This is a genomic window from Streptosporangium heterodermiicola (assembly GCF_051390675.1).
Lineage (GTDB): Bacteria > Actinomycetota > Actinomycetes > Streptosporangiales > Streptosporangiaceae > Streptosporangium.
In genome coordinates, this window is the sequence record NZ_JBPJSR010000010.1 from 228,162 (window position 1) to 283,907 (window position 55,746).

The window sequence follows — 55,746 nt, forward strand, 5'->3', positions numbered from 1 at the left end:
ATAGCGCTCCGGCGTCGACTCGGTGCGGGTGACCCTGACCCGGCCGAGCACCGGGTGCCTTCCGGCCACGACGGCGCACGCGCCCAGCAGCGCCGGAACGTCGACGGGACCGTTCAGGTGAAGCGCCAGCGGGATTCCCCGCAGGTCGAAGGGGGCGTGCGACATCCTGTCCGTCTCCCTCGTGGGTGACTTACTTCGGGCAGGCGCCGGGGGCTGCGTCGCCCCTGACATGCGGTCCTGACAAACAATTATTAGGAAAGTTTCTTGTCTATTTACGCAACCCGAATGCTACACATGTGGTACGCCTGAGACAAGCGACTTGCCATGAACCGACCTGGAGGCTTTGATGATCGTTCGCGGTGGCCGGACGAGCGGCCCGAACGGCGTGAGCCCCGAACTGGCCGGGCTTGCCGACACCGTGCTGCAACCCGGGTTCGTGGGCGTCGAGGTGCCCGACTGGCTGCGCAGGCGGCTCGCGGAAGGGCTCGGCGGAGTTGCGCTCTACTCCCGGAATCTTGTAGACAGCGAGCAGATCAGGGCGTTGACCGACGCGCTGCGCGCGGAGAACCCGGACGTGGTGATCGCCACCGACGAGGAGGCGGGCGACGTCACCCGCCTGGAGGCGCTCACCGGCAGCTCGCGTCCCGGCAACCTCGCGCTCGGCGCGGTGGACGACCCCGGGCTGACCGAGCGGGTCGCCCGCGAGATCGGGCTGGACATGGCAGCGGCGGGCATCACCCTCAACTACGCCCCCGTGGTCGACGTCAACTCCGACCTGGACAACCCCGTCGTGGGCACCCGCGCGTTCGGCGCCGACCCCTGGCTGGTCGCCCGGCACGCCCGCGCCTGGGTGACCGGCCTGCAGTCGGCGGGGGTGGCCGCCTGCGCCAAGCACTTCCCCGGCCACGGCGCCACCGCCGTCGACTCGCACGACGACCTGCCGACCGTCGCCTACTCGGCCGAGGAGCTCGCCGCCACCACCCTCCCGCCGTACCGGGCCGCCATCGAGGCCGGGGTACGCGCCGTGATGACCGGCCACCTGCTCGTCCCCGCCTACGACCCCGACCACCCCGCCACCATGAGCGGCCGCGTCCTGACCGGGCTGCTCAGGGAGGAGCTGGGCTTCGACGGGCTGATCGTGACCGACGGCGTGGAGATGCCCTCGGTGGCCGAGCGGTACGGCGTGACCGGGGCGGCGGTCCGCGCCCTCGCCGCCGGGGCCGACGCGATCTGCGTGGGCGGCGAGCGCAAGGGCCCCGGGGTGGTCGGGTTCATGCGCAACGCCATCGTGGGCGCGGTGGCCGACGGGATCCTCCCCGAGGAACGCCTGGCCGAGGCCGCCTCCCGGGTCCGGCGCCTCGCCGCCTGGTCGGCGGAGCGGCGGGCGGCCGGCGAGACGGGCCCGGCCGGGGAGCCCGCGGGGCTCGACGCGGCCAGGCGGGCGCTGCGGGTCCGCGGCGACGGGCTCCCGCTGCCCGCCGCGCCCCAGGTGATCGAGTTCGTCTCCGAGACGAACATCGCCGTCGACCGCGCCACCCCGTGGGGCGTCGCCGCGCCGCTGGCCGCGCTGCTGCCGGGCACGACGGCCCTGCGGCTCGGCTCCGGCGACCCGGTACCGCAACCCTCCGACGGGCGCCCGCTGGTGATCGTGGTACGCGACGCCCACCGGCACGCCTGGGTCTCGGACCGCCTTGACGCCCTGCTGTCACGGCGCCCCGACGCGATCGTGGTGGAGATGGGCCTGCCGGGCCCGGCCACCCCGGGCGCCGTCCACATCACCACCCACGGCGCGACCACCGCCTCGGGCCGGGCCGCCGCCGAACTCCTCTCCGGCCGCTGACCCCGCCGGACCCCACTCCCACCCGCACCGCGCGTGTCACCGCGAAGCGGGATACGCGGTCAGCCGTCGAGGGCCCACACCAGCTCGTACTGGAGGGGACCCGGCATCGCGAGGAACTCCCCGTGGTCGCTGGCGAGCGGCGCGATCTGCGAGGCGTACGCCAGGACCGCGCGCCGCTTGAGCGCCCACCCCGCCCCCTCCAGGCGCGACGGCGCCTCCACCCCGAGGCGGTACCGCTCGGCGAGCGCGCGAACCGGCGATTTGCCCGCGAGGGCCTGCCCGGCCGCCGGGCTCCCCCACTCGCGTACGGCGGCGGCGTAGGGCAGGTCGGCGTAGACCCAGCGCTCTGCGCTCTCGACCTTCTCCAGCACGTCGAGCGCCCGGTCGCGTACGGCCTCGTGGTCGGCGTTGCCGATCCCCATCGGGACGAGCACGCGCGTGCGCGCGGTGACGTGCTCGGTGAGGAACGCCTCCAGGTCGTCCAGCGGGAGCTTCGCCGCCGGGACATCCGGATTGTCCAGCGCCACCTGGTCGACCCCGAGAAGCTCGCACGCCCGCGCGTCCTCGGCTCGCCGCTCCCGCGCCGTCTCCTCCGCCGAGGCGAACCCGCACAGCCGGTCCCACGCGGAAAGCTCCTCACCGGCCGCGCCGCCCAGCACCGTGACGATCGCCGCGTTCCCCTCGCGGCGGGCGAGCAGTCCGGCCACCGACAGCACCGCGTCGTCGAAGTGCGGCGAGACCACGATCGTCTCCCAGCTCATCGCCGCCACCCCGCCCTGGCCAGGACGAGACCGCGGCTGCCCCGCTTGCGCAGGTAGGCGAGGCCGTCGCAGACGGGCTCCAGGGTCGGCGGGGCGAGCTCGACGCGCTCGGCGACCCGCCAGGTGGACTGCTCGCGCAGCCAGGGCCAGATCCGCTCGTTGAGCTGGCCGGTCTCCAGCGCGACGAGGACCAGGTCGGTCGGCAGCCGGTCGAGGAGCGTCAGATCCTGGTCGTAGTAGAGCATCTCGACCAGCAGGTACGCCGCCGCCTGACGCTCGCCATGGTCGGCGAGATCCTCCAGGCTGTCCGGGAGCACCTCCACGCCCGGCTCCGCCCGCTCGGCGAGGCGGGCGCGGAAACCCGCGTTGGGCTCGGTCGCCTGGACCCGGTAGCCCTTCCCCGCCAGCCGCCGGGTGAGCTCGCCCTGGCACGCCCCGACCTCCACGATCGGCCCGTCCTGCGGGGAGCACCAGCGGGCGGTCCACGCGGCGGTCGCGTCCAGCCGCGCGGCCTCGTAGGCCGAGCGCCCGAACTCCCACGGGTCGTCGGCCACCGCGGCGTCGTCCCCGAGGCTGGAGATCAGCGCGTACAGGCGGTTGGCCTGCTCGGCGCCCGCGGTGAAGAACCTCTCGACGGCCGGGACCCGGTCGGTGGTGACGAGCCGGTCGGCCACCCGGCTGCGCAGCAGCTCACCTGCGCGCCGGTTGATGAAGTCGATCTTCGCCTCGGCCTCGGCGCCGGTGATCGCGGTCGCCGTGCCGGGGATCGTCTGCAGGAAGGGATTGTCGCCGACCGAGCAGGTCACCGCCGGCAGGGACAGGGACGAGGACGCCGAGGACCCGGGGAACGGTGACACCGCGCGGGAGACGATCCAGCCGAACCTGGCCCGGCGGATGCGGTGGTCGGCGGGCGAGTGGGTCCAGAGCTCGCCGGGCCCCGGCGCGGGCGTCGGCGCCTCGCCGAGCAGGGCGGCCACGTCGGCGGGGACGGGCAGCTCGGCGGTGTTGCCCCCGGGCTCCACCAGGGGTCCGAGCAGCTCCAGGCGCTCCCGCAGGGACAGCCCGGCCGGCAGGGTCAGGCTCGCCCTCGCCTGCCCGACGATCACCAGGACGTCCTCGTCGGCGTGGTCCCGCAGGACGGAGACGAACTCCAGGGCGACGTCCTCGGCATGCAGCACGGCGATGACAGCCGTCATTTGTCCCCATCCCCGATCACGGAAAGATGTCTTTTTCATGACATTTCCGCGCCAGCATAGAGGATCTTGCCCATCGCGCAACGGCCGTTCGCCGAGAAGGATCCCCCGCCCCGCCGAACGCCGGGAATCCGGGGCTCCGGACCTCGGGGTCCCGCCCCGAAGGTTCCGGGCCCGGTGTTGAAACCGGGTGCTCAGGAGGTGAAGATCTCCTCCCTGGCCTGGTCCAGGGCGGCGATGACGGCCCCGCGCAGCACCGGGTTGCCGTTCACCTCGCTGGCCACCACCTGCGGCCGGACCGGGCAGCTCCTCGCCACCGCCTCCTCGATCCTGGAGGTGAGCTCGTCGCCCCCTGCCCTGCTGACCTCCCCCGCGAGCACCACGAGCCCCGGGTCGAGCACGACGCACACCGACGCCACCCCCAGCGCGAGCCGCCCCGCGATGTCGTCGATCAGGGGCTCTCCGCGCTTGCCCGCCGCGACCGCCGCCGCGACGCACTCGGCGGCGCTCTCCCCCTCGAAGCCGTACGTCGCGGCGAGCTCGGCGACCGCCTCTGCGCTGACCAGGGACTGCAGCCCTCCGGCGAGCGACGGCAGCCTGCCGGGCACGGCCCGTACGTCCTCGGCCAGCGGCACCCCCGGCACCGGCAGGTAGCCGATCTCGCCCGCGCTGCCGGAGCGGCCCCGGTGCAGCCGCCCGCCGAGCACGACGCCGAGGCCGATGCCGCGGCCCACCCACAGCAGCACGAAGTCGTCGACCTCGCGGGCGGCACCCAGGGTGCGCTCGGCGATGGCGACGAGGTTCACGTCGTTCTCTATCCTGACGTCGCGGCGCAGGTCACGCGCGAGCGCCTCGTGGATGCCCTCGTGCCAGCCGGGCAGGTCGAAGGAGAACCGGACGTCGCCGGTGCGGGGGTCGACCACACCCGGGGTGCCGATGACGACCGAGCGCAGCTTGGAGAGCGCCACCTTGGCCGACCGGCACGCCTTGACCACCGCGTTGTGCACGAGGGCCACCGGATCGTCGTGCCCGCTCGGCGCCACCCGCACCTCGGCCACGATCTCCCCGTGGATATCGGCGATGGCGGTCGTGACGAATTCCGGGCCGACATCCAGACCCGCCACATAGGCCGATGAGGAAATAATCCCATAAAGCGCGGCATTGGGCCCGCGGCCCCCCGCCTGCTCCCCCGCCACCTCCACCAGCCCGCGCCCCTCCAGGCGGGCGAGCGTCTGCGACGCCGTCACCTTGGAGAGGCCCGTGAGCTCGCCGATCTGCCCCCGCGTCAGCGGCCCGGAAGCGAGCAGCAGCTCCAGGGCGGCCCTGTCGTTGATCTCCCGCAATAGCCTGGGCACGCCAGGACGTCGCTCCATACGCATGCTCTCTTGTTCGCCGCTTCCCCGTCGCGAATACTTTCAATGAAGAATAACGCTTCTATTCTTAATAAGGCTTCCTGATAGTTTAGCCCCGCCCGGCCGCCACGGAGGGCTACCCGGGCCGTCCCGGCCGCGCCGCGTCCCTGCTCATCGCCGTTTCGCCGCCGGCGCCCGCACGCCCGATCACCGCGATGCCCGGAAATCAAGGGCTTGCGACGTCGGCCCGGCGCGTGGAACACTCCCGAAAACGGTAAAGGTTCTTTTCAGTAAGACCCTTGCCGTCGGGTGGTGAGGCAGGTTTCGGTATGGACACCGTCATCACGATCGCAGCCGAATACGCGGGTCCGCGGACCCGGCAGGGGCCCATGACCATGGGCCAGGCCAACATGGCGCGTTGCGTGCTCCGCGACCCGCCGCTCCACATGAACTTCCGCGTCACCAAGCGCCTCCCCGAGGGGACCCCGCTGCCCGCCGTCGCCGAGACGGTCGGGCGCCTGCTCTCCCGGCACGAGGGACTGCGAGCCACCATCCACTCGGACCTCCAAGTCGTGGCCGGTTCCGGTCACCTGCCCATCGAGGTGCACGACGCCGGGACCGGTTTCCCCGACGAGGCCGCCGAGGAGGTGGGCCTGCGGATGCAGGGCACCCGCTTCGACCTGGAGACCGAACTCCCGATCAGGGTCGCCGTGGTCACCGAGGGGGAGACACCCCGTCTGGTGATCTTCGTCCTGCCCCACACCTCGGTCGACGCCATCGGGCTGGCCACCGTGATGAGGGAGTGGGAGCGCCTGATCCGGGGGGTCGCCGTCCCGCCGCCGTGCCCGACGCAGCCGCTGGACCTCGCGACCGCGGAGGGCTCCCCGGCCGCCCTGCGCCGGACTGAGGCGGCCCTGCGGCACTGGGAGAACGGGCTCAGGCGGGCACCTCAGTCGATGTTCGCGGTCGACGAGGCGGCCGTGGCCGACGCCGACGCGATCCGGCCCCGGCTGCGGGTCCGCTCGGCGGCGGCGGCCACGGCGCTGGCCGCCGTCGCGAACCGCACGGGCGCCAGCCGCTCGGCGGTCACGCTCGCCGCCCTGGGGGTCCTCGTCGGCCTGCGCAACACCCAGCGGTCCTGCGTGATCGCGTCACTGGCGAGCAACCGGGTACGGCCCGAGCTGCGCGACTACGTCGGGCCGCTGGCCCAGGACGCGCTGATGGCCGCCGACCTCGACGTCCCCACCTTCGACGAGGCGGTACGCCGCTTCCGCGCCGCGTCCCTCTCCGGATACCAGCACAGCCGCTTCGACTCCATCGCGCTCTGGGAGGTGATCGAGACCGTCAACGCCGAGCGGGGGGTGGACTTCGCCCGCGACTGCGTCTTCAACGACATGAGCGGCGTCACCGTCCCCGAACCCGAGCCCGAGCCGTCCGCCGAGGTCGAGTGCGGCTGGCTTCCGGCGGCCTCGCTCCCCGCGCACCTCGCGCTCTGGGCCAACCGGCTGGAGGACGTGGTGGACCTGACGCTCTGGATCGACCCGCGGGTGATGAGCCGGACGGAGGCCGAGGGCTTCGGGACCGGGATCGTCCGGCTGCTGATCGCGGCCGGGGACGGGGACGTCCAGGCTTCCGACATTTCGGAAATTTCAGGAATTTCACCTATCGAGCGCGGTCCGGAATGGATCTACACCGACTCCTGCTGGGTGAACCTCGGCGCGGTGGAGCGGCTCGTCGGTGAAGCGGTTCAGGGACGCCCTCACCGGGTGACGCACGACCCGGACGGGCGTCTGACCTGCCACGTCACCTCAGGAACCCCCGAGGAGATCCGCGCCGCCTGCCTCGCCCTGCTGCCCGGCCGCACCTCCGCGATGGCACCTCACCACTACGTCGTACACGCCGCGGGGCCCACCGGCGCGTCGCTCTACGGGCCCGTTGTCACCGAAGGCGACGGACGCCACTTCGCCTCCTTCGGCCCCGCGCGCATAAGGAACCAATAGCAGGCGGGATAATCGGTTACATGCGCCTATCCGCTCGTGTCGACTATGCACTCCGCGCCGCCGCCGAACTCGCCGCCGCGGGTGACGGCCCCACCACGGTGGGTGAGCTGGCCAAGGAGCAGGACATGCCTCCCAAGTATCTTGAGAACATCCTGCTCCAGATGCGCCGCGCCGGGCTGGTACGCGGCCAGCGCGGCCCCGAGGGCGGCTACGTGCTGGCCCGCCCGCCCGCGGAGATCAGCCTCGCCGACGTGATCCGCGCCGTCGACGGCCCGCTCGCCAACGTCCGGGGGGAACGGCCCGAGCACGTCGACTACCGGGGTCCCGCCGAGTCGCTGCAGCAGGTCTGGATCGCGCTGCGCGCCAGCGAGCGGGCGATCCTGGAGGAGGTCACGCTTGAGAACGTGGCCACCGGAGCCCTCCCCGACCGGGTCCGCAGCCTGGCGGCCGACCCCGCGGCCTGGGACTGACCGTGTCGGCGTGGCCGCCCACCGGGATCCGGCCGTCCCGGCCCGCACCCCGGGCGCGGCTCGCGCCCTGGAACCGGCTCGCCACACAAGGCCGGGACACGTCCCGAGCGTGGATCGCATCCCGAAGCCGGCCCATGTCCCGAGGCGGGCGCCATGCCCGAGGGTGACGTCATCCACCTCTCCGCGCTGCGGCTCGGCCGGGCGCTCGACGGGCGGGTGCTGACCCGCTCGGACTTCCGCGTACCGCGTCACTCCACGGCCGACCTGACCGGGCGCGCGGTGCTGGAGACCGTCTCGCGCGGCAAGCACCTGCTCACCAGGATCGAGGGCGGGCTGACCGTCCACACCCACCTGCGGATGGAGGGCAGCTGGCAGATCTCACCCGCGGGGCGGAGGCTGCCCGGGGGCGACGTCGTCCGCCTGGTGCTGGCCAACGCGAAGTGGCAGGCGGCGGGGGTGCGGCTGGGGATGGTCGACCTGGTCCCGACCACGGAGGAGGCGCGGCTCGTCGGGCATCTCGGACCCGATCTGCTCGGGGAGGACTGGGACGAGGCGGAGGCCGTGCGAAGGCTGGCGGGACGGCCTGAGACGAGCATCGGGGTCGCGCTGCTCGATCAGCGCAACCTGGCGGGAATCGGCACCATCTATCGCGCCGAGACGCTTTTCCTCGCCGGAGTGTCCCCGTGGCGCCCCGTGGGCACGGTTGAGGACCTGAGAACGATCGTGTCGATCGCGTGGCGGCTGCTGGACGCTAACAAGGAACGCCCGAGCAGGACGACGACAGGCGACCTCCGTCCGGGACGGAGCACCTGGGTCTACGGCAGGGCCGGGCGGCCTTGCCTACGCTGCGGGCGTCGGATCAGTCGTGGGGAGATGGGCGCACAGCCGCAGGAGCGGCTGATCGTCTGGTGCCGTCACTGCCAGCCGGAAGAACCGACCGGCTAGGCGGCGACCATGTCGTTGACCTCGGGGAAGACGGAATCAGGCACGGTTTCGGGAATCGGCAGACGCTCCCGTTCGGGGACATCGCCCGCCAGCACCGGAGCATGCTGCAGCTCGGCGAGGGCGAACTGATCGGAAACCTCTCGGAGAACCTGTGAAAGCGGCACACCCAAGGCACCGCAGATCGACGCGAGCAGCTCTGAAGAGGCCTCCTTCTGACCACGCTCCACCTCGGACAAATAGCCAAGAGAAACCCGAGCCAGTGTGGACACCTCACGCAGGGTGCGACTCTGCCGCACCCTCAGCCGCCGCAGCACGTCACCGAGCAGCTGACGCAGCAGGACCATCTGTCGCTCCCTCCCCGGCGCGGATGCCTTCACGACACTCCGCGCTATCGGTTCGTGCCGCCCGTTCTTCGAACGCGACCCTTGGTACATACTCCTCGCCGTCATCATCGCTTGACCTTTACCTCACTCACCGTTCCACCGTACCTGTATGGACCGACAACGCGGCAGACCATGTGGAGCATGTTCGCTGGGGACGTAACGCGGTAATCATCCTGAATGTTCCCTCACGTTAGTCTCCAGCACACCTCGAAGAAGGTCCACGGCCTCGTTCGCGGTCGACTCCCGGATCTGGTCGCGCGTCCCGGCGAGCCGCGGATCCCGGTGCCATACCCGCCCGCCAGGTCCGCTAACGGCGAGATGCACGGTGCCCACCGGTTTACCGTCCTGGGGGTCGGGACCGGCCACTCCGGTGGCCGCCAGCCCGTACGTGGAACCGGTGAGACGGCGCACCCCGTCGGCCATCGCGGCGGCGACCCCCGGGTGCACCGCCCCCTCACGGGCGAGCAGGTCCGCGGGGACGTCCAGCAGCCGGTGCTTGAGGTCGGTGGCGTAGGAGACGACCCCGCCCAGGAAGGCCGCGGAGGCCCCAGGGGGGCCGGTGAGGGACGCGCAGATGAGCCCGGCGGTCAGCGACTCGGCGACCGCCACCGTCTCGCCCCTGCGGACGAGAAGGGCGAGGACCTCGGTGGCCGCGAGCAGGCTCCGACTCACAGGACCCGCCTCACACGGCCCGAGCCCGCCACGGCCCGCCTCACATGACCCACGCCCGCCACGGCCCGCCTCGCACGGCTCAGGCTCGCCATTGCCCGCCTCGCACGGCCCGCGCCCGTCACAACCAGCACCATACGGCCCGAGCCCGCCACGACCCGCCTCATATGGCCCGCGCCCGTTTCGCGACCTGTCGCAGCTTGATCGCCCGGATCACGTAGTCGAGACCGGTGACGACGGTGACCAGCGCCGCCGCGCCCATCACGACCCAGCGGATCAGGTCGGGCACGCCCGGCCAGATGTAGGAGACGATCGCGGCGATCTGCAGGACGGTCTTCACCTTCCCGCCGTAGCTGGCCGGGATGACGCCGTGCCGGATGACCGCGAACCTCAGCCCGGTGACGCCCAGCTCCCTGCCCAGGATCACGACGGTGATCCACCAGGGCAGCTCCCCCAGCACCGAGAGGCTGATCAGGGCGGCGCCGATGAGCGCCTTGTCGGCGATCGGGTCGGCGATCTTCCCGAAGTCGGTGACCAGGCCGTAGCGGCGGGCCAGCTCGCCGTCGAGCAGGTCGGTGAGCGAGGCCACCATGAAGACCACCAGCGCCGCGACCCGCCAGCCGGACCCCGGCAGGAAGAGGCAGGCCGTGAAGAACGGAACCATCGCCAGCCGTATCACCGTCACGACGTTGGCGATGTTCCAGGCGCTCACCTTGGGGCGCGCGGATGCCGAGGTCGAGTCGGTGCCGGTCTCTGGCGTGTTGGTCATACGCTCTCCCGGCCCGGCGGCGCGTTCATGGGGCCGCCTTGATACGGGCGATCAGGTCGACACCCTCCGAGTCGACCACGATCGCCCGGACGATCTGGCCGGGGACCAGCCCGATGCCCTGGACCGTTACAGAACCGTCGACCTCGGGCCCCTGGTGGGCGGCGCGGCCCTCATAGCCGCCGTCGCCCAGGTCCTCCTCGATCAGGACGTCGACCTCGGTGCCGATCCGCTCCTCGGCCCGCTGAGCCATGAGCTCCTCGGCCAGCTCGGTGAGCGCGGACACGCGGGCGTCGACGACCTCCTGGTCGAGCTTGCCGGGCAGCGAGGCCGCCTCGGTGCCGTCCTCGTCGGAGTAGCCGAAGATGCCGATCACGTCGAGCCTGGCCTCCTCAAGGAAGCCCACCAGCTCGCCGAACTCCTCCTCGGTCTCGCCGGGGAAGCCCACGATGAAGTTGGAGCGCACGCCCGCCTCGGGGGCGTGGGCGCGGATCGACTCCAGGAGGTCCAGGAAGCGCCGGGGGTCGCCGAAGCGCCGCATCCGGCGCAGCACCGGGCCGCTGGCGTGCTGGAAGGACAGGTCGAAGTATGGGGCCACGCCCTCGGTCGAGGCGATGATCTCCAGCAGCCCCGGCCGGAGCTCGGCGGGCTGCAGGTAGCTGACCCGCACCCGCTCGACGCCCCCGGTCGCGGCGAGGGAGGGCAGCAGCTTCTCCAGCGCCCTCAGGTCGCCCAGGTCCTTGCCGTAGGAGGTGGAGTTCTCGCTGACCAGCACCAGCTCCTTGACGCCCTGCTCGGCCAGCCAGGCGGCCTCGCCGAGAAGCTCGCCAGCGCCGCGCGAGACGTACGCCCCGCGGAAGGCGGGGATGGCGCAGAACGTGCAGCGCCGGTCGCAGCCGGAGGCGAGCTTCAGCGAGGCCACCGGGCCGTCGCCCAGACGCTTGCGGAGCGGCCGGGGGCCGCTGGCGGGGGCCAGACCCTCGGGCAGCTCTCCGTGGCCGGGAATGGCCGTCTTGGGGGCGGCGGCGCGCTCCACCGGCGAGATGGGCAGCAGGGTCCTGCGGTCGCGCGGGCTGTGCGGGACGAGCGACTTACCGGCCAGCACGTCGTCGAGACGCGTGCCGATGTCGGTGTAGTCGTCGAAGGAGATGACGGCGGCGGCCTCGGGCAGCGCGTCGGCGAGCTGGTCACCGTACCGCTCCGCCATGCAGCCCGCGGCGACCACCTTGGCCCCGGAGTCGGCCGCGGCGAGCAGCGTGTCGATGGAGTCCTTTTTCGCCGAGTCGATGAAGCCGCACGTGTTGACGACGACGACGTCGGGGTCGTCGTCGCCCAGCTGCCAACCGGCAGCCTCAAGACGAGCGGCGAGTTCCTCGGAGTCGACCTCGTTGCGTGCGCAACCAAGCGTGATCAGCGATGCGGTTCGGCGGGATGACATGGTGAACACTACGGTATCGGGAGTTGGCCACCACCCGATGCACCTCCCCCCATTCAGGCACCGCCGCACCCCCTGCCCGGCACCGGATGTCCCGCCGCCGGGACGGCCGGAACGGCTGGCCGGACCCCGGCGAGACGGACGCCCGGGGGTTCCCCGAAAGAGGGCCTCGTACGGCGTGACCTAGCGCTTCTTGGTGGCGGGGGCCTCGTAGGAACGGTTCACGACCTGTCCCCGGCGGCCGGGGGTGCCCAGGTTCTTGCCGTTCACCTTCAGCGAGACGGCTCCCCCGTCGCCGAAGGTGACCCGCATCCCGGTCTTCGCCTTCCAGGTCGAGGTCTTGCCCGCCGCGAGCGTCCCGGAGAAGAGCCGTTTGCCGGTCGCGTCCTGTACGTCGAGCCAGGAGGTGCGCTTCGCCCTGACCTGGAGGACGACCATGTCGCGCCGCCGACGCTCCTCGGCCAGCGACGCGGCCCGGCGCGGCGAGTCGGGGCCACCGGCCGCGGGCGGTGGCGGCACGGCGGGCACCGGCATCGGACGCAGATCCGCCACGGGGGTGTCGCCCCCGCCCATGGTCCGCACCACGCCGAAGATGACCACGATGCCCAGGGCCACCGCCATCGCCGTCGTCCAGTTGGGCGAGCGGCGCTCACGGATCTTCAGTGGCATGTCCGCCTGGAAGACGCTGGAGGCCCGCACCGGCAGCGGCACGCCCCCGTGCTGCTCGTCGTAGCGGTGCACCAGCGCCTCGGGATCGAGGTCGACGATCTTGGCGATGTTTCTTATGTGGCCCCGCGCGTAGAAATCTCCCCCACATTGGGAGAAGTCATTCCTCTCGATTGCCTGGATGAGCACTTCGCGAATGCGTGTCCGCGCGCTCAACTGCCCGACGGTCATCCCCATTGACCGCCGGGCATCCGCCAGATCGCTTCCAATGCCCATGGCGCACGCCTCTCAGCCCCCGACGTTGCGTAGCGATACCTATTCAATCAGTAACCGTGCGGAGGATGCGCGGCGGGGGTCCCATTCCCGTACGGCGCCGTCATTCCCGGGCGGGCCGGTCGAGGGACGGTATACACCGGCATGTACCGGCACCCCCCGAAGCGCACCGGCCAGGGTGGCGGCGACTCCCCCGCGCGGGCCGCCGGGAGCCTCCCGCACAGCACCGCCGGCCCTCGCACAGGCCGCCCGGAGCCCGTACGGCACCGCACAGGCCGGTCGGAACCTCCCGCACGGCGCGCGCCGCTCCCCGCGCGGGTCACCGGGAGTCTCCCGTACGGCGCCGTCAGCCTCCGCGCAGGTCGATCAGCAGGCCGGGGAGCTCGTCCGGCTTGACCATGACCTCCCGCGCCTTCGACCCCTCGCTGGGGCCGACGACGTTCCTGCTCTCCAGCAGGTCCATCAGGCGGCCCGCCTTCGCGAAGCCGACCCTGAGCTTGCGCTGGAGCATCGAGGTCGAGCCGAACTGGGTGGTCACGATGAGCTCGGCCGCCTGGACCAGCAGGTCGAGGTCGTCGCCGATGTCCTCGTCGATCTCCTTCTTGACGGCCGTCGCGGCGGCCACGTCGTCGCGGTACTCGACCGCCATCTGCGCCTTGCAGTGCCCGACGATCTCGCCGATCTCCTTCTCGGAGACGAAGGCGTTCTGCAGCCGCATGGGCTTGCTGGCGCCCATCGGCAGGAAGAGCGAGTCACCCTGCCCGACGAGCTTCTCGGCGCCCGGCTGGTCCAGGATGACCCGGGAGTCGGCGAGCGAGGAGGTGGCGAAGGCGAGCCTGGAGGGCACGTTGGCCTTGATCAGTCCGGTGACCACGTCCACGCTGGGGCGCTGGGTCGCGATGACCAGGTGGATCCCGGCGGCGCGGGCGAGCTGGGTGATGCGGACGATGGAGTCCTCGACGTCGCGGGGGGCGACCATCATCAGGTCGGCGAGCTCGTCGACGATCACCAGCAGGTACGGATAGGGCTGGTAGACCCGCTCGCTGCCCGGCGGCGGCACCAGCTTGCCGGTGCGGACCGCCTTGTTGAAGTCGTCGACGTGCCGGAAGCCGCTGGCGGCCAGGTCGTCGTAGCGGCGGTCCATCTCCCCGACCACCCACTCCAGCGCCTCGGCGGCCTTCTTGGGGTTGGTGATGATCGGCGTGATGAGGTGCGGGATGCCCTCGTAGACGCTGAGCTCGACCCGCTTGGGGTCGACCAGGACCATGCGGACCTCGTCGGGGGTGGCCCGCATCAGGATCGAGGTGATCAGCCCGTTGACGCAGACCGACTTTCCCGCGCCGGTGGCGCCCGCGATGAGCAAGTGCGGCATTTTTGCCAGGTTGGCCACTATCGTGCGGCCCTCGACGTCCTTGCCGAGCCCGACGATCATCGGGTGGTGGTCGGCCTGGGCCACCGGGGAGCGCAGGATGTCGCCCAGCGAGACGAGGTCCTTGTCGGTGTTGGGGATCTCGACCCCGATCGCCGATTTGCCGGGGATCGGGGACAAAATCCGGACATCAGCTGACTTGACCGCGTACGCGATGTTCTTGGTGAGCGCGGTGACCTTCTCGACCTTGACCGCCGGGCCGAGCTCGATCTCGTAGCGCGTCACCGTCGGCCCCCGGGTGAAGCCGATCACCTGGGCGTCGATCATGAACTGTTCCATCACGCTGGTCAGCGCGTTGACGACGACGGTGTTCGCCTTCGTCTGCGGCTTGGGCGCGGTGCCGGGGCGCAGGAGCTGCGGCTCGGGCAGGGTGTACGGGCCCGCCTGGGGCGACAGGACGAGCTGCTCGACCTTGCGCGGGGCCGGGGTCGGCTCGGGAGGCGCGAACGACGCCGACGACTCTGCTCCGGCCACGGCCTCGGCGGGCTCGTCGTCCACCAGGCCGGGCACGATCTCCGGCGAGTGCCCGGAGGGTCCGCCGGGGGTCTCCGCGACCAGGGGGGTGTCGTAGGGCTTGACGTGGTCGCCCAGCTCGGCGCCCTCGGGCTCCGCCTTCTTGCGGGTGGCGGGCTTCCTCCTGGACACGCGCGGCGTGGGGGGCTGGTCGCGGTTGAAGAGCATGTGCCGGATCTCGGCCAGCCGCTCGGGGACCCGGTGCACCGGCGTCGCGGTGATCACCAGGATGCCGAAGCCCGACAGGATCAGCAGCAGCGGGATGGTGATGAAGGACGGCAGGATGCTCGCCGGGGGCGCCGAGACGATGAAGCCGATCATGCCTCCGGCGGCCGACACCTTGTCCATGCCGTCGGAGCTGCCCCCCGAGGGGTACGGCGTGTCGTGGACGACGTGCACGACGCCGAGCACTCCGATGGTCAGGGCGGACCAGCCGATGATCATCCGGCCGGTGTCGGCGTTCTGGTCGGGGTGACGCAGCAGCCGCCAGGCCAGCAGCACGAGAAGGATCGGGATCACCCAGGTCAGCGAGCCGAAGACGCCGCGCATGACGCCGTCGACCACGGTGGAGACCGTGCCGGTGTTCTTCCGCCAGGTCATCGCGGCCAGCACGACCGCCCCGGCGAACACCGCCAGGCCGAGCCCGTCGCGGCGGTGCACGGGGTCGAGCTCGCGGGCGTTCTGCCCCAGGGCACGCGCGGCGCCGCCGATGCCCCCGGCGAGGAGCATCCAGATGCCCATGAACAGCTTGCCGATCATGATGAGCACCCAGCTGATCGGGTCGTGCTGGGGCGAGGGCTTGCGGGCCTGGCCCGCGCTCCTCCCCCGGCCTGCGGGCGCCCGCCTGGCGGGGGCCGTACGGGCCTGGGAGGCGCCCGAACGGCCGGAGGACCCCTTGCCGGGGGGCTTTCCTGAGGAGCCTTTAGACGTACGGGTGGCCATGTTAGGGAGGTTAACGAGACGGGTGGTGGATTGCGCGCCGACTCGCCGCAGCCGCCCGACCCTCGCCGACGTTTCACAAGATCGGGCGATACTTCGTGAACAGTGATGGGGAGCACCAAAGGCCCCATTGGTCGACTGGAAAGCGTCTTCCATTCCATGTATTGACATTGCGTTTCATGTAGTAGAACCTCCTCACCAACAGGGCGTTGGGAGGAGACACATGTCCGCACTCGACTGGTCCGTTCTGGGCGCGTACTTCCTTGTCATGATCGGTATCGGCGTGTGGTCGAAGCGCCGCATCAAAACCGTGATCGACTTCTTCACCGCCGGGGGCCGTATCCCCTGGTGGCTGTCCGGCATCTCGCACCACATGTCGGGATACAGCGCGATCATGTTCGTGGCGTTCGCGGCCGTGGCCTACAACTACGGGCTCGCGATGTACGTCTGGTGGGCGCTGACGATCGGCCTCGGCGTCGGGACCGGCGCCTTCGTCTGGGCGGCCCGCTGGAACCGGCTCCGTTCCAAGCACGGCGTGGTCTCCCCGCTGGAGTACCTCGCCCGGCGCTACAACCTGCCGACCCAGCAGGTGCTGGCCTACAGCGGCGCGCTGCTGAAGGTCGTGGACATCGCGGCCAAATGGGTGGCGATCGCGATCCTGCTCAAGGGCTTCGCGGGCATCCCGATCCAGTGGGGCATCCTGGTCACCGGGGCCGTCACGCTGATCTACATCACCGCCGGAGGGCTCTGGGCCGACGTGCTCACCGACTTCGGGCAGTTCGTCATCCAGGGCGTCGCGGGCATCGCCATGTTCATCGCGATCATGGCCCAGCTGGACGGCGTCGCCACCCTGTGGACCATGTGGGACAAGCTGCCCCCGGGACACGGGGAGCCGTTCGCCGGGCCGTACACCACGACGTTCTTCCTCGCCCTGCTCTTCATCAAGACCTTCGAGTACAACGGCGGCATGTGGAACCTGGCCCAGCGCTACATGGCCTCCCCCTCGGGCTCGGCCGCGAAGCGCTCGGCGCTGCTGTCCAGCGCGCTGTGGCTGGTCTGGCCGCTGATCCTGTTCATCCCGATGTTCGCCGCGCCGCTCATCGTGCCGGGCCTGGCCAACGCCGAGGAGGCGTACGTCAAGCTGGCGCAGACCCTGCTGCCGCAGGGCGTGATCGGGCTGGTGCTCGCGGGCTTCTTCTCGCACACCATGGCCATGGTCGCCTCCGACGCCAACGTGATCTCCTCGGTCATCACCAGGGACATCGCCCCGGTGATCGTCCGCAGGGTGCGCGAGCTGTCGGCGCGGGCCGAGCTGACCTTCGCCCGGGTGACCACGTTCACCTTCGTCCTGATCAGCATGGCGATCGCGATCTCGACCGAGGGCCAGGGCGTCGTGCTGAAGATCGTCGTCGACCTGGTCGCGGCGACGATGGGGCCGATCTCCATCCCGCTGATGCTGGGCATGCTGCCGTGGTTCAAGCGCAGCGGCCCGACGGCGGCCATCGTCTCCTGGGCCGCCGGGCTGGGCGTCTGGGCGTACGTCAAGTGGATCATCGAGTCCAAGGACACGGCGATGGTCGTCGGCGTGCCGCTGGTGACCTCGCTGGTCCTGTACGTGGCGATCGGGTTCCTGAGGCCGGAGAACCGCGAGGACCGCGACGCGCTCGTCGACTCCCTGTCCACCGAGCCCGGGTCCACCGACCCGGAGCAGCAGCGGCGTGCCGGAGCCGTCGGCTGACGGCTCCCTCCCCCCGGCAAGGCCCGGGCCCCCACGACGCGGTGGGGGCCTTCGGGCGTGGCGGGCGGCCGTGTTCGTCCCCGGGCGTGGCGGGCTCCAGGACCCGCCCGCCCGGGAACATGCTCCTTCCACCGGGAGGGGAAGGGAAACACGCGAACCGGGAATTCGTCCGGCCCGGGGGCCGGGCCCCCGCCGGACCGCTTACCGGGCTCCATGTACTCAGCGGGCTCGGCCACTCGCCGGACTCCGAGCGCTCACCGGACTCCGGCCACGCGCCGGGCTCCAGTCACGCGCCGGGCTCCGGTCACACGCCGGACCCCGGCCACCCGTCGAGCTTCAGGGCTGCTTGTCGGACCTCGGGACTACTTGTCGGACTCCAGGACGCCGCCGTTGGCCACGTCCGACTTCTCGATCTCGGTGAAGACGACGCGTACCGCCTCGCGACGCGCCTTCAGGATGTCCACGGCCGCCTCGGTCAGCGCCGCCACGAACTCGCGGCGCTGGTCGAGGGTCCTGCCGGACAGGAGTTCCACGGTGATGTTCGGCATGCTGATCCTCCAGGCTCAGGTTGTTGCATAACATGAGACCACATTCCATTACATGGAACAACTGGAGACCGTAACCGACCCGAGGAAGCGGGACACGACCGGCTCAGCCGTTGAGGGCTTGGGCGGCGGGAGCGCCCGGGGCGCCGAGGGCGGCGGAGACCTCGCGGGCCGCGGCGACGACGTCGGGCGCGAACCGCTCCAGGTCGTCGCGTCCCATGTCCATCGCGAGGGCGGAGATGGAGATGCCGCCGAGCACCTGCCCGGTGTGGTCGAAGACCGGGGCGCCCACGCAGAGGATGCCGGGCAGGTTCTCCTCGTTGTCGAGCGAGTAGCCGCGGGACCGTACCAACGCCAGGTCGGCCAGCAGGTCCTCCGGCGTCGCCAGCGTGGTGGGGGTCGGGGCGGGCATGCCCGTACGGGCGCAGATGGCGCGGACCTCGTCGGCGCCGAGCTGGGCGAGGACCGCCTTGCCGATCGCGGTGCAGTGCAGGCGCAGGCTCATCCCGACGCGGGACGGCATCTGGTAGGGACGCCGGCCCTCCAGCTTGTCGACGTAGACGGCCTCGTCCCCGCTGCGGATCGCGAAGTGCGTGGTGTAGCCGATCCGCTCGTGCAGGGCGTTGAGCGCGCCGGAGGCCTGGCGGGCCGGGTCGAAGCGGTTCATGACCCGGCCGGCCAGCGTGAGGATCCGGGGGCCGGGCTCGTAGCCGCCACGGCCGTCGGCCCGCGCGAACCCCCACTCGACGAGCGACTGGAGGATGCGATGGACGGTCGACTTGGACACGCCCGTCGCGGCGGCTATGTCGGTTACGCGGTGGTGCTCGGCGATCGCCTCCAGCACCGCCAGCGCCTTGTCGATGGAACTGCCTTCCCTGACCACGATCGTGAGCCTACTGGTCAGCGCGCCAACCAGCCTCCGTCGACGGCCAGCAGGTGCCCGTTGACGTAGTCGGAGGCGCCGGACGCCAGGAAGACGGCGGCGCCCACGAGGTCCTCCGGGGTGCCCCAGCGGCCCGCGGGGATGCGGCCCCTGATCTCGGCCTCCCGCGCGGGGTCGTCCCAGAGCCGCTCGGTGTTGCCGGTCCTGATGTAGCCGGGGGCGATCGCGTTGACCTGCACCCCCGAGCCCGCCCACTCGCAGGCCAGCGCCCGCGTGAGACCGGCGACGCCGTGCTTGGCGGCGGTGTAGCCGACGACGTTGACGCCGCCCTGGAAGGACAGCATGGAGGCGATCATGATGATCTTCCCGGAGCCCCGGGCGAGCATCCGCGCCCCGAGGACCTGGCTGAGCAGGAAGACCGCGTCCAGGTTGACGTCGAGCACCTCGCGGAAGGACTCGTGGGAGTGCTCGGCGGCCGGGGCCCTGCGGATGATCCCGGCGTTGTTGACCAGCACGTCGACCGGGCCCAGCCGCCCGGCCGCCTCGGGGACGGCCCGCGGGTCCGACAGGTCGAGGACCCACCGGGAGGCCTGCCTGCCGGTCTTGCGGACCTCCGCCTCGACCTCGTCCAGGTCGTCGTCGCGGCCGTGCAGCACGATGTCGGCCCCCGCCGCCGCCAGGCCCACCGCCAGGGCCCGGCCGATCCCGGTCCGCGCGCCGGTGACGAGCGCGGTCCTGCCCTCCAGTGAGAACATCAGCGCAGCTCGCCGATCTCGACCTGCTCCATGTCCTCGAAGGCCTGGTTCTCCCCGCCCATCGCCCAGACGAAGGAGTAGCTTCTCGTGCCGAAGCCGCAGTGCACCGACCAGCACGGGGAGACGACCGCCTGCCGGTCGGCGACGACGAGGTTGCGCGTCTCGTCGGGCCGTCCCATCAGGTGGATCACCCGCTCGCCGGGCGGCAGGTCGAAGTAGAGATAGACCTCGGTCCTGCGCTCGTGGGTGTGGCAGGGCATGGTGTTCCACATGCTGCCGGGCTCCAGCACGGTCACGCCGAGCACGAGCTGACAGCTCTGGATGCCCTTCGCGTGGACGTACTTGTAGATCGTCCGATCGTTGGAGCCGTCCTGGCCGCCCAGCCGTACCGGCTCGGCGTCCTCCAGGGTCGCGGCGACCGTCGGGAGGGCGGCGTGCGCGGGGGTGGAGACCAGATAGAAGGCACCCCCCTCGAAGGCCACCTCGCGGGCGCCCCTGCCGACGTAGATGCACTCCTTGGCGCCCAGGGGGTACGCGGTGCCGTCGACGGTCACCGTGCCGGGCTCGCCGATGTTGACCACGCCGAGCTCTCGGCGCTCCAGGAAGTACTCCGACCTGAGCGGGTCGGGACAGTGCAGTCTCAGCGGCCCGTCGTCCGGCAGGGCCCCGCCGACCACGATGCGATCCTCGTGGGAGTAGAGCAGCCGCACCTCCCCGGGCACGAAGAGCTGCTCCACCAGGAACCGGCGGCGCAGCCATTCGGTCGTCGCCCCGGTGACCTGGTCGGGTGCCGTGGCGTGCCGTACCTCCATCGCCCCTCCATTGTTCTATTACATGAAATTAGAAGCTGCTACATAGAACACTGTGAGCATACAACGGCCCCCTTCCCCGCGCACTCACCGCGATTCCCGCCACGCACGGGCACCCGGAAAACGATCCCCGGAACGCGAACTTTTCCCGCCCGGACCGGGTCCCACATATGGGCCACACAAGGGACCGCCACCGAACGGACGGGGAAGATCGATGACGACCGGCATGGCACGAACGACGATCCGGCTGGTAGCGGCGGGCACGGTCCTCGCGACCGCCGCCCTCACGGGCGGCACCGCCCTCGCCGAGACGGGAGAAGCGGGAAGGACCACGGCGGGAACGACCGCCGCGGGAATCCCGAGGAACTTCCTGCTGCACGAGCCCCAGGCCCGCGAGCCGGTGAGATATCCGGAAGAGGAGAAGTGGACCATCGGCGACAGGCTGGGGACGAACCTGGAGATCAACCCGTGTGACCTGCGCCGCCCCGCCGACCGCGACCGGGTGGCCGTGCGGACCGTCACTTACCAGGCCCCCGAGCACCACTCCGGCGAGCAACTGGTGATCTACCGCTCCACGGCGGCCGCGCGTAAGGCGATGGCCGGGCTCCTCGGACAGGTCGAGAGGTGCGCCCGCGTCAAGTACGAGAACACGGTCACCAAAACCTGGGCCGACCCCGTCCGCATCGGGGACCGGGCCGTGCGGATCACCCTCCAGGGCTACGACGCCAAGGGCGTGCGCCCGGTCGTCGGCGGGCAGCGGGCCGTCGTCGTACGCGAGGGCCGGGCCGTCGCGATCTACCTGCTGGCGGGCGAGTACGGCAAGGTGCGCGGCTCCGACTTCACCAGGCAGCTGAAGGACGCCAGGAAGATGGCCGCCAAGGTCTGCTCCCTGCGCGGCGTCTGCTGACCGGCACGGGAAGGCCCGCTGCCCAGGCACGGGGAAGGCCCGCCGAAGACCGCGGGGTGGTCTGCCGCCCCATTACGAGGAAAGCCCGGAGGACCGGCGCCCGCGCCCGTACGACGACGGGCGCGGTAGCAAGAATCCGGCGTAGTAAGAATCCGGCCCGTACGGCGGCCGGTGAGGCCGCCGTACGGTGCGAGGGTCAGACCTCGACCACCACGGGAATGATCATCGGGCGGCGGCGGTAGGTGTCGCTCACCCAGCGCCCCACGGTCCTGCGGACCACCCGGCGGACCTGCTGGATGTCCACCACCCCGTCGGCCGCGTTCTCCTGCAGGGCCCTCTCGACCTGCGGCAGGATGTCGTCGAACATGGCCGGGTCGATGCCGGATCCCCTGGCGTGGATCTCCGGGCCCCCGGCGAGCTTGCCGGTGGCGGTGTCGACCACGATGACGACGGAGATGAAGCCCTCCTCGCCCAGGATGCGGCGGTCCTTCAGCGCGAAGTCGGTGACGTCGCCCACCGAGGTGCCGTCCACGTAGACGTAACCGGCCGGAACCGCGCCCACGATCTTGGCCCGGCCGTCGACCAGGTCCACCACGACGCCGTCCTCGGCGATCACGATGTGGTCGTCGGGCACCCCGGTCAGCGCGGCGAGCTTGGCGTGCGCCCGCAGGTGGCGCCACTCGCCGTGCACCGGCATGAAGTTGGACGGCCGCGTCAGGTTGAGCACGTACAGCAGCTCACCCGCGGCGGCGTGCCCGGAGACGTGCACCTTCGCGTTGCCCTTGTGCACCACGCGGGCACCCCAGCGCGACAACCCGTTGATCACGTTGTTGACCGCGGTCTCGTTGCCCGGCACCAGCGAGGAGGCGAGCAGGACCGTGTCGCCCTCGGCGATGCGGATCGGGTGGTCGCGGTTGGCCATGCGCGATAGCGCCGCCATCGGCTCGCCCTGGGACCCGGTGCAGATCAGCACCACGTCCTCCGGCGGCCAGCCCTCGATCTCCTTGGAGTCGACGATCAGGCCGGGCGAGACCCTCAGGTAGCCCAGGTCGCGGGCGACGCCCATGTTGCGCACCATCGAGCGGCCGACCAGCGCGACCTTGCGGCCGTGCTTCTCCGCCGAGTCGATGACCTGCTGGACACGGTGGATGTGGGAGGCGAAGCTCGCCACGATCACCCGCTTGCCCGCTGTGCGGATGACCTCGTCGATGATCGGCGCGATCTCCCGCTCGCTGGTGACGAAGCCCGGCACCTCGGCGTTGGTCGAGTCGGACATCAGCAGGTCGACGCCCTCGGCGCCGAGCCTGGCGAAGCCGCCCAGGTCGGTCAGCCGCCCGTCGCTGGGCAGCTGGTCCATCCGGAAGTCGCCGGTGTGCAGGACGATGCCCGCGGGCGTCCTGATCGCGACGGCCAGCGCGTCGGGGATGGAGTGGTTGACGGCGAGGAACTCGCACTCGAACGGCCCGAACCGGTGCCGCTCCCCCTCCACGACCTCACGCTTGGTCGGCTGGATGCGGTGCTCGGTGAGCTTGGCCTCGATCAGCGCCAGCGTCAGCTTCGATCCCACGATCGGGATGTCGCGGCGCTCGCGCAGCAGGTAGGGCACGGCACCGATGTGGTCCTCGTGCGCGTGGGTCAGGACCACGGCCTCGATGTCGTCCAGGCGGTCCCGGATGTACTCGAAGTCGGGCAGGATCAGGTCGATGCCGGGCTGGTCGGGCTCGGGGAAGAGGACCCCGCAGTCGACGATCAGCAGACGGCCTTCGTACTCGAACACGGCCATGTTGCGGCCGATCTCGCCGAGACCGCCCAGCGCGACGATGCGCAGGGCCCCCTCGGGCAGCGCGGGCGGCAGCCCGAGTTCGGGGTGGGGGTGACTCATCCGGCCACACCTCTCTCAGAGGTCTCACATGCGACGGGGGCCCTCGTGGGCAGCAGGACTACTCCCTCGCCGAGCACTCCGTCCCCCAGCGGACCGTCGTGTCTTCTTTCTCGCAAACTCTCGTTCCTCCCGAATGCGGCCGGTGAGGGCCGCGGCGTTTTATCTCATGTCACAACTTCGTCGGACAGCTTCACACCGCCCGCGATCAAGTCTTCGCGCAGCCTCGCGAGCTGCTCCCGGGTCGCCTCCACCAGGGGCGGCCGCATCGGTCCCGCGGGCTGCCCGACCAGGGACAGCGCCGCCTTCGCCATGATCGCGCCACCGGCCTGCATCATGATCGCGGAGACCACGGGAAGCAGCCTGCGGTGGACGGCGAGCGCGCCCGCGACGTCCCCGGAGCGGTACGCCTCGATCATCGCGGCGATCTCCGCGCCCACGACGTGGCCGATCACGCTGACGCACCCCACGGCCCCCACCGACAGCCACGGCAGGTTGAGCGTGTCGTCACCCGAGTAGTAGGCCAGTCCGGTGGACGCGATGATCTGCGACCCCTCGAACAGGTCGGCCTTGGCGTCCTTCACCGCGACGATCCGCTCGTGCCCGGCGAGCCGCGCCAGCGTCTCGCCCTGGATCGGCACCCCGCTCCGGCCGGGGATGTCGTAGAGCATCGCCGGCAGGGCCGTCGCGTCCGCCACGGTGGTGAAGTGGCGATAGATCCCCTCCTGGGGGGGCTTGCTGTAGTACGGCGTCACCAGCAGGAGGCCGTCGGCCCCGGCGCGCTCGGCGGCTCTGGCCAGTTCGACACTGTGGTGGGTGTCGTTGGTCCCGGCTCCGGCGACGACCGTGGCGCGGTCGCCGACCGCCTCGACGACGGCGCGCAGCAGGCGCTCCTTCTCGTCGTCGGTGGTCGTCGGGGACTCCCCCGTCGTGCCGCTCACGACGACGCCGTCGTTGCGCTGCTCGTCCACCAGGTAGGTGGCGAGGCGCCCCGCTGTCTCGTAGTCGACCGCTCCGTCACTCGTGAACGGTGTGACCATCGCGGTCAGCATGCGGCCGAAGGGGGCGTCGGAGGTTCCAGTTGGCGCTGCCATAGACCGAACGCTACCTGGATCCGCTGAAACGCTGGACCCCGCCACCCCGCCTAACCTCCGTCCACCGATGGGCCCAAGAGCGAACATCCCCCCGAGGTGCCCGCTGCACACCGTACACGCGGATATACACCTTCGCGGCGACGGATCCCGGCCGACGCTCCGGGCGGGCCGTTCAAGCCTGTCGTACGCGAGGCGGAACGCCGACCTGGCCGGGCGTCAAGGGGAGGGAGGGGACAGGAGGGACCGGGACGCTCGCCGTCGAGGGCCGGGCCGAGGAGAGTGAGGCCGGTCACCGCCGGGAAGCGAAGCGGCCGAGAAGCGGCATCAACCCCACTTCGCGCCCGATTACGTGAAATAACTAGAACTTTGTCCGCTTTGGCAGCGGCGAGGACATCCTTGAACGAAAAGAGGCCGCCGATATGTGCTCGGGGGTACACACATCGACGACCTCTACCGTTGAATCGGCGTTCCTTACGCGGGCGTTACAGGGTCTCTGAGATATTTTTGGCCACTTCTGGGAGCGACGGTAAAGTTGGAGCTCCAAACCGGAGCCATTACCCTGCGTTGTGCATTGAATACGACAGGATGGGACAACGCCCCAGACCCCCAGGGATGGACACGTGGCAAGCTCCGATCCTGTCTACCTGCGCGTCGTCGCCGACATCCGGCGCCAGATCGTCGACGGCTCCCTCTCCCCCGGCGCCTCGATCCCCTCGCGCGCCCAGCTGACCAGGAAGTACGGCGTGGGCGAGACGGCCGCCCGGCACGCGCTGCGCGTGCTCGTCGCCGAGGGCCTGATCGTCGGCCGCGTCGGCTCGGGTCACTACGTACGAGAACAACCGGTGCTGCTCCCCCTGCATCGATGGCGCTTCCACGACCACCACGCCCCCTTCGGGATGGACATCCAGTCGCAGGGCACCCGGGCCACCTGGGACTGGCGGGCCGAGCCCGCCGGAGCCACCCCCGACATCGCCCACCGCCTCAGGCTGGACGAGTCGGCCCCGGTCACCCGCACCCGGTACGTCTTCCGCGGCGACGGCAAGCCGATCCAGCTCGCCACCTCCTACGAGCCCGCCGAGTTCGGCGAGACCGCGGAGGAGAGCCCCCGGAGCCTGGTCGCCCGCCTGTCGGCCGTCGGCGTCAAGGTCACCGAGATCGTCGAGCAGGTATACACCCGCGTCCCGCAACCGGCCGAGAGCGACGCCCTCGCCCTGCCCGCGGGCGTCCAGGTCCTGCACGTCGAGCGCACCCACTGGGCCGGAGACCGCCCGGTGGAGACCAGCGACATCGTCATCCCCGGCGACCGCTTCCGCCTCGTCTACAACCACCCCCTGCACCCCTGACACCCCGGGTCCAAAGGCCGGCGCGGGCACTTCCGCGTGGCCGGGGGCGGGTCCTCGCCGTCTCGTGTCGCGGCCCTCGCGCATCACCCATCGCCTGTCGCCTGTCGCGGCGAGCCCGGAAGCCGTCAGGGAAGGCCGGAAGGATGTCCGCCGACCCGCGACGCCACACCGGCCCCGGGGAAACGATCACCCCGGGGAAACGCTCACAAAGCCTTAAAAGTCTCTTCAGTTGCAATATCCCCTCTGGCCGTACGTGTGGCCGACCCTCGGACGGAACGGATCGTCCAACCATGATCCGTTCCTCTGACGGATCAGCCACGAAGAGGGACAACAGATGCGTAGATGGCGTGCGGCCACAGTGATCGCGACGATCGGTGTCGCGGTGGGGGCGCTGTCCGGAACGGCGGTCGCCGACGGGGACCGCGACGGCGACAGGCACCACCGCCGCACCCTCGACCTGCAGGCCCACCGGGGTGGGCTGGGGCTGGTCGTGGAGAGCACCCTCGCCTCGTTCGCCAACGGGCTGGAGGTCGGGGTCGGCACACTCGAACTCGACGTGCAGATCACCGAGGACGGCAGGGCGGTCGTGACCCACGACCGGCAGGTCAACGGCAGGAAGTGCCGGGACACCGCCCCCGCGTTCGACGGCGACCCCGAGTTCCCGTACGTCGGCAAGTTCGTCAACACGCTGACCCTGGCGCAGGTCAGGACCATGGACTGCGGCAGCCAGACGCTGGCGGAGTTCCCCGGCCAGCGGCCGGACCCCGGAGCCCGGATGCCTCTGCTGAGCGAGGTGTTCGACCTGGTCAAGCGCTATCGCGCGCACGACGTCATGCTCAACGTCGAGACCAAGGTCGAGGCAGGGGCGCCGGAGCAGACGGCTCCCAGGGAGCAGTTCGTCCAGGTCACGGCGGCCGAGATCCGCAGGGCCGGGATGCGGCGCCAGGTCACCGTCCAGAGCTTCGACTGGGGCGCCCTGATGCGGATGCGCCAGGTCGACCGGAGGCTGCCCCTCGTGGCCCTGACCAACCGGGACTTCCTCCAGACCGGACAGCCCGGCGCGTCCCCCTGGCTCGGCGGGATCGACATCGACGACTTCGGCGGCGACCCGCTCAAGGCGATCAAGTCCTTCGGCGCGACCGCCTTCTCCCCCGTGCACGGCACCCCGCAGAACGGGAAGATCACCGACCCCGGCTATCAGCCCTACGTCACCAAGGAGATGGTCGACCAGGCGCACCGCCTCGGCATCAAGGTGATCCCGTGGACCGTCGACGACGAGCCGACGCTGAACAAGCTCATCGACGACGGCGTCGACGGCATCATCACCGACTACCCCGACCGCCTGCGGAAGGTGATGTCCGACCGCGGCTTCAGGCTTCCCCGGCAGTACTTCCGCAGGTAGTCCCGGCCGGGGGCCGCGCCGGTCTCCGGGCAGCCCCGGCCGGTGGTCCCGCGCCGGTCTCGCGACCGCACCGACACCGCCCGGCGCCGGGTTCCCCCTGGACGGGGAGCCCGGCGGGCGAGTGCGCGAAGAGACGCTCCCCGGGCCGCTGTACGGCGACCCCGCACGGTCCCGCACCGATCCCGCACCGTCACCTCCGACCGGTGCGGGACCGCCGCCCGCCCTCTCGCCACCCGGCCGGAATGTCGGCGCCACCTGGTAGAACCGACCTGGTTTCCCGAGCCGGAGGTGCCGATTGCGCGTCAAGGACATGCCCGCCAACGACCAGCCGCGCGAGCGCCTCCTGTCCGGCGGGGCGACGGCGCTGGCCGACCGGGAGTTGCTCGCCCTGCTGATCGGCTCCGGCAGCCGGGGCGCCAACGCGATGGAGCTCGCCTCCCACCTGATCGCCCACTGCGGCGACCTGCACGGCCTGGCCCGCTCCGACGCCCACCGCCTGATGCGGGTGCCCGGCATCGGCCCCGCGAAGGCGGCCAGGGTCATCGCCGCCTTCCATCTCGTACGGCAGGCGCAGGCCGAGCCCGAGCGCCGCCGCGTCACCTGTTCCGGGGACCTGGCCGCCGTGGCGGCCCCGCTCCTGCGCGGCCTCAGCCACGAGCGGGTGGTCGTCGTGGTGTGCGACCCGAGCGGCGCGGTGACCCGCAAGACGATCGTGAGCGAGGGCGGCAGTGACCACGCGCCCGCTCCGGTCCGCGAGATCATGAGCACCGTCCTCACCTCCGGCGGTTCCTCCTTCGGCCTCGCCCACAACCATCCCAGCGGCTCCCTCGACCCCAGCCCCGCGGACCTGGAGGTCACCGCCCGCCTGCGCGACGCCGCCGAGACCCTCGGCCTGCGCTTCCTCGACCACCTCGTCGTCACCGACACCGCCTGGCGCCGCGTTCCCCCATGAGCGGGAGAATCCGCGACAAGAGACGAGCCCGGCAGGTGAGTGTGGGAAGGGACGCCTGCCGGGCCGCTGTCCGGCGGTCCCGCACCGGACCCTCCGACCGATGCGGGACCGCCGCCCGACCTCCCTGGACGACATGGCCTCCTTCAGGGAGTCGGGGGCTTTTCGTGGGCGCCGGTCTGGAGTCGTCCTCCTCCCGGCGCCCGACCGTCAGTGGGCGGCGCCCATCAGGAGCCGAAGCCACAACTCCTGCGTCCGCTTGGCGACCACCCAGGGCGACTCGTGCACGACCACTCCCTTTCTCGCCCGTTCCGTTCGCCGTACGAACATCAGCCCGCCCGCCTGACAGAGCTCGTAGAAGGTGGGAAGGCAGTCACAGGTGTGCTCCTTGACGCGCGACCGGTCGGCCCTCGGCCGCTCGGGCCTCCAGTCGATCGGCTCGTAGCCCACCTGCAACGGCGCCACGTGATGCCCGTGATGCCGCCCACCCGGCACCCCGGCCACCACGAGGACTCCCATCCCCCACGTGCTCACGGGGTCATCATAGTTCATGCACTCACCAGTGGTCTAGGTCACCTATCCATAGGTTAAGCAGATGTCTAGTTTGTGGGTATACGTACCTTGTGGTCTATGATGCGGGCATGCTTGACCGTGAAGGCCCCGTCCCGGTCTACAAACAGGTCGCCGAGATGATCCGTGCGCGCATCGAGACGGGCGATCTCGGCCTTGGTGAGGCCGTGCCCAGCGAGACGGAACTCGAAGTCGAATACGGCATCGCCAGGACGACGGCACGTCGAGTCGCTAGGGAGTTGCGCGAGCAGGGCCTGGCGTACACGGTCCAGGGAGAAGGAACCTTCGTCGGGGAGCCCGGAACCCCACGGCCAGAGGACCAGATCCCCGTATATCAGCAGATCGCAGCCGATATACGGCGTCAGATTCAGGCAGGCGAGCTACGCCCGAACCGGCGGGTGCCCAGCGAGAAAGAACTCATGCAGAAGCACGGCGTCGCCAAGGCCACCGTGCGCCAGGCGATGGCGTTCCTGCGCGACCAGGGATGGGTCTTCACCGTGTCGTATCGCGGCACATACGTGACGCCCGTCGAAGAGTGGCCCGAGGCGACAAAGTAAGCGACTGAGCAACAAACCTCCTACCTATAGGTCTAGCAATCGTAGCGACTGGTCGCATACCAGGACCTAAGGACAGCGTCCAAGACGCTGAATCATGAGAGCGGCACGTCTCCACACCTCCAGACCACGAAATAATCTGTTGACGAATCACAGAGACGGCCATCCCGCAGGGCATACCGTTCCGAGAAAATAAGGTGCCGCAAGCAAAATCGGCTCCGCACGCACAGGCCACCGACTTCCCGTCATCACACCAACAGTGACGACGACCGAGCAGCGCGGCTATCACCAGCTACGGCTTCTCGTTGATCGCAAACACGTAACGCTGGCTACGCGACCTCATCCACAGCGGCCCCGAATTGCAAACCGCCACCTGAGCCCCGGCTTGGATGGCCTACATTTTAAGCCCTGAACCGCGCCGGGATTGCTGGAGGCTTTGATATACCCCGGCTCTCGTGGAGTCGCTTTGGTTGACTTACCTGCCTCTGCCCCCTTCGGGAGAGGTCAGCAGGGTAAGGAGACATCCCCCTGAGTTCCGCCACAAGGTCCTGGACCCGTTGCAAGCCGGCCGGCCCCTGCGGCAAGTGGCCTTCGATCTACAGATCAGCGACCGGACGATCTGCAACTGGCGCGGCCAGGAGCCGATCGACACCGGTCAAAAGCCCGGCATCACCTCCTCCCGCCACACCGAACCGGTCGCGGCCCGGCGCAAGATTGCTGAGCTGGAGACCGAGCTGGCTGTGACTAGGCGTGCCGCCGAACTGTTGACAGAGGCGGTGCTCCAAAAGACGGTTCGAGGCCATCGCGGCGATGGACGCCGAGGGGCTCCTCATCCAGGCCTGTTGCCGCATCATGGACGCCTCGGAGTCGGGCTTCCAGGCCTGGAAAGACCGGCCGCCCTCAGCCCGGACGCTCCGGCACGCCTGGCCAACCGACGAGATCCGGCAGCTGCACGCCACATCCAACAAGCGTCTACGGCGGCCGACGGGTACACGCTGAACTCACCCTGGGGCGCGGCATCGCGGTCAGGCACGGCGCGGTGACCATGCTGACGCACCGGGCCGGCATCAAAGACTTGCCGGGCAACCGACGTCGCCGGCCTGTTCATCAAACCCCCGCTGCCGCGGACCTGGTCGAGCGCCGGTTGGCCCGGGATGCCCCAACGAGCTGTGGGTCACCGACATCACCGAGCATTCCACCCGCGAGGGCAAGGTCTATTGCTGTGTCGTCTTGGACGTTTACTCTCACCGGGTGGTGCGCTGGTCCATCGATGCCGGCCAGACCGCCGCACTGGTCACCAATGCACTCGGCATGGCCATCCATAACCGCACACCGCCGCCTGGAACGCTGATCCACTCCGATCACGGGGTGCAATTCACCTCCTGGGCCTTCACCCAGCGCGCCAAAGCCTCCAGCCTGGTCCCGTCTATGGGATCGATCGGTGACCGCTTCGACAATGCCGTCATCGAGTCGTTCTGGGGGACGGATGCAGACCGAGCTGCTCAACCGAAAGCGATGGAAGACCCGGGTCGAGCCGACAAATGCGATCTTCGAGTACCTGGAGATCTTCCACAACCAGCAACGGCGACACAGTGCCTTCGAGATGCTCTATTTGAACGTCTGGTCCGCGTGAGAGTCAACCAAGCCGACTCAACCGAACTCGGGGTACATCACCCAGCCGGATTCGCAGGGCAGCCAACTGTCCGGTGCGATACTTCCGACCTCATCAAGAACCACTACAGTGGATGCGTCTTCCAGGGAGGTTATCCCACCTGGAAGCTGGCTAGAACAAGCCACATCCAATACAACGGGAAAAATATCAAGAACAATATCAAGGAGCATTCAGACCACATCTGGGATGCATTCAACCATCCATCGATAACAAAACCTTTTGCCCCCCTAAAAAAGGTTCCCGGATACTCTCTCGACGGACTTCTCATCACACGTGCGGCAGGCAAAGAGACATACGACAAGAACGTAAGAGTCAAGAACGGATACTGCCAAGGCAGGTACGGTTACACATCTCCCTTCACCGATGCCGACAGGGCGCCGGATCCCGTAACCAAAATGCCCAAACAATGCGACGAGTTCCCGTACGCGAGGTCTGTCCAAGGTGCGGGATGGAACGGACGGGATTTCTCTCTCAGATACATCGGCGAAAGGGCGAACACGGCGGCAGGAGCAACCCAGATTATTTTCTGGGACAGATATCGCGTCCTTCACGGTGACCACTTCTTTGTCGAGCCACAGCGACTCTGAATCCAGAGATTAAGCAGACCTGAAATATGCGTGTTACGGATGCCGCCTGGTCGGACCGCAAGTCCCGCCGACCAGGCGGCATCCCGCCACCCCTTGGAGGTTTTGATCTTGCCAGACGAAGTACAGAGTCACTATCGGAGCCTGGTGTCCCAGTGGTTCGAGGAATCCCTGTGCATGACTTGGTCCCGGGGAGTCAGCCTGGAGCGGGTCGCCGCGATCTTCGGCAGCGGCATCGACACCGGCCGTCGGCTTGATTTCATTGACGCCACGATCCAGGGATTCGAAGCGCGAGAAATCGCCGGAGAGGCCTGCACCGCGATAGTCGGCGAACTGGGAGAGTGGGTCGTCACCATCGAGCCGGACGGCTACCGGGGATCAGATGTAGAGATATGGAGTGCGCTTTCGGCGGACGACCAGGCAATTGCTTTTCTGTGTGGTTTCAACGTCTACAAATTGGATTACGTCGTAGCATCGGAACGCGTTACGAATCTTTCCCTTTGGGATTCTGTCCATAGATCTGGAATCGATCCACATCGCCTCGACCCGTTCCTGCATGACCTGTCCCTCGATGACGAATTCTCGGTCAAGGTTTCCGCACTCACCATCTGTGAGCGTCTGACCGGCGAACGACTTGACAGTGAGTGGCTCACCAAAAAACATCGCTGGCTGCTGTGGGAAGACCTCGACTCGTTCTCGCCATGATCTTGCGACGATCGAAGACATCCGCGGCGAGCGCGCGCCGGGCCGGGGCCTCGCCCACGATGTGGAGGAGCCCCGGAACTCTCCTGATCGCTGATCATCGCCGCCCCGGCCACACGTCCGGTTTCACCGGTCGATCACGTGGCCTCTCGCGCTTCGGTCAGGGGTGGGGGCGGGAGCGCAGGGCTTCGAGGGCGCGGTCGGCGTGGGCCTCCATGGAGGTCTCGCTGTGGATCACTTCCAGGAGACGGCGGTCCACGTCGATGACGAAGGTCATCCGGCGGGTGAGGAACGGGCCCACCGCGACGGTGCGGCGGGCGCCGAGGCGCCGGGCGACGGTGCCGTCGGGGTCGGAGAGCAGGGGATAACCCAGCTGGTTGGCCTGGGCGAACCTCGCCTGCCGATCGACCTGGTCGCGGCTGATCCCGATCCTGGTCGCCCCCTCGGCCGCGAAGTCGGCCGCCAGGTCGCGGAAGTGGCAGCTCTCGGCCGTGCATCCGGAGGTCATGGCGGCCGGATAGAAGAAGAGCACCACCGGCCCCTTGGCCAGGAACTCGCTGAGCCGCCTTCGCGTCCCCGTCTCGTCGAGGAGCTCGAAGTCCTCGACCACATCTCCCACCGAGAGGCTCACGCCCACGAGTCATCTCCTTATGTCATCGGGGGATCTCCGCTCGCCCCTGGCCGTCGTGATCGGGCGAGAGTGGAAGTCGGAGTCCCAACCTCATTTCTAAGCGATTCACCGGCCGAGTGACAGGCCCACGGCCGACCCACCCTGGAATATCCGTTCTCGTCCCGCAGAAACCCCGTGAACCGGCCGCGAATCACCGCCGGCCCCCTCACCGCGCGTGCGGGTGTGCGACGACGAGCGCGAGAAGCGTGAAGACCGGGGCGACCACCCCGGCCCACGGCGGCGCGAAGCGCAGGAGCAGGGACGCGCAGAGGGCACCGAGGACGAGGGCGGCGACGATGGCGGCGCGCCGCCGGTTGTCGGTGGACCAGCCCGACGCCGGGCTCTCGAACAGCGCGGTGAGGGTGCCCGTGACGAACGTGGCCGTGATACCGGCGAGGTTGACCCGACGGGCCGCCGCGGCCTGCCATGCCCATGGCGCAGGATCCCGCCCCGATCAGCGCGAGGATCACGACAGGGCCGGGCGCGCCCCCGCCGAGCGCCCGGCCGGCGAGGGAGGAAGGCGATCGCGTCCATCGCCCCCGCCGCCAGCGTCAGCAGTACGAGAGCGACATGACTTCGCCGCTGGACGGACCTCGCCTCGGGCGCTCGTACGGGAACGGGCTTCTCACCGGAAGCGGGCGCCCGTGTCGTCGCGCGGCTGGAGAACGTGCCCTCGTAATCCGTACGAGGTCCGGACGGCAATGAGCCCCGGCCCGGGGAAGGCCGGGGCTTTCGTATGTCACCGGTCAGGCGCTCAGAACACCGGGATGATGTCCTCCGGGTCGAGGAAGTCGACCTGGACGCCGTCGATGTCGAGTTCGGGGATGGCGGGGAACGCGATCCCCCAGCGTTCGACGATGGCGCGGATCCTGGCCATCGCCACGCGCCAGTTGTCGGCCTGTTCCTCGTACGAGAGCACGCCGAGGCCCGCGTCGCGGGCGTGGTCCATCAGGACGCGGTGGTTGTGCAGGAAGTACGGGGGGAGCTCCCAGAAGCCGCCGGGCGGCTCCCAGAGGATCATCGAGAGGAAGACGAAGCCCGCGCGCAGCTGGCGGGTGATCAGGGAGCGGGTGTCGTCGGTGAGGCCCGGCCACTCGTTCTCCAGGATGGTCAGGCAGATCTGGAGGTGGCGTGACTCGTCGCGGCCGATGCGGTGGAACATGTCGCCGAAGACGGGGTGCCTGGTCCCGGTGGCCATCCCCCGGAACAGGGTGGACGCGGCCATCTCCCCCATCATGAAGCTGGTGAACAGCACCGGAAGGCTGTATCTGCCGACGGCGCCGCTGTAGCCCGTCCAGTAACGGCCACCGTTGTGATAGAGCCAGCCGATGTTGTTGTGGGCGGCCTTCTCCAGGTCGGTGACCGGGTTCCAGTCGAGCGGCCCGCCCGGCCAGAGCCTGGCGATGGTGCGCTGGCAGCACTCCTCGTGGTTCATCTCGTCACGGGTGATCGAGAAGAAGCACTTCCTGACCGGGTCCTCCTCGTGCTTCTCGAACGCCTGGATGGTGGCACGGGCGAAGACCGCCGGGCCCGAGGCGTCGAAGTTGGCGAGGACCGAGAACCAGTACATGACCCCGAGGCGCTGCTCGTGGGTGAAGTCGCTCGGCCGGAGATCGTCCCAGGGCAGGTCGGCCGGGTTCCAGACGACCCGCTTGGACTTCTCGTAGATGGCGGCGAGCTTCTCGGTCTCGACCCGCCACTCCATGGGATAGATGTTCGGCCGAGGGATCTCGGGAGCGGGCCAGAAACCGCCCTCGGGAATCGTCAGGTCCGCCATGGCCACACCCCCTGTGACACCTTTGTTTCATATCTTGCGCCTGTACGTCACATCTTTCAAGCGTGTCCCGCCTTGCGGGAACGGCGCTCAGGAGCGGGCCCGCTGCGTGAGGGCCACGCACGCGAGGACGGCCAGTGCCGCCGCGATCGTGACCGCGCCGAAGAGTTCGCCGAGCAGCAGCCAGGCCCACAGCAGTGTCAGCAGCGGCTGGGCGAGCTGGGTCTGCCCGGCGCGGGCGATGCCGCCCATCGCCAGGCCCGCGTACCAGGGGATGAAGCCGAGGAACATCGAGACCAGGCCGACGTACGCGAATCCGGCCAGTGAGGTGGCGGTGGGCCGTGGATCGGTGGTGAGCGCGAGCGCGAGGGTGATGGGCACGGTCAGCGGGGCGGCGAGGGCGAGGGTGTGGGAGATCACCCGCCAGCCGGGGGTCTCACGGGCCAGGCGCCCGCCCTCGGTGTAGCCGACGGCGGCCGACAGCAGCGCGCCGACGAGCAGCAGGTCGGCCCCGGTGACGTGGCCGCCGCCCATGCTGAGGGTGAAGGCGGTGATCGACACGGCCCCGAGGCCGCAGGACACCCAGAACAGCGCCCTGGGCCACTCCCCCGCCCGCAGTACCGCGCAGGCGGCGGTGGCCGCGGGCAGCAGCCCGATCACCACGGCCGCGTGCGAGGTGGAGGCCCCGGCGTGGAGCGCCAGGCCGCTGAAGAGCGGGAAGCCGAACACCACGCCCGCCACGATGACGCCGTACGACCGCAGCCGGGACCTGGGCGGCAGCAGCGGCACCCTCGCCACCAGCAGGAACGCGGCGGCCGCCACGGCCGCGACGGCGGCCCGGCCGACCGCGACCAGGTAGGGGTCGAAGCCCTCCATCGCGAAGACCGTCGCCGGGAACGACCCCGAGAACGCCAGCACTCCGAGCCCGGCCAGCAGGGTCCCCCGCCAGGCCCCGCCCGGCGCACCTGGCGGCACCGCGCCGGCCGGTCGCCGGTCGTGGCGCGCCTCTCTCGGAGACACCACCCGCACCGGCGAGGCCGTACCCGCCGCTATCCGATTTGGTACGATAGCGCTACTCTTTTCACTCATGAATGACGATAGCAGTATCGTCCGGCTCGCCGCCACGCTCCGTGATGAGGTGTCGCGGCTCCGTCCGGGCGACCGGCTGCCGTCGAGCCGGGAGCTGGTCCGGCTGCACAACGTGAGCCCGGTGACCGTGTCGCGCGCGATCGGCAGGCTCGCCGCCGAGGGGCGGGTGATCACCAGGCCCGGCAGCGGCGCCTACGTGGCCCCGGCGATCACGCGGGGCGGCGACAGCGCCGACATGTCATGGCAGACGGTGGCGCTCGGCGACAGGGTGGTGGACGACAGCGAGGTCAGCGGCCTGCTCACCGCCCCTCCGGAGGGGGTCATCCCGCTCACCGGCGGTTACCTCAACCCGATCCTGCGGCCTTCCAGGGCCCTCTCGGCCGCCGCCTCCCGCGCGCTGCGCCGCCCCGACGTCTGGGCGATGCCGCCGCTGACCGGTCTTCCCGAGCTGCGCGGGTGGTTCGCCCAGGAGCTGGGCGGCGACGTCACCCCGTCGGACGTGCTGGTCGTCAGCGGCGGGCAGTCGGCGCTCATCCACGCCTTCCGCGCCCTCGCGGCCCCCGGCACCCCCGTACTCGTCGAGACCCCCACCTACCCGGGCGCGCTCGCGGCGGCGCGGGCCGCGGGGCTCCGCGCGACGGCCGTGCCCGTCGACCGCGACGGGGTGCGGCCCGAGCTGCTCGCGGAGGCGTTCGCCGTGACCGGCGCGCGGGTCTTCCTCTGCCAGCCGACCCTGCACAACCCCACCGGCGCGACCCTGTCCCTGGAACGGCGCGAGCAGGTGCTGGCGATCGCCCGCGCGGCCGGGGCGTTCGTGATCGAGGACGACTACGCCCGCTACTTCGCCACCGCCCCCGTGCCGCCGCCGCTGGTCGCGCTGGACGCCCACGGCACGGTCGTGCACATCAACTCGCTGACCAAGGTCCTGTCGCCGAGCCTGCGGGTCGCCGGGGTCGTCGCCCGGGGTCCCGCCGCGCGGCGCCTCCGGGCGAGCCAGCTCGTGGAGTCGTTCTTCGTGGCCAGGCCGCTCCAGGAGACGGCGCTGGAGTTCGTCGGCTCGCCCGCCTGGCGGCGCCACCTGGCCACACTGGGCACCGAGCTGGCCCTGCGCAGGGACACCCTCGCCGCCGCCCTGACCGCCCGGATGCCCGGCGCCGGGATCCACCTCGTCCCTCGCGGCGGCCTGCACCTGTGGGTACGGCTCCCCGAGGACCGGGACGAGGAGACCGTGGTGGAGGCGGCAGGGAGGGCGGGCGCGCTGGTGAGCCCCGGGCGCATCTACTACCCCGCCGAACCGCCGGGCCCGCGCATCAGGGTGACCCACTCGGCGGCCGTCCACACGGCCGAGCTGGTCGAGGGCGTCCGCAGGCTGGCGACGGCCCTGAACCCCCTCTGACCCCTCTGACCCCTCTGACCCCTCTGACCATGCCCGATCCGTCCTCCGACACGCCCCAAACCCCGGCGCCGTACCCGGGTCCCCCGCGACTCGGTGACGGCCCTGGACGAGCCCCTGACCACCTGGTCGCCCTCGCGGGGGTTCGGGGGCGCCCCCTGCCCCCGAACCCCCGCGAGGGGGGTCAGGTGGCCGCGAAGACCTCGTGGTGGGTGACCGTGAGCTCGCGCTCGACCAGGAAGCGGTCGTCCTCGTCGTAGAAGACGGCGCGCGAGGGATCGTCCCCGGCGAAGGCGGTGATCGCCTCCCACGACTCCCAGAGCGAGGTCAGCAGGAACTCGGCCCGCTCCCCCACGTCCCGGCGGGTGAAGCACACCCCCCGGTTGCCCTCGGTCGAGGTGTAGCCGACGTATCCCGTGGCCAGCAGGTATCTCTCATAGTCGGCGGCGTCCTCGGCGCGGGTCCAGCCTCTCCACACCCTCATGATCATGCTCTCTCCTCCGGTACGACGCGCGCCTGCCGGTCTCCCTGAACGCCAGATAGGCCAGGTACCACATGACAACCTCCTTAAAACACCATCTATGACCTTATGGCGGTGTCGAAAGGAGCACAACCCCCTAATGGCGTACAGTGGTTGCATAGAGGGAAGAGGTGAGCGACGACATGGGCGATCCCTCCGAGCTGGTGATCGACTTCGTGAACACTTACGACGTCGAGGAGGAGACCGACTCGATCCCCTCCCCTGCCGCGCTGACCGCCTGGCTGGGCAGGCGGGAGCTGATCGGCCCGAGAGACACGGCCGACGAGCGGGACCTGACGACGGCCGCCGATCTCCGCGGAGCCCTCCGCGAGGCCCTTCGCCACAACCACGACCGCCCCGGCGGCGGTGATCAGGACCCCGGGCTGTCGAGATCCTTCGCCGCCCTCCCGCTGCGCGTCGCGCTGACCTCCGGGGGGCCGGTGCTCGAACCGGTCGCGACGGGGGTCCCCGGCGGCCTGGCCGGGATCGTCGCCGCCGTGATGAGCGCCCACGCCGACGGGATGTGGCCGCGCCTGAAGGTCTGCACCGAGAGCACCTGCCAGTGGGCGTTCGTCGACTCGTCCAAGAATCGTTCACGCTCGTGGTGTTCCATGAGGGTCTGCGGCAACCGCACGAAGACAAGGGCATATCGGGCCCGACGGCAGACGGAGCCGGGTTCACGTCATCTCTGAGTCCGATTCCCCGATACGGTGTAAGAGCCTGCCTCACGGATCCACCCGCCTGATGCCCGCTCGCGTGGCACGAGATCCACGAGACAGCGCGTTCCGAGGCGACGGCAGACGGCAGAGAAGGAGCGGGCCGAGATGGCAGACGTAGGCGTGCGGGCGGCTCGGCACGAGGATGTCGCCGCGGTGACGGGCACCCAGATCCGCGCGTGGAAGTACGGCTACCGGGATTTCCTTCCCGAAGGACCGCTGGAGCAGATGACCGGCCCGGCGGCCGAGAACATGTGGCGCCAGCAGTGGGACGACGCGATCACCTCGCCGCCCAGCCGCCGGCACCGCGTGCTGGTCGCCGTGGAGCAGGTCGTCCTCGACACCGACGCCTTCCCGGCGCTCGGTCCCGGCGGCATCGAGGCGATGGCCGCCCTGCAGGGCGCGGAGAAGGTCGCCGGCCTGGCCTCCCACGCCCCGGCGGAGGACCCCGACCTCGACCCGACCATGGCCGCGGAGATGCTCACGTTCCTGATCGACCCCGACCACGTCCGGCGCGGACACGGCAGCCGGCTGCTGAACGCCACGGTCGACTACCTCCGTGACGACGGCTACCACACCATCGTGACCTGGGTCTTCGCCGACAACTACGCGGTGCTCGGCTTCCTGGAGTCCGCAGGCTGGGGCGCCGACGGGGCCGAGCGGGTCATCGACATGGGCCGTACGGTGCGGATGATCCGCCTGGCGACCGACATCAGCTAGAGCCGGAGAGGAACCTCGCACGCCCATGGCCACCCCGAGCCAGTGGATCGCCGGAGCACGTCCGCGCACCCTTCCCGCCGCCGTCGTCCCCGTCGCCGTCGGCACCGGAGTCGCGATCGGGTACGCCGGAGGGGTGTGGTGGCGGGCCCTGCTGGCCCTGTTCGTGGCCCTCGCCCTCCAGGTGGGCGTCAACTACGCCAACGACTACAGCGACGGGGTGCGCGGCACCGACGAGGACCGGGTCGGCCCGATGCGCCTGGTCGGCTCGCGCGCCGCCTCGCCCCGCCAGGTCCTCACCGCGGCCCTCGCCTGCTTCCTCGCCGCCGCGGTGGCCGGGCTGGTGCTCGTCGTGGTCACCGGGGCCTGGTGGCTGCTGCTGGTCGGCGCGCTGGCGATCGCCGCGGCCTGGTTCTACACCGGCGGCTCCAGCCCGTACGGCTACCGGGCGCTCGGCGAGGTCTCGGTCTTCGTGTTCTTCGGCCTGGTGGCGGTGGCGGGAACCACGTACGTCCAGCTCGAACACCTGCCCTGGCTCGCGGTGGCGGCGGCCGTCCCGGCGGGCCTGCTGGCCTGCGCGATGCTCGTGGTCAACAACCTGCGCGACATCGTGACCGACGGACCGGCGGGCAAGCGCACCATGGCCGTGGTGCTCGGCGACAGCCGCACCCGCGTCCTCTACACCCTCTGCCTGGTCCTGCCCCTGGTGATCGCGCCCGCGCTGGTGCCCTGGCGGTCGTTCGCGGCGCTGGCGCTGCTCGCCGCCCCGCTCGCCATCGCCCCGGTGCAGGCCGTGCGGGCGGGCGCGACCGGCCCCGCGCTCATCGCCACGCTCCAGCAGACGGGCCGCTTCCAGCTCGTGTACGGCCTGCTGCTCACCATCGGCCTCGCCCTCTGAGCGCCCTCCGAGCCCGCGCCGAGTCCCGGCCCCACGGCCCCCGCTGAGGCCCGGCTCCCCGGCCTCGCCGAAGCCCGACTGCCCGGCCTCGCCGAGGTCCGGCTCTCAAGCCCTGCCGAAGCCCGGCTCTCCGGCCCGCTGAATCGCTCCCGTCACAGGATGCGGCGCATCACGACGCGGGGGACGATCTCGATGCCCAGCTCGCGCTCGTGGCGCACCAGCTCGGCCAGCTCAGGCCCCCACTCCGCGGGGTCGAGCACGGAGAAGCCGCGCCGGGCGTACCAGGGCGCGTTCCAGGACACGTCGCGGTAGGTCGTCAGCGTCACGGCGGCGAAGCCGGTCGAGGCAGCGTGCTCGCAGACGGCCTCCAGCAGGCTCCCACCTGCTCCCCTGCGCCCGTGGCCGGGGTGGACGGCGAGCTGGTCGAGGTGGACCTGCCCGTCGACCAGGCCGAACAGGGCGAACCCGATCGGCGGGTCACCCGCGACGAGCACCCCGGCGGGGTCGTCGGCCTCCTCGATCATCGTGGTCCCCGGCGGGAAGGTGATCCCGACCTGGGCGAAGACCCCGTCGGCCGCGAGCTCCACCGCCACCAGCCCGGCCAGCTCCTCCGGCCGCGCCCAGCGGACCTCAGTCGAAGTCGAAGATGGAGTGCTTGTCATAGAACTGGAGGATATAGCGGCACCGTTCGCAGATCATCAGGGTCAACCGGTGCGAGGTGATGCCCCAGCGGCTGTCGAGCCTGCCCTGCTCCTGCTGGAACGCGGTGCCGTGACAGAGCGGGCAGGCGAGCTCGGGAGGTGTCATGGCCGTACAACGAGCGGTGCCGGGCCCGGGGTTCCGAAAAGCGGCGGGCCCGGCGGGGTCGCGTTCCGGTCCCCGGCGAGGTGACGCCGCTGCCGTCGGCGAGTCCGGCACAACGCGAGCCCGCCGAGATCACGCGCTAGAGGTCGAGAAGATGCTCCAGGCCGACCGTGAGGCCGGGGAGTTCGCGGACCCGGCGCACGCCCAGGAGCACGCCCGGGGTGAACGACGAGCGGTTCATGGTGTCGTGGCGGATGGTGAGGATCTCGCCGTCGCCGCCCAGGATGACCTCCTGGTGGGCGATGAGCCCGGCCAGCCGCACCGCGTGCACGCGGACCCCGTCGACGTCGGCGCCGCGCGCCCCGTCGAGCTCCGTGCTGGTGGCGTCGGGCATCGGCGCCGACCCCGCCTTGCGCCGCGCCTCGGCGACCAGCTCGGCCGTACGGCGGGCGGTACCCGAGGGCGCGTCGGCCTTGTTGGGGTGGTGCAGCTCGACGATCTCGGCCGACTCGAAGTAGCGGGCCGCCTGCTGGGCGAAGTGCATCATGAGCACGGCCGCGATGCCGAAGTTGGGGGCGATCAGCGCGTTGACCCCGGGGTTGGCGTCCAGCCAGCCCCGCACGGTCGCGAGCCGGGCGGCGTCGAAGCCGGTGGTGCCGACCACCGGGTGGATGCCGTGGGAGACGCACCATTCGAGGTTGTTCATGACGACGTCGGGGTGGGTGAAGTCGACCACCACCTCGGCGCCTTCCAGCTCCTCGATCGGGTCGCCCTGGTCGACGGCCGCGACCAGCTCCAGATCGTCCGCCGCCTCGACGGCCTTGCACACTTCGACACCGACGCGCCCTCTGGCGCCGAGAACTCCAACCCTGATCACGGGCCCAAGGCTATACCGAAGGCCCCCGGGACGACGGACGGCCCCGGCGCGGGACGACGGGGCCACTCGTGCGTGGAGCCGGGAGGACCGTCACAAGACGACGGACGGCCCCGGCGCGAAGAACACGCCGGGGCCGCTCGTACGGGAGCCGTGAGGGACCGTCAGCCGGTGACGACCGCGCTGAAGTCCCGGTCCTCCTTGTAGGGGCCGATGACCGCGAGGGACATCGGGCGGGTGAGGACGTCCTGGGCCACCTCGGTGATCTGCTCCGGGGTCACCGCGTCGATCCTGCCGAGCAGGTCGTCGACCGAGAGCAGCTCGTCGAAGACCAGGTCGCCCTTGCCGATCCTGGACATCCGGGAACCGGTGTCCTCCAGCCCGAGCACGAGACCGCCGCGCATCTGGCCCTTGCCGCGGACGATCTCCTCCTCGGTGATGCCGTCGGCGACCACGCGGAGCACCTCCTCGCGGCAGATCTTCAGCACGTCGTCGATCTTCGACGGCAGGCAGCCGACGTAGATGCCGAACTGGCCGGTGTCGGCGAGGGCGGAGGTGTAGGAGTAGGCCGAGTAGGCGAGGCCCCTCTTCTCCCTGATCTCCTGGAACAACCGCGAGGACATGCCGCCGCCCAGCGCCGCGTTGAGCACGCCGAGCGCGAAGCGGCGCTCGTCGGTGCGGGTGAGCGCGGTCGTGCCGAGGACCAGGTTGGCCTGCTCGGTCGGCCGGTGCACCACCCGCGTGCCGGAGCGGAGCTCGACGCCGGGCCCCGACACGCGCGGGGGCACCGGCGAGGCGTCCCCGCCCAGGGCCCCGGCCCGCTCGTAGGCCGCGGCGACCAGGGCCACCACCCGCTCGTGGTCGACGTTGCCCGCCACCGACACCACTGTGTGGGTGGGCAGGTAGTAACGCCGGTAGTACTCGGCGATCCGGTCGCGGCTGACCGCGGTGATCGAGTCGACCGTGCCGAGGATCGGCCTGCCGACCGGCGTGTCACCGTACAGCTCGGCGGAGAACTGCTCGTGCACCACGTCCGAGGGATCGTCGTCGTGCATGGCGATCTCCTCCAGGATCACGCCACGCTCGGCCTCGACGTCCTCCTCGCTGATGAGCGAGGAGGTCACCACGTCGGCGAGCACGTCGATCGCCACCCGCAGGTCCTCGTCGAGGACCCGCGCGTAGTAACAGGTGTACTCCTTGGCGGTGAACGCGTTGATCTCGCCGCCGATGCCCTCGATGGCCGCGGAGATCTCCAGGGCGTCCCGCGTGGGCGTGCCCTTGAACAGCAGGTGCTCAAGGAAGTGGGAGGAGCCCATGTGCTGGGGGGACTCGTCTCTCGACCCGATGCCGACCCACATGCCGACCGCGACGGAACGCACGGTCGGCATGGACTCGGTCACCACCCGGAGCCCACCGGGAAGGACGGTGCGCTTCACGACCCCGGCGCCGTCCTTGCCGGGGTGCAGAGTGGTGGTGATCACGAGTTGCGGTCTTCCCCTCCGCCGCCACCACGGTTGCCGCCGCCACCGCCGTTGCTGCTGCGGGTGCGGGTGCGGCGGGGCCGCTCCTCACGAGGCTTGTCGTCGGAGGCGGACGCCTCGGCGGCCGGGGCCGCGGACGTCTCGGTGTCGCCGGACTCGGCCTTGGCCGCGGCCTCCTTCTCGATGACCTCGACGGGCACCAGGGAGAGCTTGCCGCGCGAGTCGATCTCGGCGATCTCCACCTGGACCTTCTCGCCGACGTTCATGACGTCCTCGACGTTCTCGATGCGCTTGCCGCCGTGCAGCTTGCGGATCTGGGAGACGTGCAGGAGGCCGTCCTTGCCCGGCATGAGGGAGATGAAGGCGCCGAAGGCGGCGATCTTGACGACCGTGCCCAGGTAGCGCTCGCCGACCTCCGGCATGTGCGGGTTCGCGATGGCGTTGATCGCCGACCGGGCCGCCTCGGCGGACGGGCCGTCGGTGGCGCCGATGTAGATGGTTCCGTCGTCCTCCAGGGTGATCTCGGCGCCGGTGTCGTCCTGGATCTGGTTGATCATCTTGCCCTTCGGGCCGATGACCTCTCCGATCTTGTCCACCGGGATCTTGATCGTGATGATGCGCGGGGCCGTCGCGTTCATCTCCGCCGGGGAGTCGATGGCCTCCTGCATCACGTCGATGATCGCGAGACGGGCGCCCTTCGCCTGCTTCAGCGCGGCGGCCAGCACGGAGGCCGGGATGCCGTCGAGCTTGGTGTCGAGCTGGAGGGCGGTGATGACGTCCTTGGTGCCGGCGACCTTGAAGTCCATGTCGCCCATGGCGTCCTCGGCACCGAGGATGTCGGTGAGCGTGACGTACTGGTCGCCCTCGTTGATGAGGCCCATCGCGATGCCCGCGACGATGCCCTTCAGCGGGACACCCGCGTCGAGCAGCGCCATCGTCGAGGCGCAGACCGAGCCCATGGAGGTCGAGCCGTTGGAGCTCAGCGCCTCGGAGACCTGGCGGATCGCGTACGGGAACTCCTCGCGCAGCGGCAGCACCGGCAGGAGCGCCCGCTCGGCGAGCGCGCCGTGGCCGATCTCGCGCCGCTTGGGCGAGCCCACCCGGCCGGTCTCACCGGTGGAGTAGGGCGGGAAGTTGTAGTTGTGCATGTAGCGCTTGGTGCGCTCGGGGTTGAGCGTGTCGATCATCTGCTCCATGCGGAGCATGTTGAGCGTGGTGATGCCCAGGATCTGGGTCTCGCCGCGCTCGAACAGGGCCGAGCCGTGCACCCGGGGCACGATGTGGACCTCGGCGCTGAGCTGCCGGATGTCCTTGACGCCACGGCCGTCGATGCGGACGCCCTCGGCGATCACGCGCTCGCGCATGAGCTTCTTGGTCAGCGACCGGAACGCGGCGCCGATCTCCTTCTCGCGGCCCTCGAAGTCGGGGCCGACCTTCTCCAGCACCAGGGCCCTGACCCGGTCGAGCTCGGTCTCGCGCTCCTGCTTGCCGGCGATGGTCAGCGCGGCGGCGAGCTCGCTCTTCACCGAGCCGGTCACGGCCTCCAGGACGTCGTCCTGGTAGTCGAGGAACAGGGGGTACTCGGCGGTCTCCTTGGCGGCGACCTTCGCGACCTTGGCCTGCGCCTCGCACAGCACCTTGATGAACGGCTTCGCCGCCTCCAGGCCCTGGGCCACGGTCTCCTCGGTCGGCGCCACGGCGCCCTCGGCGACCAGCTTGAGCGTGTCGCGGGTGGACTCGGCCTCGACCATCATGATCGCGACGTCGCCGTCGGCGAGGACGCGGCCCGCGACCACCATGTCGAAGGTGGCGCTGGCCAGCTCGGTGTTGGTCGGGAAGGCGATCCACTGGCCCTCGATCAGCGCGACGCGGACGCCGCCGATCGGGCCGGAGAACGGCAGCCCGGCGAGCTGGGTGGAGAGGGACGCGGCGTTGATCGCCACGACGTCGTACAGGTGCTCGGGGTGGAGCGCCATGACGGTGGCGACCACCTGGATCTCGTTGCGCAGGCCCTTGACGAACGAGGGGCGCAGCGGCCGGTCGATCAGGCGGCAGGTGAGGATGGCGTCCTCGGAGGGACGGCCCTCACGCCGGAAGAACGAGCCGGGGATGCGGCCCGCGGCGTACATCCGCTCCTCGACGTCCACCGTGAGGGGGAAGAAGTCGAGGTTCTCCTTGGGATTCTTGGACGCGGTGGTCGCGGAGAGGACCATCGTGTCGTCGTCGAGATAGACGACGGCGGAACCCGCCGCCTGGCGCGCGAGCCGCCCGGTCTCGAACCGGATGGTACGCGTGCCGAATGAGCCGTTGTCGATGACGGCTTCGCTGCTGTGGACACCCTCCACGGGGGACCTCCTTGTGGGTCGGTCGCCCGCGTCCGGCCAGACGCACGTGTCGCGCCTGGTTCGTCGTGTTGCCGGCTCCCCGTAGGTGCAGCGCCGGTCTTCGATCGAAGCGCCCGGTTCCGTATGGCTTGTGCCAAGATGACCGGGGGCCACTACCGAGGACCGGCCCTCCGACGCCGTGGGGCGCGCTTGCTTGCGGACGCGGGGCACTGTCTCGGCTATTCAGTTTGCTCACTGGGGCGGCGTCTTCGTGGCGCGACGCGCCGACACCACCCCATATGAGAGATGAGGGAGCGGCGCGAACGCCACTCCCTCATGACACTATCGGCGCAGGCCGAGCCGCTCGATGAGCGAGCGGTAGCGCGCGATGTCCTTGCTCTGCAGGTACTTCAGCAGCCGGCGACGACGGCCGACGAGCAGCAGCAGGCCACGACGGCTGTGGTGGTCGTGCTTGTGCACCTTCAGGTGCTCGGTGAGCTCGCTGATGCGCTTGCTGAGCAGCGCGATCTGCACCTCGGGGGAACCGGTGTCGGTCTCACCCTTGGCGTAGTCACCGATGATCTGCTTCTTTGCTGCGGTGTCGAGCGACACTTTTCTCCTTGGACCTCTGCGGGCACGCGCGATTCCGGCTCCCCGAACGACCGTGCGTGCCTACAGTCGCCGTGGCGAGATCAGCACCGGGACCATTGGACACCGGTTACAGAGCTGACATGCCAGGTTACCACCGGCTCCAACGCACCCGCACATCGTACGAGAGCCCGGCGAGCCCCCGCTCGGAAACCCCGGTGGGGCCGGGGAAACGGGACCGGGGGGGTCGCGGGGCGCGGGGCGCGTGTGACACAAGGGCCGGGCGGGACCAGGCGGGGAAGGTCAGCTCGTCAGGCGGCGCACCTCGTCCACGTCGGCGTGGATCTGCGCGACGAGCGCCTCGATCGAGTCGAACCTGGTGTTGCCGCGCAGCCTCGGCCCGAAGTCCACGGCCACGTGCGCGCCGTAGAGGTCGAGATCGTCGCGGTCGAGCGCGTACGCCTCGACCGTGCGGGGCACCCCCTCGAAGGTCGGGTTGGTGCCCACCGAGATCGCCGCGGGCCAGCGCTCGCCGCCGTAGACGGCGGGCAGGTTCCCGGTCGGGACCCCCTGCAGCCAGCCGGCGTAGACGCCGTCGGCGGGGATGGCGGTGAACTCCGGCGACTCCAGGTTCGCCGTCGGGAAACCGAGCTGCCGGCCGCGCTGGTAGCCGCGGACGACCACGCCCTCGACCCGGTGCGGGCGGCCGAGCGTCTGCGTGACCGCCTCCATGTCCCCGGCGGCGATCTGCTCGCGGATCAGGGTGGAGGAGATCGTCTCCCCGTCGCTGACCAGCGGGACCGCCTCGGCCACGAAGTCGTACTTCTCCCCGAGGGTGCGCAGCGTCTCCACGTCGCCGGAGGCCTTGTGCCCGAAGCGGAAGTTCTCCCCCACCACGACCCCGGCGGCGTGCAGCCGGTCGACGAGCACGGTCTGCACGAACTCGTCCGGGCTCATCCGGGAGAACTCCAGCGTGAACGGCAGGACGCACACCGCGTCGACGCCCAGCCCCGCGAGGAGCTCGGTGCGGTGCCTGGCCGTCGTCAGCCTCGGCGGGTGCGTGCCGGGCCGCACGACCTCCTCCGGATGCGGGTCGAAGGTCACCACCACCGAGGAAACCCCGAGAAGCGCGGCCATCGCGACGGCACGGGCCACCATCTGCTGGTGCCCGCGGTGAACGCCGTCGAAGACGCCGATCGTGACGACGGACCTGCCCCAGTCTTCGGGCACGTCGTCCAATCCGTGCCAGCCTCGCACCGCAGCCTCTTCCCTCGTAGCGGATGAACCCCTAAAGCCTGCCATGCTCCCGGCCCTTCTCCCCAATCGGGGAGCCCCTTGACTTCGACACGCCCCTGACCTCGAAAGGGTCCCGTCAGGACACCGGAGGAGCCTCGAAGGCCCTCGCGGGAGCCTTTCGGACGACCTCTTCGAGACTCCGGACGCCCTAGGGGGGAGCCGGGCGGACCGGGCGCGCGAGGGCGGGCGGTCCCGTCAGGGGACGAAGACCGCCAGGGACTTCGCGATCTGGCCGTGCTCCTCCACCAGCGCCACCAGGGTGCCGCCGGGGCCGAACACCCCGATCGGCCCGCTCCCCAGGCCCAGCGCGGGCAGCCGCCCGCCGTGCGCGACGGAGGCCGCCTCCTCGGCGGTCACGTCCCGGCGCGGGAAGGCCGCCGCGACCGCGTCGGCCATCGGCAGGATCACGCACTCGGCGGCGAGCCGCTCCAGGGTGTGGGCCGCCGACAGGTCGTAGGGGCCCACGCGGGTACGGCGCAGGGCGGTCAGGTGGCCGCCGACCCCCAGATCGGCGCCCAGGTCGCGGGCGAGCGCGCGGATGTAGGTGCCACTGGAACAGGACACCGAGGCGTCGACGTCGACGAGGTCACCGTGCCGGCGTACGGCGGTGATCTCGAAGCCCGACACGGTCACCGGGCGGGCCTTGAGCTCGACCTCCTCGCCCGCCCTGGCCAGCTTGTAGGCCCGCTCGCCGTTCACCTTGATGGCGCTGACCTGCGGCGGGATCTGCGTGATCGGGCCGGTCAGCGTGGCGACGCCCTTCCTGATCCCCTCCTCGGCGACCTCCGCCGCCGACGCCGTGGCGATGATCTCGCCCTCCGCGTCGTCGGTGTTGGTGGACTGGCCGAGGCGGATCGTGGCGTCGTAGCCCTTCTCGGTGAGCGCGAGGTGGCCGAGCAGGCGGGTGGCCTTCTCGACGCCGACCACCAGCACGCCGGTGGCCATCGGGTCGAGGGTGCCCGCGTGGCCGACCTTACGGGTGCCCGCGATGCCGCGGAGCTTGGCCACGACGTCGTGCGAGGTCCACTCGGCGGGCTTGTCGACGATGATCAGCCCGCTCGGCGGCGGGGTGCGCTTGGCGCGAGCCGTACTCATTCTGGTCCTCACAGGCGTGCCGGCAAGGGTTCACATGCCGGGAAGGGTTTCGCAACGGTGCCGGGAAGGGGTTTTACAGCAGTGCCCGGAGGCTCTCGATCGTCTCCTCGACGGGCTGGTGGGAGGTGAAACCCGCCGCCTTGGCGTGGCCGCCGCCCCCCAGCGCGGCGCTGACGCGCGAGACGTCCACCCCGCCCTTGGAGCGCATGGAGACCTGCCAGACGCCGTCGTCGTCCTCCTTGAGGATGGTGGCGACATCCGCCTGGTCGGTGCGCCGGATCACGTCGATCATCCCCTCGACCTCGTCGTACGGCAGCCCGTACGCGGCGCGGTCGGCGTGGGTGACGAACGTCCAGACCAGGCCGCCGCCCACCTCGGGCTCCAGGCGCACCCTGTCGAGCACGACTCCGAGCACCTTCAGGTAGCCGAACGGGGAACGGTCCCACAGCTCGCGGGCGATCTTCTCGGGGTCGAGCCCGGTGGCGAGCAGCCGGGCGGCCATGGCGTGCGCGTCGGGGGTGGTGGAGGAGTGCCTGAAGGAGCCGGTGTCGGTGACGAGCCCGACGTACAGGCAGGTCGCGATGTCCTTGTCGACCGGCAGGCCGAGCCGGTGGATCAGCTCCTCGGCGAGCACGGCGGTGGCCGCGGCGCCGGGGTCGACCAGGTTGAGGGTGCCGAAGCCGGTGTTGGACGGGTGGTGGTCCAGCACGACCAGCTCGTGCGCCTTGACCGTGTTGCCGGTCAGCACGCCGAGACGCCCGACGGTGGGAACGTCGAAGGTGACCATCACCTCGGGCGCGGCCGGGTAGTGCGCGGGATCGGCCAGCAGGTCCTGCCCCGGCAGGAAGCGCAGCAGCCTGGGCACCGTGAAGCGCCGGTCGCCGAAGGAGGCGGTGATCCGCTTGCCCGCCGCGCGCAGCGCGATCCCGACGCCCAGCATGGAGCCGAGCGCGTCGCCGTCGGGCGAGACGTGGCAGGCCAGCGCGATCTCGTCCGCGGCCGAGATGAGCTCGACGGCCCGTGCCCAGTCCTGACCGGACACCGGGCCCGCCGAGTCGTCGTCACGCAGGTCGGGCGTCACGTCGCGGAGCGTCCCGCGCGTTCCGAGGATTCGTCTTCTTCGTCCCCGGAGTCGTCGCCGTCTTCCCGGTCCTCGGGCTTGCGGTAGGGATCGGCGTCCCCGGCGTGCGCGGCGCCCTCGGCCCGCTTGGCGATCTCCACGTCCCTGGCCTTCGCCTCGGCGAGCAGATCCTCCAGGTGGCGGGCGTTGTCGGGAAGCGGGTCGTGGGTGAACGTCAGCGTCGGCGTGTGACGCAGGCCCGTCTGGCGGCCCACCTCCGAGCGGATGAGCCCCTTGGCGCTCTCCAGGGCCACGGCGGAGTCGGCCCGCTCGGCCTCGGAGCCGAACACGGTGTAGAACACCGTGGCCTCGCCCAGGTCGTTGGTGATGCGCGTGTCCGTCACGGTCACGAACCCCAGCCTGGGGTCCTTGATACGGCGCTCCAGCATCTCCGCCACGATCTGCTGGATCCGATCGGCGATCTTGCGTGCGCGTGCGGCGTCCATAGCTCCCCCCTTCTCACGGGGAAGGCCGGTGCGGTAGGGGTCCGCGACCGGCCGTCTCCGTATCTAGTCCTCGTCCTCGTTGTAGAGCCGGTGCCTGGCGGACAGCAGCTCGATCTCCGGGTGGAAGGCGATCAGTCGCTCGCAGTCGTCCAGCACCGCGCCGCAGTTGGCGGCGGTGGAGGAGACGACCGCGATCCCGATCTCGGTACGGCGGTGCAGATCAAGGTGGCCGGTCTCCGCGACGGCCACACCCGGGAACCGTCGCTGCACCTCGGCGACGATGGGACGCACCACCGAGCGCTTCTGCTTCAGCGAGTGAACGTCGCCGAGCAGGATGTCCAATGTCAGGGCACCTACATACATAGTGGGTCACTCGCCACGGTTGTCACCCGTGCCACGGGGCGCGGGCCCCGCCCACCGGCCGTGCCCCGAGGGGCGCGGCCGGTGGAACGGTTCCTCTGCCTGTCGAGGCATCAGGCTCGCGGCTTCTCCCGCATCTCGAAGGTCTCGATGACGTCATCGATCTTGATGTCGCTGTAGCCGACACCGATACCGCACTCGAACCCTTCACGGACCTCGGTCGCGTCGTCTTTGAAGCGGCGCAGCGAGGAGACGGTGAGGTTGTCGGAGATGACGACCCCGCCGCGGATGATCCGGGCCTTGCTGTTGCGGACGATCGTGCCCGAGCGGACCAGAGCACCGGCGATGTTGCCGATCTTCGGCACCTTGAAGACCTCGCGGACTTCGGCGGTGCCCATCTGGACCTCTTCGAACTCCGGCTTGAGCATGCCCTTGAGGGCCGCCTCGATCTCCTCGATCGCCTGGTAGATGACCGAGTAGTAGCGGATGTCGACGCCCTCGCGCTCGGCCAGGTCGCGCGCCCTGACCTCGGGACGCACGTTGAAGCCGATGATGACGGCGTTGTCGTCGGCGACCGCCAGGTTGACGTCGTACTCGGTGATCGCACCGACGGCGCGGTGGAGCACCCGCAGGCGCACCTCGTCGCCGACGTCGATCTTGAGCAGCGCGTCTTCCAGGGCCTCGACGGAACCGGAGACGTCACCCTTGATGATGAGCTTGAGCTCGTCGACCTGGCCCTTCTCCATCTCGCTGAAGAGCTCTTCGAGGGTGCGGCGGCGGCCGGACTTGGCCATGTCCGCGATGCGCTTGCGCGCGGCGCGCTGCTGGGCGATCTGGCGCGCCATCCGGTCGTCGGTGACGACGATGAAGTTGTCACCGGCCCCCGGCGTCGCGGTCAGACCCAGGACCTGCACCGGACGGGACGGGTCGGCCTCGGGGATCGAGTCGCCGTTGTCGTCGAGCATCGCCCGGACGCGGCCGAAGGCCTCGCCACAGACGATCGAGTCGCCGACGCGGAGCGTGCCGCGCTGGACCAGCACGGTCGCGACCGGGCCGCGGCCCTTGTCGAGGTGCGCCTCGATGGCGACGCCCTGGGCGTCCATCGTGGCGTTCGCCCGCAGGTCGAGCTCGGCGTCCGCGGTGAGCAGGATGGCCTCAAGCAGCTGCTCGATGCCGATCCCGTTCTTGGCGGAGATGTCGACGAACATCGTGGTGCCGCCGTACTCCTCGGCGACCAGGCCGTACTCGGTGAGCTGGGCCCGGACCTTGCCCGGGTCGGCGCCCTCCTTGTCGACCTTGTTGACCGCGACGACGATCGGCACGTCGGCCGCCTGGGCGTGGTTGAGCGCCTCGACGGTCTGCGGCTTCACGCCGTCGTCGGCCGCGACGACCAGGACGGCGATGTCGGTCACCTTGGCACCACGGGCACGCATGGCGGTGAACGCCTCGTGACCGGGGGTGTCGATGAAGGTGATCTTCCGGTCTTCGCCCTCGTGCACGGTGGCGATCTGGTAGGCGCCGATGTGCTGGGTGATGCCACCGGCCTCCCGCGCCACCTCGTTGGTGTTGCGGATGGCGTCGAGCAGCTTGGTCTTACCGTGGTCGACGTGACCCATGACGGTCACCACCGGCGGGCGCGCGACCAGGTCGGACTCGTCGCCCTCGTCCTCGCCGAACTCGATGTCGAAGGTCTCCAGGAGCTCGCGGTCCTCCTCCTCCGGGCTGACCACAAGCAGGTTGTAGTCGAGCTCGGCGGCCAGGAGCTGGAGCGTCTCCTCGTTGACCGACTGCGTGGCGGTCACCATCTCTCCGAGGTGCAGCATGATCTGCACCAGGGACGCCGGGATCGCGCCGATCTTGTCGGCGAAGTCCGACAGGGAGGCGCCGCGCGACAGGCGGATCGTCTGCCCGTTGCCGCGAGGTGCCTGCACGCCGCCGATCGCCGGGGCCTGCATGTTGTCGAACTCTTGACGCCGCTGGCGCTTGGACTTGCGACCGCGGGTCGGGCGTCCTCCGGGACGGCCGAACGCGCCCGCGGTGCCTCCACCGCGACCACGGCCACCGCCGCCGGGACGACCGGCGAAACCGCCGCCACCGCCACCGGGACCACCGGTTCCGGTGCCGGGACGGCCGGCGCCGCCACCGCCGCCCGGGCGGCCGGCGAAACCGCCGCCACCGCCACCGGGACGACCGCCGCCACCGCCGGGACGGCCCGCGCCGCCACCGGGACGGCCTGCGCCCGCACCGCCGCCGGGACGACCTGCGCCGCCACCGCCGCCGGGACCGGCGGGCCGGCCCTGGGGCATCATCATCGGGCTGGGACGGGGACCGCCGGGACGCGGGCCGCCGGGGCCGCCCGCACCGCCACCGGGACGAGGGCCGCCGGCACCGGGACCCGGACGCGGGCCACCGGATCCGGGCGGGCCGGAACGGGCGCCGGGCGGACGGGGACCGGCGTTGTCGCGGTCCTGGCGAGGACCGCGGTCCTCGCGGGGACCGGGACGCGGGCCCCTGTCGCCGGGACCGCCGTCACGGCCGGGGCCACCGGGACCACCGGGGCCGCCGGCGCGCGGCGGACGGGCCTGGCCCATGCCGCTGGCGTTCGACGAGAACGGGTTGTTGCCGGGGCGCGGGCCACGCGGGCCAGGACGCGGGCCGGGCTTGGGCGCACCGGCACCGGGGGCACCGGCTCCGGGCCTGGGGCCCGAAGGCGCTCCGCCCGGACCGCCCGCGGGACGACCGCCCTCGGGACGCGCCTCGGGGCGCTGGGCGGGACCCGGACGCGGGGCGGGCCTGGGACCCGGCTTGGGGCCGGGGCCGGAGGCCGCCGGACGACCGCTGTCGGTGCGGGGCGCCTCGAACCGCGGGGCCTGCACCTGCGGCGGCTGCTGACGCGGCGGCTGCGGGGGCTGGACCGGCGGAGCCGGGGGGACGACCGGCGGGGCCGCCTGCGGCGCGGGGGCCGCGGGACGAGCCGGTGCGGGCCCCGGACGAGGACCCGGCCTGGGGGCCGGTCCCGGCTTGGGGATGGATGTCGACGCCGCGGGGGCGCCGTTTGGCTGGCCGTCTCCCGGCCGAGGGGCCGCCTGAGGCGGCCTGGGGCCTCTGCCCCTGTCGGACGAGCCCTTACTGGGGCCGCCCAAAGCTTCCGTGAGCCTGCGGACTACCGGTGCTTCGATAGTCGAGGACGCCGAACGCACGAACTCGCCCATCTCCTGGAGCTTGGCCATGACGACCTTGCTCTCCACACCGAACTCCTTGGCGAGCTCGTATACCCGGACCTTCGCCACTGCACTCCCTTGTCTCGGCCCGGGAGGCGGTGCCGCCGGACCGTCGTTACGTTGACGTACTCATCGCCGCATGCTCATCAGGCGCTCATAGCTATCTGACCAGCCCATCAAATCGGCGTCCTACATGACAGTCGGTAACCATTTCACCCGATCCTTTCAGCGTGTCGCTCTTCCAGGTGGCCACGCAGCCGCGACAGGTCGAGCGTTTCCGCGACGCGAAAAGCACGCGGAAACGCCCGGCGACGCTCTGCGAGTTCGAGACAGCTCAAGGTGGGATGCAGTGAAGCACCACGACCTTGGAGCCGTCTTCGCAGGTCAGGGACGATAACGCCCTCGACCACCACCAGGCGGAGCAGCTCGGAGGAAACCGTGCGAACCCGGCACCCCACACATGTTCTCAGTGGGGCAGCCTGGCCACCATATTCCAGCTTACCGTGTGGGCGCATCTGCGGGACCGGCCGCGTCCCCCGGCTGGGTGTCGGGACGGATGTCGATCCGCCAGCCGGTGAGGCGGGCGGCCAGCCGGGCGTTCTGCCCCTCCTTGCCGATGGCGAGGGAGAGCTGGTAGTCCGGCACGGTCACGCGCGCGGCCCGGCCGTCGAAGTCGATCACCTCTACGTGGGAAACGCGGGCCGGAGACAGGGCATTCCCCACGAAATCCGCGGGATCCTCCGACCAGTCGATGATGTCGATCTTCTCGCCGTGCAGCTCCGTCATCACGTTGCGTACCCGGGAGCCCATCGGGCCGATGCAGGCGCCCTTGGCGTTCACTCCCGGGCGGCGCGACCTGACCGCGAGCTTGGTGCGGTGACCGGCCTCGCGGGCGACGGCGGCGATCTCGACCGTGCCGTCGGCGATCTCGGGCACCTCCAGCGCGAAGAGCTTCTTCACCAGGCCGGGGTGGGTGCGCGACAGGGTCACCGAGGGTCCCTTGTGGCCCTTCTTGACCTGCACGACGTAGCAGCGGATGCGGTCGCCGTGGACGTACTCCTCGCCCGGGACCTGCTCGCTGTGCGGCAGCACCGCCTCGATCTTGCCCAGGTCGACCAGGACCACCCGCGGGTCCTTGCCCTGCTGGATGACTCCCGCCACCAGCTCACCCTCGCGGCTGGCGAACTCGCCGAAGTTGATCTCGTCCTCGGCGTCGCGCAGCTGCTGCAGGATGACCTGCTTGGCGGTGGTCGCGGCGATGCGGCTGAAGTTGCCCGGGGTGTCGTCGAACTCCCTGAGCACCTCCCCGCTCTCGTCGTCGAGCTCGGCGGCGAAGATGGTCACGTGCCCGGACTTGCGGTCGAGCTCGGCGCGCGCCTTGGCCGCCGCGCCCTCGCTCCGGAAATATGCGATCAGCAGCGCGTCCTCGATCGCCTTGACGACCAGGTCGAAGGAGATGTCCTTCTCCCGCTCCAGGCTGCGCAGGACGCTCATGTCGATGTCCACGAGGCTTCCCCCTTAGCCCTCGTCGCCGTCTTCGCCGTCGTCTTCGGCGTCGTCGAGCCGGCGGAATTCCACCTGCACCCGTCCTCGGGTCAGGTCCTCATAGTCGATGCGGCGCGGCGCGCCGTCGACGTCCAGCTCCACGCCGGTCTCGTCGGTGGCGACGATCCGGCCCTCCACGGCGCTGCCGTCCCTCAGGTCGGCCTTGACCAGCCTCTTCACCGCGCGGCGCCAGTGGCGCGGCTCGGTGAGGGGGCGGTCGACCCCCGGGGAGGAGACCTCCAGCACGTACGGGGTGGCCCCCATCGCCTCGTCGGCGTCCAGTGTCGCGGAGACGGCGTGGCTGACCTCGGCGACGTCGTCGAGGCTCACGCCCCCGTCACGGTCGACCACGACACGCAGCAGCCGCCGCTTGCCCGCGGGGGTGACCGTGACGTCCTCCAAGTCGAGCCCTTCGGCTCCGACGACAGGTTCCAGAAGCTCTATCAGGCGGTCGCGGGATGTGGCGCTGCCCATGCCGACCTCCCATTGTCACGATCTCAGCCGGGCGGACCTCGCCCATGCGATTAACCAGCCTATCCACACCAGGGCGTGGAAACAGCGCCACTCGGTGTGGCGGAGCCGCCCGAGAAGCGAGGTGAGTGCCATTATTCCAAGCCCGTACGATGCTAAGTGCGTCAGCTGCCGACACAGAACCGGAGGTCGTCGTGCGTTCCGTCTCCCGGCGCGCCCTGCTGAGGGGCGGCGCCCTCGGGGCCGCGGCCGTGACGGTCACGGGTTGCGCCGCCGAGAAGCCGGCGCCTCCCGCCGCCGCGCCTCCCGACCCCGAGACCCTGC

53 protein-coding genes and 1 pseudogene (2 of these 54 running past the window's edge) are annotated in these 55,746 nt (G+C 70.5%); 17 read left to right on the forward strand and 37 right to left on the reverse strand.

Annotated elements, in window-relative coordinates; genetic code table 11:
• Positions 1 to 165, reverse strand: partial view of a condensation domain-containing protein gene (locus tag ACSC1Q_RS22855; protein ID WP_436760740.1) — the 5' end (the start) only. 1,344 nt of this gene lie to the left of the window's left edge; the window shows 165 of its 1,509 coding nt (coding positions 1–165); it begins with the start codon at positions 163 to 165; its stop codon lies off the left edge, out of view.
• 181 nt (positions 166 to 346) lie between these two features.
• On the opposite strand from ACSC1Q_RS22855, the gene ACSC1Q_RS22860 reads away from it, so the two are divergent.
• On the forward strand, positions 347 to 1,840 hold the full coding sequence (locus ACSC1Q_RS22860) for a glycoside hydrolase family 3 protein (protein ID WP_436760741.1): 1,494 nt from the start codon (positions 347 to 349) through the stop codon (positions 1,838 to 1,840).
• 59 nt (positions 1,841 to 1,899) lie between these two features.
• On the opposite strand, the gene ACSC1Q_RS22865 is transcribed toward ACSC1Q_RS22860, so the two are convergent.
• The 3 genes from ACSC1Q_RS22865 to ACSC1Q_RS22875 all read right to left on the reverse strand — a co-directional run bounded on the left by ACSC1Q_RS22865 (position 1,900) and on the right by ACSC1Q_RS22875 (position 5,167).
• Positions 1,900 to 2,601, reverse strand: a complete 702-nt coding sequence (locus ACSC1Q_RS22865; RefSeq protein ID WP_436760742.1) for a PIG-L deacetylase family protein — start codon at positions 2,599 to 2,601, stop codon at positions 1,900 to 1,902.
• Positions 2,598 to 3,797, reverse strand: coding sequence for a class I SAM-dependent methyltransferase (locus ACSC1Q_RS22870; RefSeq protein WP_436760743.1), 1,200 nt, complete (start codon positions 3,795 to 3,797; stop codon positions 2,598 to 2,600). Before ACSC1Q_RS22870 ends, ACSC1Q_RS22865 begins: the two co-directional genes overlap by 4 nt.
• Positions 3,798 to 3,988: 191 nt before the next feature.
• Positions 3,989 to 5,167, reverse strand: a complete 1,179-nt coding sequence (locus ACSC1Q_RS22875; RefSeq protein WP_436760744.1) for an ROK family protein — start codon at positions 5,165 to 5,167, stop codon at positions 3,989 to 3,991.
• Between the two features lie 308 nt (positions 5,168 to 5,475).
• Here ACSC1Q_RS22875 and ACSC1Q_RS22880 point away from each other — a divergent pair, with 308 nt between their 5' ends.
• From ACSC1Q_RS22880 to ACSC1Q_RS22890, 3 genes are all read left to right on the forward strand, one after another.
• Positions 5,476 to 7,146 (forward strand): condensation domain-containing protein, encoded by a 1,671-nt coding sequence (locus ACSC1Q_RS22880; RefSeq protein WP_436760745.1) that lies wholly within the window; start codon positions 5,476 to 5,478, stop codon positions 7,144 to 7,146.
• 20 nt (positions 7,147 to 7,166) lie between these two features.
• A complete protein-coding gene (locus ACSC1Q_RS22885; protein ID WP_436760746.1) occupies positions 7,167 to 7,616 on the forward strand; it encodes an RrF2 family transcriptional regulator in 450 nt (149 codons plus the stop codon).
• Between the two features lie 153 nt (positions 7,617 to 7,769).
• Positions 7,770 to 8,561 (forward strand): Fpg/Nei family DNA glycosylase, encoded by a 792-nt coding sequence (locus ACSC1Q_RS22890; RefSeq protein ID WP_436760747.1) that lies wholly within the window; start codon positions 7,770 to 7,772, stop codon positions 8,559 to 8,561.
• Here the strand turns inward: ACSC1Q_RS22890 and ACSC1Q_RS22895 are convergent.
• The 6 genes from ACSC1Q_RS22895 to ACSC1Q_RS22920 form a co-directional block, all read right to left on the reverse strand.
• Entirely contained in the window at positions 8,558 to 8,905 is a 348-nt protein-coding gene (locus ACSC1Q_RS22895) for a helix-turn-helix domain-containing protein (protein WP_030904158.1), read from the reverse strand. The genes ACSC1Q_RS22890 and ACSC1Q_RS22895 overlap by 4 nt on opposite strands.
• A gap of 207 nt (positions 8,906 to 9,112) precedes the next feature.
• The gene (locus tag ACSC1Q_RS22900; RefSeq protein WP_436760748.1) at positions 9,113 to 9,616 is read right to left on the reverse strand and encodes a CinA family protein; all 504 of its coding nucleotides are present in this window, start codon (positions 9,614 to 9,616) and stop codon (positions 9,113 to 9,115) included.
• A 160-nt stretch (positions 9,617 to 9,776) separates the two neighbouring features.
• Positions 9,777 to 10,382 carry a CDP-diacylglycerol--glycerol-3-phosphate 3-phosphatidyltransferase gene (pgsA, locus tag ACSC1Q_RS22905; protein WP_436760749.1) on the reverse strand — a complete coding sequence of 202 codons (606 nt, stop codon included), beginning with the start codon at positions 10,380 to 10,382 and terminating at the stop codon, positions 9,777 to 9,779.
• Between the two features lie 25 nt (positions 10,383 to 10,407).
• On the reverse strand, positions 10,408 to 11,817 hold the full coding sequence (gene rimO / locus ACSC1Q_RS22910; RefSeq protein WP_436760750.1) for a 30S ribosomal protein S12 methylthiotransferase RimO: 1,410 nt from the start codon (positions 11,815 to 11,817) through the stop codon (positions 10,408 to 10,410).
• Between the two features lie 180 nt (positions 11,818 to 11,997).
• Positions 11,998 to 12,756 carry a helix-turn-helix domain-containing protein gene (locus ACSC1Q_RS22915; protein WP_436760751.1) on the reverse strand — a complete coding sequence of 253 codons (759 nt, stop codon included), beginning with the start codon at positions 12,754 to 12,756 and terminating at the stop codon, positions 11,998 to 12,000.
• 343 nt (positions 12,757 to 13,099) lie between these two features.
• Entirely contained in the window at positions 13,100 to 15,637 is a 2,538-nt protein-coding gene (locus ACSC1Q_RS22920) for a DNA translocase FtsK (RefSeq protein ID WP_436760752.1), read from the reverse strand.
• Between the two features lie 220 nt (positions 15,638 to 15,857).
• Here ACSC1Q_RS22920 and ACSC1Q_RS22925 point away from each other — a divergent pair, with 220 nt between their 5' ends.
• Complete coding sequence (locus tag ACSC1Q_RS22925; RefSeq protein WP_436760753.1) at positions 15,858 to 17,372, forward strand: sodium:solute symporter family protein; 1,515 nt, start codon at positions 15,858 to 15,860, stop codon at positions 17,370 to 17,372.
• A 362-nt stretch (positions 17,373 to 17,734) separates the two neighbouring features.
• On the opposite strand, the gene ACSC1Q_RS22930 is transcribed toward ACSC1Q_RS22925, so the two are convergent.
• From ACSC1Q_RS22930 to kduI, 4 genes are all read right to left on the reverse strand, one after another.
• Complete coding sequence (locus ACSC1Q_RS22930; protein ID WP_364149232.1) at positions 17,735 to 17,920, reverse strand: tautomerase family protein; 186 nt, start codon at positions 17,918 to 17,920, stop codon at positions 17,735 to 17,737.
• Between the two features lie 103 nt (positions 17,921 to 18,023).
• Entirely contained in the window at positions 18,024 to 18,800 is a 777-nt protein-coding gene (locus tag ACSC1Q_RS22935; RefSeq protein ID WP_436760754.1) for an IclR family transcriptional regulator, read from the reverse strand.
• Between the two features lie 17 nt (positions 18,801 to 18,817).
• Entirely contained in the window at positions 18,818 to 19,555 is a 738-nt protein-coding gene (locus tag ACSC1Q_RS22940; protein WP_350972729.1) for an SDR family oxidoreductase, read from the reverse strand.
• Positions 19,555 to 20,367, reverse strand: coding sequence for a 5-dehydro-4-deoxy-D-glucuronate isomerase (gene kduI, locus ACSC1Q_RS22945; RefSeq protein ID WP_436760755.1), 813 nt, complete (start codon positions 20,365 to 20,367; stop codon positions 19,555 to 19,557). Before kduI ends, ACSC1Q_RS22940 begins: the two co-directional genes overlap by 1 nt.
• A 223-nt stretch (positions 20,368 to 20,590) precedes the next feature.
• On the opposite strand from kduI, the gene ACSC1Q_RS22950 reads away from it, so the two are divergent.
• A complete protein-coding gene (locus ACSC1Q_RS22950) occupies positions 20,591 to 21,271 on the forward strand; it encodes a hypothetical protein (RefSeq protein WP_436760756.1) in 681 nt (226 codons plus the stop codon).
• A gap of 196 nt (positions 21,272 to 21,467) precedes the next feature.
• On the opposite strand, the gene ACSC1Q_RS22955 is transcribed toward ACSC1Q_RS22950, so the two are convergent.
• Entirely contained in the window at positions 21,468 to 23,153 is a 1,686-nt protein-coding gene (locus ACSC1Q_RS22955) for a ribonuclease J (protein ID WP_436760757.1), read from the reverse strand.
• Positions 23,154 to 23,317: 164 nt separating this feature from the next.
• Positions 23,318 to 24,244: a 4-hydroxy-tetrahydrodipicolinate synthase gene (dapA, locus tag ACSC1Q_RS22960; RefSeq protein WP_436760758.1), complete on the reverse strand. Its 927-nt coding sequence runs from the start codon at positions 24,242 to 24,244 to the stop codon at positions 23,318 to 23,320.
• A gap of 620 nt (positions 24,245 to 24,864) precedes the next feature.
• Here dapA and ACSC1Q_RS22965 point away from each other — a divergent pair.
• From ACSC1Q_RS22965 to ACSC1Q_RS22975, 3 genes are all read left to right on the forward strand, one after another.
• Entirely contained in the window at positions 24,865 to 25,587 is a 723-nt protein-coding gene (locus ACSC1Q_RS22965) for a GntR family transcriptional regulator (RefSeq protein WP_436760759.1), read from the forward strand.
• Positions 25,588 to 25,921: 334 nt separating this feature from the next.
• Positions 25,922 to 26,989 carry a glycerophosphodiester phosphodiesterase family protein gene (locus ACSC1Q_RS22970; protein WP_436760760.1) on the forward strand — a complete coding sequence of 356 codons (1,068 nt, stop codon included), beginning with the start codon at positions 25,922 to 25,924 and terminating at the stop codon, positions 26,987 to 26,989.
• Positions 26,990 to 27,284: 295 nt separating this feature from the next.
• Positions 27,285 to 27,941 (forward strand): JAB domain-containing protein, encoded by a 657-nt coding sequence (locus ACSC1Q_RS22975; RefSeq protein WP_436760761.1) that lies wholly within the window; start codon positions 27,285 to 27,287, stop codon positions 27,939 to 27,941.
• Between the two features lie 207 nt (positions 27,942 to 28,148).
• On the opposite strand, the gene ACSC1Q_RS22980 is transcribed toward ACSC1Q_RS22975, so the two are convergent.
• On the reverse strand, positions 28,149 to 28,472 hold the full coding sequence (locus ACSC1Q_RS22980; RefSeq protein WP_436760762.1) for a hypothetical protein: 324 nt from the start codon (positions 28,470 to 28,472) through the stop codon (positions 28,149 to 28,151).
• 107 nt (positions 28,473 to 28,579) lie between these two features.
• On the opposite strand from ACSC1Q_RS22980, the gene ACSC1Q_RS22985 reads away from it, so the two are divergent.
• The 3 genes from ACSC1Q_RS22985 (at position 28,580) to ACSC1Q_RS22995 (ending at position 32,023) form a co-directional block, all read left to right on the forward strand.
• Positions 28,580 to 29,065 carry a GntR family transcriptional regulator gene (locus ACSC1Q_RS22985; protein ID WP_436760763.1) on the forward strand — a complete coding sequence of 162 codons (486 nt, stop codon included), beginning with the start codon at positions 28,580 to 28,582 and terminating at the stop codon, positions 29,063 to 29,065.
• A 1,164-nt stretch (positions 29,066 to 30,229) separates the two neighbouring features.
• Positions 30,230 to 31,321, forward strand: a complete 1,092-nt coding sequence (locus ACSC1Q_RS22990; RefSeq protein ID WP_436760855.1) for a DDE-type integrase/transposase/recombinase — start codon at positions 30,230 to 30,232, stop codon at positions 31,319 to 31,321.
• A gap of 144 nt (positions 31,322 to 31,465) precedes the next feature.
• Complete coding sequence (locus ACSC1Q_RS22995; RefSeq protein ID WP_436760764.1) at positions 31,466 to 32,023, forward strand: DUF6461 domain-containing protein; 558 nt, start codon at positions 31,466 to 31,468, stop codon at positions 32,021 to 32,023.
• Between the two features lie 157 nt (positions 32,024 to 32,180).
• On the opposite strand, the gene ACSC1Q_RS23000 is transcribed toward ACSC1Q_RS22995, so the two are convergent.
• The 4 genes and pseudogenes from ACSC1Q_RS23000 to ACSC1Q_RS23015 form a co-directional block, all read right to left on the reverse strand.
• Entirely contained in the window at positions 32,181 to 32,657 is a 477-nt protein-coding gene (locus tag ACSC1Q_RS23000) for a peroxiredoxin (protein ID WP_436760765.1), read from the reverse strand.
• Positions 32,658 to 32,856: 199 nt separating this feature from the next.
• Positions 32,857 to 33,108 (reverse strand): annotated as a pseudogene (locus ACSC1Q_RS23005) (DUF1275 family protein); the annotation flags it as partial.
• A gap of 336 nt (positions 33,109 to 33,444) precedes the next feature.
• Positions 33,445 to 34,467, reverse strand: a complete 1,023-nt coding sequence (locus tag ACSC1Q_RS23010; protein ID WP_436760766.1) for a hypothetical protein — start codon at positions 34,465 to 34,467, stop codon at positions 33,445 to 33,447.
• An 87-nt stretch (positions 34,468 to 34,554) separates the two neighbouring features.
• Positions 34,555 to 35,484, reverse strand: coding sequence for a DMT family transporter (locus tag ACSC1Q_RS23015; protein ID WP_436760767.1), 930 nt, complete (start codon positions 35,482 to 35,484; stop codon positions 34,555 to 34,557).
• A 67-nt stretch (positions 35,485 to 35,551) separates the two neighbouring features.
• Here ACSC1Q_RS23015 and ACSC1Q_RS23020 point away from each other — a divergent pair, with 67 nt between their 5' ends.
• Positions 35,552 to 36,949: an aminotransferase-like domain-containing protein gene (locus tag ACSC1Q_RS23020; RefSeq protein ID WP_436760768.1), complete on the forward strand. Its 1,398-nt coding sequence runs from the start codon at positions 35,552 to 35,554 to the stop codon at positions 36,947 to 36,949.
• A gap of 181 nt (positions 36,950 to 37,130) precedes the next feature.
• Here ACSC1Q_RS23020 and ACSC1Q_RS23025 read toward each other — a convergent pair whose 3' ends face one another.
• Positions 37,131 to 37,436 carry a hypothetical protein gene (locus ACSC1Q_RS23025; RefSeq protein ID WP_436760769.1) on the reverse strand — a complete coding sequence of 102 codons (306 nt, stop codon included), beginning with the start codon at positions 37,434 to 37,436 and terminating at the stop codon, positions 37,131 to 37,133.
• 161 nt (positions 37,437 to 37,597) lie between these two features.
• Here ACSC1Q_RS23025 and ACSC1Q_RS23030 point away from each other — a divergent pair, with 161 nt between their 5' ends.
• The 3 genes from ACSC1Q_RS23030 (at position 37,598) to ACSC1Q_RS23040 (ending at position 39,797) form a co-directional block, all read left to right on the forward strand.
• Complete coding sequence (locus tag ACSC1Q_RS23030; RefSeq protein WP_436760770.1) at positions 37,598 to 38,158, forward strand: CGNR zinc finger domain-containing protein; 561 nt, start codon at positions 37,598 to 37,600, stop codon at positions 38,156 to 38,158.
• 132 nt (positions 38,159 to 38,290) lie between these two features.
• Positions 38,291 to 38,902: a GNAT family N-acetyltransferase gene (locus ACSC1Q_RS23035; protein ID WP_436760771.1), complete on the forward strand. Its 612-nt coding sequence runs from the start codon at positions 38,291 to 38,293 to the stop codon at positions 38,900 to 38,902.
• A 25-nt stretch (positions 38,903 to 38,927) separates the two neighbouring features.
• A complete protein-coding gene (locus ACSC1Q_RS23040; protein WP_436760772.1) occupies positions 38,928 to 39,797 on the forward strand; it encodes a 1,4-dihydroxy-2-naphthoate polyprenyltransferase in 870 nt (289 codons plus the stop codon).
• Between the two features lie 152 nt (positions 39,798 to 39,949).
• Here ACSC1Q_RS23040 and ACSC1Q_RS23045 read toward each other — a convergent pair whose 3' ends face one another.
• The 15 genes from ACSC1Q_RS23045 to rimP form a co-directional block, all read right to left on the reverse strand.
• Positions 39,950 to 40,459, reverse strand: a complete 510-nt coding sequence (locus ACSC1Q_RS23045) for a GNAT family N-acetyltransferase (RefSeq protein ID WP_436760773.1) — start codon at positions 40,457 to 40,459, stop codon at positions 39,950 to 39,952.
• A complete protein-coding gene (locus tag ACSC1Q_RS23050; RefSeq protein WP_350972766.1) occupies positions 40,428 to 40,604 on the reverse strand; it encodes a hypothetical protein in 177 nt (58 codons plus the stop codon). Before ACSC1Q_RS23050 ends, ACSC1Q_RS23045 begins: the two co-directional genes overlap by 32 nt.
• A gap of 136 nt (positions 40,605 to 40,740) precedes the next feature.
• On the reverse strand, positions 40,741 to 41,478 hold the full coding sequence (gene dapB / locus ACSC1Q_RS23055) for a 4-hydroxy-tetrahydrodipicolinate reductase (protein WP_436760774.1): 738 nt from the start codon (positions 41,476 to 41,478) through the stop codon (positions 40,741 to 40,743).
• A 161-nt stretch (positions 41,479 to 41,639) separates the two neighbouring features.
• Entirely contained in the window at positions 41,640 to 42,953 is a 1,314-nt protein-coding gene (locus ACSC1Q_RS23060) for a M16 family metallopeptidase (protein WP_436760856.1), read from the reverse strand.
• Positions 42,953 to 45,301, reverse strand: a complete 2,349-nt coding sequence (locus ACSC1Q_RS23065; RefSeq protein ID WP_436760775.1) for a polyribonucleotide nucleotidyltransferase — start codon at positions 45,299 to 45,301, stop codon at positions 42,953 to 42,955. Before ACSC1Q_RS23065 ends, ACSC1Q_RS23060 begins: the two co-directional genes overlap by 1 nt.
• 321 nt (positions 45,302 to 45,622) lie before the next feature.
• Entirely contained in the window at positions 45,623 to 45,892 is a 270-nt protein-coding gene (gene rpsO, locus ACSC1Q_RS23070) for a 30S ribosomal protein S15 (protein ID WP_030904195.1), read from the reverse strand.
• 279 nt (positions 45,893 to 46,171) lie between these two features.
• Positions 46,172 to 47,125, reverse strand: coding sequence for a bifunctional riboflavin kinase/FAD synthetase (locus ACSC1Q_RS23075; protein WP_436760776.1), 954 nt, complete (start codon positions 47,123 to 47,125; stop codon positions 46,172 to 46,174).
• A gap of 234 nt (positions 47,126 to 47,359) precedes the next feature.
• On the reverse strand, positions 47,360 to 48,259 hold the full coding sequence (gene truB, locus ACSC1Q_RS23080; RefSeq protein WP_436760777.1) for a tRNA pseudouridine(55) synthase TruB: 900 nt from the start codon (positions 48,257 to 48,259) through the stop codon (positions 47,360 to 47,362).
• Between the two features lie 73 nt (positions 48,260 to 48,332).
• The gene (locus tag ACSC1Q_RS23085; protein WP_436760778.1) at positions 48,333 to 49,340 is read right to left on the reverse strand and encodes a DHH family phosphoesterase; all 1,008 of its coding nucleotides are present in this window, start codon (positions 49,338 to 49,340) and stop codon (positions 48,333 to 48,335) included.
• Positions 49,337 to 49,825, reverse strand: coding sequence for a 30S ribosome-binding factor RbfA (gene rbfA, locus ACSC1Q_RS23090; RefSeq protein WP_350972782.1), 489 nt, complete (start codon positions 49,823 to 49,825; stop codon positions 49,337 to 49,339). Before rbfA ends, ACSC1Q_RS23085 begins: the two co-directional genes overlap by 4 nt.
• A 63-nt stretch (positions 49,826 to 49,888) precedes the next feature.
• Positions 49,889 to 50,188, reverse strand: a complete 300-nt coding sequence (locus tag ACSC1Q_RS23095) for a DUF503 domain-containing protein (RefSeq protein WP_329091737.1) — start codon at positions 50,186 to 50,188, stop codon at positions 49,889 to 49,891.
• A gap of 110 nt (positions 50,189 to 50,298) precedes the next feature.
• Positions 50,299 to 53,475: a translation initiation factor IF-2 gene (infB, locus tag ACSC1Q_RS23100; protein WP_436760779.1), complete on the reverse strand. Its 3,177-nt coding sequence runs from the start codon at positions 53,473 to 53,475 to the stop codon at positions 50,299 to 50,301.
• Between the two features lie 143 nt (positions 53,476 to 53,618).
• On the reverse strand, positions 53,619 to 53,921 hold the full coding sequence (locus tag ACSC1Q_RS23105) for a YlxR family protein (protein WP_436760780.1): 303 nt from the start codon (positions 53,919 to 53,921) through the stop codon (positions 53,619 to 53,621).
• Positions 53,905 to 54,900, reverse strand: a complete 996-nt coding sequence (nusA, locus tag ACSC1Q_RS23110; RefSeq protein ID WP_350972934.1) for a transcription termination factor NusA — start codon at positions 54,898 to 54,900, stop codon at positions 53,905 to 53,907. The genes ACSC1Q_RS23105 and nusA overlap by 17 nt, the downstream gene beginning before the upstream one ends.
• A gap of 24 nt (positions 54,901 to 54,924) precedes the next feature.
• Positions 54,925 to 55,425 (reverse strand): ribosome maturation factor RimP, encoded by a 501-nt coding sequence (gene rimP, locus ACSC1Q_RS23115; RefSeq protein ID WP_350972788.1) that lies wholly within the window; start codon positions 55,423 to 55,425, stop codon positions 54,925 to 54,927.
• Between the two features lie 191 nt (positions 55,426 to 55,616).
• On the opposite strand from rimP, the gene ACSC1Q_RS23120 reads away from it, so the two are divergent.
• Positions 55,617 to 55,746: the start of a hypothetical protein gene (locus tag ACSC1Q_RS23120; protein ID WP_436760781.1), read on the forward strand. 365 nt of this gene lie beyond the right edge of the window; 130 of the gene's 495 nt are visible here — the first part of the coding sequence; its start codon is at positions 55,617 to 55,619; the stop codon falls past the right edge of the window.

Bases quoted from the DNA above. Each gene is read 5' to 3' on its own strand.
- ACSC1Q_RS22915 (WP_436760751.1), bottom strand. From the start codon at position 12,756: ATGGGCATTGGAAGCGATCTGGCGGATGCCCGGCGGTCAATGGGGATG.
- rimO (WP_436760750.1), bottom strand. From the start codon at position 11,817: ATGTCATCCCGCCGAACCGCATCGCTGATCACGCTTGGTTGCGCACGC.
- ACSC1Q_RS23045 (WP_436760773.1), bottom strand. From the start codon at position 40,459: ATGACAAGCACTCCATCTTCGACTTCGACTGAGGTCCGCTGGGCGCGG.
- ACSC1Q_RS22880 (WP_436760745.1), top strand. From the start codon at position 5,476: ATGGACACCGTCATCACGATCGCAGCCGAATACGCGGGTCCGCGGACC.
- truB (WP_436760777.1), bottom strand. From the start codon at position 48,259: ATGAGTACGGCTCGCGCCAAGCGCACCCCGCCGCCGAGCGGGCTGATC.
- ACSC1Q_RS23050 (WP_350972766.1), bottom strand. From the start codon at position 40,604: ATGACACCTCCCGAGCTCGCCTGCCCGCTCTGTCACGGCACCGCGTTC.
- ACSC1Q_RS23040 (WP_436760772.1), top strand. From the start codon at position 38,928: ATGGCCACCCCGAGCCAGTGGATCGCCGGAGCACGTCCGCGCACCCTT.
- ACSC1Q_RS22925 (WP_436760753.1), top strand. From the start codon at position 15,858: ATGTCCGCACTCGACTGGTCCGTTCTGGGCGCGTACTTCCTTGTCATG.
- ACSC1Q_RS22920 (WP_436760752.1), bottom strand. From the start codon at position 15,637: ATGGCCACCCGTACGTCTAAAGGCTCCTCAGGAAAGCCCCCCGGCAAG.
- ACSC1Q_RS22875 (WP_436760744.1), bottom strand. From the start codon at position 5,167: ATGGAGCGACGTCCTGGCGTGCCCAGGCTATTGCGGGAGATCAACGAC.
- ACSC1Q_RS22890 (WP_436760747.1), top strand. From the start codon at position 7,770: ATGCCCGAGGGTGACGTCATCCACCTCTCCGCGCTGCGGCTCGGCCGG.
- ACSC1Q_RS22970 (WP_436760760.1), top strand. From the start codon at position 25,922: ATGCGTAGATGGCGTGCGGCCACAGTGATCGCGACGATCGGTGTCGCG.
- ACSC1Q_RS23010 (WP_436760766.1), bottom strand. From the start codon at position 34,467: ATGGCGGACCTGACGATTCCCGAGGGCGGTTTCTGGCCCGCTCCCGAG.
- pgsA (WP_436760749.1), bottom strand. From the start codon at position 10,382: ATGACCAACACGCCAGAGACCGGCACCGACTCGACCTCGGCATCCGCG.
- ACSC1Q_RS22930 (WP_364149232.1), bottom strand. From the start codon at position 17,920: ATGCCGAACATCACCGTGGAACTCCTGTCCGGCAGGACCCTCGACCAG.
- ACSC1Q_RS23105 (WP_436760780.1), bottom strand. From the start codon at position 53,921: ATGCGCCCACACGGTAAGCTGGAATATGGTGGCCAGGCTGCCCCACTG.
- ACSC1Q_RS22940 (WP_350972729.1), bottom strand. From the start codon at position 19,555: ATGTTCTCACTGGAGGGCAGGACCGCGCTCGTCACCGGCGCGCGGACC.
- ACSC1Q_RS22955 (WP_436760757.1), bottom strand. From the start codon at position 23,153: ATGAGTCACCCCCACCCCGAACTCGGGCTGCCGCCCGCGCTGCCCGAG.
- ACSC1Q_RS22950 (WP_436760756.1), top strand. From the start codon at position 20,591: ATGGCACGAACGACGATCCGGCTGGTAGCGGCGGGCACGGTCCTCGCG.
- rbfA (WP_350972782.1), bottom strand. From the start codon at position 49,825: ATGGACGCCGCACGCGCACGCAAGATCGCCGATCGGATCCAGCAGATC.
- dapA (WP_436760758.1), bottom strand. From the start codon at position 24,244: ATGGCAGCGCCAACTGGAACCTCCGACGCCCCCTTCGGCCGCATGCTG.
- ACSC1Q_RS22870 (WP_436760743.1), bottom strand. From the start codon at position 3,797: ATGACGGCTGTCATCGCCGTGCTGCATGCCGAGGACGTCGCCCTGGAG.
- ACSC1Q_RS22865 (WP_436760742.1), bottom strand. From the start codon at position 2,601: ATGAGCTGGGAGACGATCGTGGTCTCGCCGCACTTCGACGACGCGGTG.
- ACSC1Q_RS23025 (WP_436760769.1), bottom strand. From the start codon at position 37,436: ATGATCATGAGGGTGTGGAGAGGCTGGACCCGCGCCGAGGACGCCGCC.
- kduI (WP_436760755.1), bottom strand. From the start codon at position 20,367: ATGGAGGTACGGCACGCCACGGCACCCGACCAGGTCACCGGGGCGACG.
- ACSC1Q_RS23035 (WP_436760771.1), top strand. From the start codon at position 38,291: ATGGCAGACGTAGGCGTGCGGGCGGCTCGGCACGAGGATGTCGCCGCG.
- ACSC1Q_RS22860 (WP_436760741.1), top strand. From the start codon at position 347: ATGATCGTTCGCGGTGGCCGGACGAGCGGCCCGAACGGCGTGAGCCCC.
- ACSC1Q_RS22895 (WP_030904158.1), bottom strand. From the start codon at position 8,905: ATGGTCCTGCTGCGTCAGCTGCTCGGTGACGTGCTGCGGCGGCTGAGG.
- ACSC1Q_RS22885 (WP_436760746.1), top strand. From the start codon at position 7,167: ATGCGCCTATCCGCTCGTGTCGACTATGCACTCCGCGCCGCCGCCGAA.
- nusA (WP_350972934.1), bottom strand. From the start codon at position 54,900: ATGAGCGTCCTGCGCAGCCTGGAGCGGGAGAAGGACATCTCCTTCGAC.
- ACSC1Q_RS22985 (WP_436760763.1), top strand. From the start codon at position 28,580: ATGCTTGACCGTGAAGGCCCCGTCCCGGTCTACAAACAGGTCGCCGAG.
- rimP (WP_350972788.1), bottom strand. From the start codon at position 55,425: ATGGGCAGCGCCACATCCCGCGACCGCCTGATAGAGCTTCTGGAACCT.
- ACSC1Q_RS23020 (WP_436760768.1), top strand. From the start codon at position 35,552: ATGAATGACGATAGCAGTATCGTCCGGCTCGCCGCCACGCTCCGTGAT.
- ACSC1Q_RS23095 (WP_329091737.1), bottom strand. From the start codon at position 50,188: ATGTATGTAGGTGCCCTGACATTGGACATCCTGCTCGGCGACGTTCAC.